This window comes from Pedobacter faecalis, assembly GCF_030182585.1.
In the GTDB taxonomy this organism is placed as follows: Bacteria; Bacteroidota; Bacteroidia; order Sphingobacteriales; family Sphingobacteriaceae; genus Pedobacter; species Pedobacter faecalis.
The window spans coordinates 2821919-2879589 of record NZ_JARXOW010000001.1 but is presented as its reverse complement, the minus strand read 5'-3'; the positions used below and the strand labels follow the sequence as shown (position 1 = coordinate 2879589).

Annotated in this window: 51 protein-coding genes and 3 tRNA genes (2 of these 54 running past the window's edge); 36 read left to right on the top strand and 18 right to left on the bottom strand. The window is 48.3% G+C overall.

The window, feature by feature from the left end; genetic code table 11:
- The 4 genes in view from QEP07_RS13110 to mutL are tightly spaced (at most 4 nt apart) and all read right to left on the bottom strand, a layout consistent with a single transcriptional unit that may run on beyond the window.
- Positions 1-229, bottom strand: the 5' end (the start) of a protein-coding gene (locus tag QEP07_RS13110) for an endonuclease/exonuclease/phosphatase family protein (protein WP_256001915.1). 893 nt of this gene lie to the left of the window's left edge; only the first 229 of its 1122 coding nucleotides appear in the window; its start codon is at positions 227-229; its stop codon lies beyond the left edge, outside the window.
- 2 nt (positions 230-231) lie between these two features.
- A complete protein-coding gene (locus tag QEP07_RS13105) occupies positions 232-1089 on the bottom strand; it encodes a rhomboid family intramembrane serine protease (protein ID WP_285010626.1) in 858 nt (285 codons plus the stop codon).
- Positions 1082-1831 (bottom strand): rhomboid family intramembrane serine protease, encoded by a 750-nt coding sequence (locus QEP07_RS13100; protein WP_285010625.1) that lies wholly within the window; start codon positions 1829-1831, stop codon positions 1082-1084. Before QEP07_RS13100 ends, QEP07_RS13105 begins: the two co-directional genes overlap by 8 nt.
- Positions 1832-1835: 4 nt before the next feature.
- Complete coding sequence (gene mutL, locus QEP07_RS13095) at positions 1836-3704, bottom strand: DNA mismatch repair endonuclease MutL (protein ID WP_285010624.1); 1869 nt, start codon at positions 3702-3704, stop codon at positions 1836-1838.
- Positions 3705-3844: 140 nt separating this feature from the next.
- Between mutL and QEP07_RS13090 the strand changes: the two genes are divergently transcribed.
- Positions 3845-5677, top strand: a complete 1833-nt coding sequence (locus QEP07_RS13090) for a serine hydrolase domain-containing protein (protein WP_285010623.1) — start codon at positions 3845-3847, stop codon at positions 5675-5677.
- Here the strand turns inward: QEP07_RS13090 and QEP07_RS13085 are convergent.
- Positions 5674-6360, bottom strand: coding sequence for an XRE family transcriptional regulator (locus tag QEP07_RS13085; protein ID WP_256001920.1), 687 nt, complete (start codon positions 6358-6360; stop codon positions 5674-5676). The two genes, QEP07_RS13090 and QEP07_RS13085, sit on opposite strands and share 4 nt — an antisense overlap.
- A 126-nt stretch (positions 6361-6486) precedes the next feature.
- On the opposite strand from QEP07_RS13085, the gene QEP07_RS13080 reads away from it, so the two are divergent.
- Together QEP07_RS13080 and QEP07_RS13075 are read left to right on the top strand one after the other, a co-directional pair.
- Entirely contained in the window at positions 6487-7599 is a 1113-nt protein-coding gene (locus QEP07_RS13080) for a hypothetical protein (protein WP_285010622.1), read from the top strand.
- 41 nt (positions 7600-7640) lie between these two features.
- A complete protein-coding gene (locus tag QEP07_RS13075; RefSeq protein ID WP_285010621.1) occupies positions 7641-8543 on the top strand; it encodes a HEPN domain-containing protein in 903 nt (300 codons plus the stop codon).
- 6 nt (positions 8544-8549) lie between these two features.
- Here QEP07_RS13075 and QEP07_RS13070 read toward each other — a convergent pair whose 3' ends face one another.
- Positions 8550-9476, bottom strand: coding sequence for an isopenicillin N synthase family dioxygenase (locus tag QEP07_RS13070; protein ID WP_285010620.1), 927 nt, complete (start codon positions 9474-9476; stop codon positions 8550-8552).
- Positions 9477-9587: 111 nt separating this feature from the next.
- On the opposite strand from QEP07_RS13070, the gene msrA reads away from it, so the two are divergent.
- The gene (msrA, locus tag QEP07_RS13065; protein ID WP_256001924.1) at positions 9588-10196 is read left to right on the top strand and encodes a peptide-methionine (S)-S-oxide reductase MsrA; all 609 of its coding nucleotides are present in this window, start codon (positions 9588-9590) and stop codon (positions 10194-10196) included.
- A gap of 15 nt (positions 10197-10211) precedes the next feature.
- Here the strand turns inward: msrA and QEP07_RS13060 are convergent, their stop codons facing one another.
- Positions 10212-11432 (bottom strand): PQQ-dependent sugar dehydrogenase, encoded by a 1221-nt coding sequence (locus QEP07_RS13060; RefSeq protein ID WP_285010619.1) that lies wholly within the window; start codon positions 11430-11432, stop codon positions 10212-10214.
- Between the two features lie 125 nt (positions 11433-11557).
- Between QEP07_RS13060 and QEP07_RS13055 the strand changes: the two genes are divergently transcribed.
- The 7 genes from QEP07_RS13055 to QEP07_RS13025 all read left to right on the top strand — a co-directional run bounded on the left by QEP07_RS13055 (position 11558) and on the right by QEP07_RS13025 (position 23390).
- Complete coding sequence (locus QEP07_RS13055) at positions 11558-12151, top strand: RNA polymerase sigma factor (protein WP_285010617.1); 594 nt, start codon at positions 11558-11560, stop codon at positions 12149-12151.
- 95 nt (positions 12152-12246) lie between these two features.
- Complete coding sequence (locus QEP07_RS13050; protein WP_285010615.1) at positions 12247-13416, top strand: FecR family protein; 1170 nt, start codon at positions 12247-12249, stop codon at positions 13414-13416.
- A 196-nt stretch (positions 13417-13612) separates the two neighbouring features.
- A complete protein-coding gene (locus QEP07_RS13045; RefSeq protein WP_285010614.1) occupies positions 13613-17227 on the top strand; it encodes a SusC/RagA family TonB-linked outer membrane protein in 3615 nt (1204 codons plus the stop codon).
- A gap of 10 nt (positions 17228-17237) precedes the next feature.
- A complete protein-coding gene (locus tag QEP07_RS13040; RefSeq protein ID WP_285010612.1) occupies positions 17238-18569 on the top strand; it encodes a RagB/SusD family nutrient uptake outer membrane protein in 1332 nt (443 codons plus the stop codon).
- A 26-nt stretch (positions 18570-18595) separates the two neighbouring features.
- Entirely contained in the window at positions 18596-19843 is a 1248-nt protein-coding gene (locus QEP07_RS13035; RefSeq protein WP_285010611.1) for a TlpA family protein disulfide reductase, read from the top strand.
- A 94-nt stretch (positions 19844-19937) separates the two neighbouring features.
- Positions 19938-20570 (top strand): NAD(P)H-dependent oxidoreductase, encoded by a 633-nt coding sequence (locus tag QEP07_RS13030; RefSeq protein WP_285010610.1) that lies wholly within the window; start codon positions 19938-19940, stop codon positions 20568-20570.
- 96 nt (positions 20571-20666) lie between these two features.
- Positions 20667-23390, top strand: coding sequence for a carboxypeptidase regulatory-like domain-containing protein (locus tag QEP07_RS13025; RefSeq protein WP_285010608.1), 2724 nt, complete (start codon positions 20667-20669; stop codon positions 23388-23390).
- On the opposite strand, the gene QEP07_RS13020 is transcribed toward QEP07_RS13025, so the two are convergent.
- Positions 23391-24956 carry a PspC domain-containing protein gene (locus tag QEP07_RS13020; RefSeq protein ID WP_285010606.1) on the bottom strand — a complete coding sequence of 522 codons (1566 nt, stop codon included), beginning with the start codon at positions 24954-24956 and terminating at the stop codon, positions 23391-23393.
- Positions 24957-24963: 7 nt separating this feature from the next.
- Positions 24964-25311: a PadR family transcriptional regulator gene (locus tag QEP07_RS13015; protein ID WP_256001934.1), complete on the bottom strand. Its 348-nt coding sequence runs from the start codon at positions 25309-25311 to the stop codon at positions 24964-24966.
- Between the two features lie 241 nt (positions 25312-25552).
- Here QEP07_RS13015 and QEP07_RS13010 point away from each other — a divergent pair, with 241 nt between their 5' ends.
- A complete protein-coding gene (locus QEP07_RS13010; protein ID WP_285010605.1) occupies positions 25553-25711 on the top strand; it encodes a hypothetical protein in 159 nt (52 codons plus the stop codon).
- Positions 25712-25721: 10 nt separating this feature from the next.
- On the opposite strand, the gene QEP07_RS13005 is transcribed toward QEP07_RS13010, so the two are convergent.
- Together QEP07_RS13005 and QEP07_RS13000 are read right to left on the bottom strand one after the other, a co-directional pair.
- Positions 25722-26864, bottom strand: coding sequence for a putative sensor domain DACNV-containing protein (locus tag QEP07_RS13005; RefSeq protein WP_256001936.1), 1143 nt, complete (start codon positions 26862-26864; stop codon positions 25722-25724).
- Between the two features lie 23 nt (positions 26865-26887).
- A complete protein-coding gene (locus tag QEP07_RS13000) occupies positions 26888-28957 on the bottom strand; it encodes a TonB-dependent receptor plug domain-containing protein (RefSeq protein WP_285010603.1) in 2070 nt (689 codons plus the stop codon).
- 110 nt (positions 28958-29067) lie between these two features.
- On the opposite strand from QEP07_RS13000, the gene QEP07_RS12995 reads away from it, so the two are divergent.
- The 8 genes from QEP07_RS12995 to QEP07_RS12960 all read left to right on the top strand — a co-directional run bounded on the left by QEP07_RS12995 (position 29068) and on the right by QEP07_RS12960 (position 34816).
- Positions 29068-29736, top strand: a complete 669-nt coding sequence (locus QEP07_RS12995) for a metal-dependent transcriptional regulator (protein ID WP_256001938.1) — start codon at positions 29068-29070, stop codon at positions 29734-29736.
- A gap of 12 nt (positions 29737-29748) precedes the next feature.
- Positions 29749-31032, top strand: a complete 1284-nt coding sequence (locus QEP07_RS12990; protein ID WP_256001939.1) for a DUF2130 domain-containing protein — start codon at positions 29749-29751, stop codon at positions 31030-31032.
- A gap of 37 nt (positions 31033-31069) precedes the next feature.
- Entirely contained in the window at positions 31070-31378 is a 309-nt protein-coding gene (locus QEP07_RS12985) for a hypothetical protein (RefSeq protein ID WP_285010601.1), read from the top strand.
- Positions 31368-32093 (top strand): DNA repair protein RecO, encoded by a 726-nt coding sequence (gene recO, locus QEP07_RS12980; RefSeq protein WP_285010600.1) that lies wholly within the window; start codon positions 31368-31370, stop codon positions 32091-32093. Before QEP07_RS12985 ends, recO begins: the two co-directional genes overlap by 11 nt.
- A 95-nt stretch (positions 32094-32188) precedes the next feature.
- Positions 32189-32263: transfer RNA gene (locus tag QEP07_RS12975), tRNA-Val, on the top strand.
- A 41-nt stretch (positions 32264-32304) separates the two neighbouring features.
- Positions 32305-32379, top strand: a tRNA-Val gene (locus QEP07_RS12970).
- A gap of 154 nt (positions 32380-32533) precedes the next feature.
- A complete protein-coding gene (locus QEP07_RS12965; protein ID WP_285010599.1) occupies positions 32534-34012 on the top strand; it encodes a ligand-binding sensor domain-containing protein in 1479 nt (492 codons plus the stop codon).
- Positions 34013-34096: 84 nt separating this feature from the next.
- The gene (locus QEP07_RS12960) at positions 34097-34816 is read left to right on the top strand and encodes a DUF4488 domain-containing protein (protein ID WP_285010598.1); all 720 of its coding nucleotides are present in this window, start codon (positions 34097-34099) and stop codon (positions 34814-34816) included.
- Between the two features lie 15 nt (positions 34817-34831).
- Here the strand turns inward: QEP07_RS12960 and QEP07_RS12955 are convergent, their stop codons facing one another.
- Positions 34832-35017: a hypothetical protein gene (locus QEP07_RS12955; protein WP_256001944.1), complete on the bottom strand. Its 186-nt coding sequence runs from the start codon at positions 35015-35017 to the stop codon at positions 34832-34834.
- A gap of 12 nt (positions 35018-35029) precedes the next feature.
- Positions 35030-35203 carry a hypothetical protein gene (locus QEP07_RS12950; RefSeq protein ID WP_285010596.1) on the bottom strand — a complete coding sequence of 58 codons (174 nt, stop codon included), beginning with the start codon at positions 35201-35203 and terminating at the stop codon, positions 35030-35032.
- 223 nt (positions 35204-35426) lie between these two features.
- On the opposite strand from QEP07_RS12950, the gene QEP07_RS12945 reads away from it, so the two are divergent.
- From QEP07_RS12945 to QEP07_RS12925, 5 genes are all read left to right on the top strand, one after another.
- Positions 35427-35501, top strand: a tRNA-Val gene (locus QEP07_RS12945).
- Between the two features lie 397 nt (positions 35502-35898).
- On the top strand, positions 35899-37098 hold the full coding sequence (gene fabV, locus QEP07_RS12940; protein WP_256001946.1) for an enoyl-ACP reductase FabV: 1200 nt from the start codon (positions 35899-35901) through the stop codon (positions 37096-37098).
- Between the two features lie 60 nt (positions 37099-37158).
- Positions 37159-37881 carry a hypothetical protein gene (locus QEP07_RS12935; protein WP_285010594.1) on the top strand — a complete coding sequence of 241 codons (723 nt, stop codon included), beginning with the start codon at positions 37159-37161 and terminating at the stop codon, positions 37879-37881.
- 58 nt (positions 37882-37939) lie between these two features.
- A complete protein-coding gene (locus QEP07_RS12930) occupies positions 37940-38683 on the top strand; it encodes a nucleotidyltransferase (protein WP_256001948.1) in 744 nt (247 codons plus the stop codon).
- Between the two features lie 2 nt (positions 38684-38685).
- Positions 38686-39429, top strand: coding sequence for a metallophosphoesterase family protein (locus tag QEP07_RS12925; protein ID WP_256001949.1), 744 nt, complete (start codon positions 38686-38688; stop codon positions 39427-39429).
- 40 nt (positions 39430-39469) lie between these two features.
- Here QEP07_RS12925 and QEP07_RS12920 read toward each other — a convergent pair whose 3' ends face one another.
- Positions 39470-40885 (bottom strand): PQQ-dependent sugar dehydrogenase, encoded by a 1416-nt coding sequence (locus QEP07_RS12920; protein ID WP_285010593.1) that lies wholly within the window; start codon positions 40883-40885, stop codon positions 39470-39472.
- A 31-nt stretch (positions 40886-40916) separates the two neighbouring features.
- On the bottom strand, positions 40917-41741 hold the full coding sequence (locus tag QEP07_RS12915; RefSeq protein WP_285010592.1) for an NHL repeat-containing protein: 825 nt from the start codon (positions 41739-41741) through the stop codon (positions 40917-40919).
- A gap of 166 nt (positions 41742-41907) precedes the next feature.
- Between QEP07_RS12915 and QEP07_RS12910 the strand changes: the two genes are divergently transcribed.
- From QEP07_RS12910 to QEP07_RS12880, 7 genes are read left to right on the top strand one after another with little or no spacing between them, the layout of a single operon-like run.
- Positions 41908-42276, top strand: coding sequence for a transmembrane 220 family protein (locus QEP07_RS12910; RefSeq protein WP_285010590.1), 369 nt, complete (start codon positions 41908-41910; stop codon positions 42274-42276).
- Positions 42277-42287: 11 nt separating this feature from the next.
- Positions 42288-42980 carry an EboA domain-containing protein gene (locus tag QEP07_RS12905; protein WP_285010589.1) on the top strand — a complete coding sequence of 231 codons (693 nt, stop codon included), beginning with the start codon at positions 42288-42290 and terminating at the stop codon, positions 42978-42980.
- A gap of 17 nt (positions 42981-42997) precedes the next feature.
- Positions 42998-43984 (top strand): TatD family hydrolase, encoded by a 987-nt coding sequence (locus QEP07_RS12900; protein WP_285010588.1) that lies wholly within the window; start codon positions 42998-43000, stop codon positions 43982-43984.
- Positions 43985-43988: 4 nt separating this feature from the next.
- Entirely contained in the window at positions 43989-44870 is an 882-nt protein-coding gene (gene eboC, locus QEP07_RS12895) for a UbiA-like protein EboC (RefSeq protein WP_285010586.1), read from the top strand.
- Positions 44871-44883: 13 nt separating this feature from the next.
- Positions 44884-46071, top strand: coding sequence for a 3-dehydroquinate synthase (locus QEP07_RS12890; RefSeq protein WP_285010584.1), 1188 nt, complete (start codon positions 44884-44886; stop codon positions 46069-46071).
- A 2-nt stretch (positions 46072-46073) separates the two neighbouring features.
- A complete protein-coding gene (gene eboE, locus QEP07_RS12885; RefSeq protein ID WP_285010583.1) occupies positions 46074-47282 on the top strand; it encodes a metabolite traffic protein EboE in 1209 nt (402 codons plus the stop codon).
- Between the two features lie 10 nt (positions 47283-47292).
- Positions 47293-48645: an alkaline phosphatase family protein gene (locus QEP07_RS12880; protein WP_285010581.1), complete on the top strand. Its 1353-nt coding sequence runs from the start codon at positions 47293-47295 to the stop codon at positions 48643-48645.
- Here the strand turns inward: QEP07_RS12880 and QEP07_RS12875 are convergent.
- The 3 genes from QEP07_RS12875 to QEP07_RS12865 all read right to left on the bottom strand — a co-directional run bounded on the left by QEP07_RS12875 (position 48642) and on the right by QEP07_RS12865 (position 52323).
- Positions 48642-48881 (bottom strand): isoleucyl-tRNA synthetase, encoded by a 240-nt coding sequence (locus QEP07_RS12875; protein ID WP_256001959.1) that lies wholly within the window; start codon positions 48879-48881, stop codon positions 48642-48644. The two genes, QEP07_RS12880 and QEP07_RS12875, sit on opposite strands and share 4 nt — an antisense overlap.
- A gap of 225 nt (positions 48882-49106) precedes the next feature.
- Positions 49107-49838 (bottom strand): DUF481 domain-containing protein, encoded by a 732-nt coding sequence (locus tag QEP07_RS12870; RefSeq protein ID WP_285010580.1) that lies wholly within the window; start codon positions 49836-49838, stop codon positions 49107-49109.
- A gap of 100 nt (positions 49839-49938) precedes the next feature.
- Positions 49939-52323, bottom strand: a complete 2385-nt coding sequence (locus tag QEP07_RS12865) for a glycoside hydrolase family 2 protein (protein ID WP_285010578.1) — start codon at positions 52321-52323, stop codon at positions 49939-49941.
- Between the two features lie 545 nt (positions 52324-52868).
- On the opposite strand from QEP07_RS12865, the gene QEP07_RS12860 reads away from it, so the two are divergent.
- The 4 genes from QEP07_RS12860 to QEP07_RS12845 all read left to right on the top strand — a co-directional run.
- Positions 52869-53345: an Lrp/AsnC family transcriptional regulator gene (locus QEP07_RS12860; protein ID WP_256001962.1), complete on the top strand. Its 477-nt coding sequence runs from the start codon at positions 52869-52871 to the stop codon at positions 53343-53345.
- A 67-nt stretch (positions 53346-53412) separates the two neighbouring features.
- On the top strand, positions 53413-56805 hold the full coding sequence (gene ileS / locus QEP07_RS12855; protein ID WP_285010576.1) for an isoleucine--tRNA ligase: 3393 nt from the start codon (positions 53413-53415) through the stop codon (positions 56803-56805).
- 8 nt (positions 56806-56813) lie between these two features.
- Positions 56814-57194, top strand: coding sequence for a TraR/DksA family transcriptional regulator (locus tag QEP07_RS12850; RefSeq protein ID WP_256001964.1), 381 nt, complete (start codon positions 56814-56816; stop codon positions 57192-57194).
- Positions 57194-57671: the 5' portion of a lipoprotein signal peptidase gene (locus tag QEP07_RS12845; RefSeq protein ID WP_285010575.1), read on the top strand. The gene runs 125 nt beyond the window's last position; the window shows 478 of its 603 coding nt (coding positions 1-478); the start codon lies at positions 57194-57196; the stop codon falls past the right edge of the window. The genes QEP07_RS12850 and QEP07_RS12845 overlap by 1 nt, the downstream gene beginning before the upstream one ends.

The window sequence follows — 57671 nt, the reverse complement described above, 5'->3', positions numbered from 1 at the left end:
TAGAGCCCGCTAAAATTAGCTTACTCCGTATCGTCCACCAAACCAGCATCAATATATTCAGGAGCAGCACAAACGGGTATGCCAGGCCAAAAAAAGCGATATAAGGATATTCACGCGGATCAAATCTGCCTGCTGTGAAGCCAAGTATCAGCGCAATAGCCAGCCCAAGCGCAAGCAGCTGCATCAATCTGTCGAAAAATGTTGTTTTAGACGTTCTTCTTCTCTTCATGCTTAATGCTTACTTGCTTTAAACAGGATCTCCTTTTCTTCTTTGCTCAGTTTGTCGTATCCCGATTGAGAAATTTTATCTAAGATAGCGTCTATTTGTCTTTGGTCCACCTCCTGGGTCTGACTTTTTTGCGATCGTACGTTGGCATCTTTATGTACTACACGAAGTTTGGGTTTGCGCTTGAACATGCTGCTCCAGTCGGTACCCGCCCTAAGCATGCGTATAAAGACAAAGCCGAAAAGGCCGCCGCCGAGGTGGGCAAAGCTGCCGCCAGCATTTGCCGAAGCCAGACTGATCATGTCGAGCACCACATATCCTGCGGCCAGATATTTCAGTTTTACGTCGCCAAAAAGCAGAAGACGCATACTATAATCGGGCAATAGCGTCGCAGTTCCAACGATAATTGCCATCACTGCCGCTGAAGAGCCGATAACGAATCCGTTAGACACGCTACCCATAAACACCGGGAAAATATTAAAAGCAAGCAGGTACACCAACGCGCCTGCGAAACCTCCGCCCAGGTAGACAAAATGAAATTGCCTGGCTTTAAGAAAATCGAGAAAAATGCGTCCCATCCAGAAAAGCCATAGCATGTTGAACAGGATGTGGAGCAGGCCTTCGTGAAAAAACTGGTAGGTAAGCAAAGTATAGAAGCGGAACGGCAGCTTGTTCAGGTCGGCAGGGAAGCCTACATATGTAAACACCTGATCCTGAAAGCCGGCCTGCTGCCCCGACAAGAACAGGATAACGCTGACCAGGCCCATGGCTATGAAAATAAAGGCATTGATGCCGATATATAGGTATACCGGATCTCCTGACTTAAAAACCTTGTAGCTGATATCTCTAAAAAAACTATTCATAGTAGTTATAAAACCTGTCGTTGTTTTTGTCCTTCCAAAGTTTGACCAGGATGAATCCAAGCAAAGCGCCCCCAAGGTGCGCATAGTGCGCAACCGAGTCGCCCGGTATCTTGGCAACACCCAAACTCATTTCCAGGAGGATATAAACGGGTATCAGATATTTCGCTTTGATGGGCACAGGTATAAACAGCACAAACATGCGGGTGTTTGGAAAAAGCATGCCAAAGGCTACCAGTAAACCGAATATAGCGCCTGAAGCACCTACCATAGGCGCGCCATAAATGCCGAGCAATGTGGTACCCTGGTCGCGGGTGATTCCGGGCACATTGATATTGCCCTGAAGATAGCCTCCCTCACGTGTGAGGTCGGTAATAGGAATTCCCATGACGGATCCGGTCAGTTCATAAACTTCTACAGCCTGTACACCCATTTGCAGGGCCACGGCACCCAGACCAGTAATCAGATAAAAGTTCAGGAAACGCTTCTGCCCCCAGCGCTGCTCCAGCACACCGCCAAACATAAACAGCGCAAACATATTGAAAAAGATATGCGACATGTCGCCATGCATGAACATGTAAGTAACCAGCTGCCATACCCTGAAAAACGGAGAATCAAAATAAAAAGCGCCAAGGTGCTCCGAAAGATCTACACCGATATTACTGAATACATACTTAGCCGCAAAGAACAGCACATTGATGATCAGCAGGTTTTTTACTACAGGAGGTATATATAAGTTATTCATTCGTTTATTTCTCAAATCTTTTGTCAAGTTCAGCAAGGCTGATGGTATGTATCACGGGTTTCCCGCTCAAACTAATATTGGGTGCGGAACATCCAAACAACTCCTCTATCAGCGTATTCATTTCAGGCTGACTTAATGCAGTTCCGCTCTTTATGGCGCTGTTCTTTGCCATGCTCCTTGCAAGCGCTCCCCGCCTGTCGAGCTTAAGCTCCTGCTGCGAATTCTTGAATCCTTCTATCAACTGCTCGAAAAGCTGCGTTTCGTTGATATTTACGCTGCCCAGGTCGACCGGTATACCCTCTATGACCAGGGTGTTCTTACCAAACTCGCGCACCTCAAAACCCAGGCTTTTGATGTCATCAAGCAAACTCCTGGCCAACTCATAGTCGCCCGCACTTAAGGTAACCGTTTGCGGAAAGAGACTTTGCTGTGAGGCGCCTTTGCGGTCCTCAAGATGGCGCTGAAAACGTTCATACAAAATCCGTTCATGCGCCGCCTGCTGATCGATAAGCATAACACCCGACTTAATCTGCGAGACGATATACCGGTTGTGCAGCTGCATAAATTGCTTCTGTACGGGGGCTAATTCTTCTTCACCTCCAGAACCCGGCAAGTTTAGTTCCGTTTGGTCATACCGCGACTCCGTGGCAACCTCATATAGAGCGCCCCAGGACGCAACACTGCTGGAACCGCCTCCGCGACCATTGGAGTAGGGCTTGGGCATGCTTGAATAGCTCGAATTCCTCACCTGGCCCGGCTCATTGGCAAAGGGATTGAAATCCGGATTAAAGCTAATGCTGGGCGGCACAATCTCTTCAGGCGGCAGCGGGGTAATCATATTGCTGAAACCGGTTTCCTGATCGAAATCTATAGTCGGACTGATGTTGAACCTTCCCAGTGAGCGTTTTACCGCCGAATGCAGGATAGCATAGATCGATTTTTCGTCGAGATACTTGATCTCGGTTTTTGTAGGATGCACATTGACATCTATATTGGCGGGATCTATATCAATAAAAAGCACATATAAGGGAAAGTTCTCTTCAGGAAGCAAATCTTCATAGGCCTTGTTTACGGCATGGTTCAGATAAGCATCTTTAATAAAACGGTTGTTCACGAAGAAAAACTGTTCGCCCCTGGTTTTTTTGGCAAACTGCGGTTTGCCGATAAAACCCTTCAGGTTGATGATCGTCGTTTCCTCCTCAACCGGAATAAGTCTTTCGTTATAATTATTGCCCAGCAGGTGTACGATGCGCTGTTTCAACGACGATGCCGGCAGCCGGTAAATCTCGGCGCCATCGTGATGCAGGCTGAAAGCTATGCCCGAATTTGACATGGCAATACGCTGAAACTCGTCGACAATATGGCGCATCTCAGCAGCATTGCTTTTCAGGAAGTTTCGGCGCGCAGGGGTATTGAAGAAGAGATTTTTTACACATATGCTTGTGCCTGCAGGGGTGGCTACAGGCTCCTGACGGGTAACCGAAGAGCCTTCGATCTCGACCAGCGTGCCGATCTCATCTTCATGTCTTCGCGTTCTCATTTCTACCTGGGCAATTGCTGCAATAGAGGCCATCGCCTCTCCACGAAAACCCATGGTACGGATTGCAAAAAGATCTTCCGCCTTGCGAACTTTGGAAGTAGCATGACGCTCGAAACACATGCGGGCATCGGTTACACTCATACCGCAGCCGTTATCTATAACCTGGATCAGGGCTTTCCCTGCGTCTTTGATGATCAGCTGTATCTTACTCGCCCCCGCATCTATCGCGTTCTCTAAAAGTTCCTTTACCGCCGATGCCGGTCGCTGAACCACCTCTCCTGCTGCTATCTGATTGGCAATACTATCGGGTAAAAGCTTTATGATATCTGACATGTGTTATCCGGACTGTAAACGTCGCTAATTTAGGTAAAATAAGGCTCAATCACCGTCTCGTTTTCATATCTTTAGCAGTACATAAATCAAAACGCCTAATTTTACGTTGTACTTACAACCAGAGTTTTTTGCCGTTATTTATGAGAAGAAAGAATTTCGTCCGCCTTGTTATCATCTGTTTACACACCCTTATCACCTTCAATGCATGTGCCCAGAACCATCAGCATAACCAACAGATTCTTGCCGTAAGCAACACGGTGATTCGTAATACAGTTTTACTGAATAACGAGCGCGGCATCATTCCACTCAGATCACTAAATGAGAAAAACATTGCGTCGGTAGGCCTGGACTTTTCCGGCCAGCCCCTGTTTGACAGTCTGGCGAACAAGTACGCTCAGGTGACCTCATTTACAACGGGTAATTATAAGAACGCAACCGGCCTCGATGCACTTGAGGAGAACCTTAAGTTTTTTAATACAGTGATCATCAGCCTGCCAGCCCAACGGATCTCCGACAGCAGGAACCGCAACTTTATATTTAACGTAGCAAGAACGAAAGACGTGGTGCTATGTCTTTTTGGGGGACTATCCAGCCTCTCTTTGCTCGACTCGCTTAACGCCCCGCTGATCTGGACAGATCAGAGTACGCCGATTGCTTACACTCTGGTGCCACAAGCGATATTTGGCGGCATTGCGCTTGATAAAAAGCTGAACAGTACTTTGTCGGCCAAATACGTGGCAGGCTCCGGGTTCAGTACAACAGCAACACGTTTAAAGTATACGCTTCCGGAAGACGCCGGTGTCAATACAGAAGACCTGCAGGAAATTGATGATATTGCCATGGAGGCCATCCGGGCGCGTGCGACACCGGGCATGGTAGTTCTTGCGGCAAAAGACGGGAAAGTGATCTTTAATAAAGCTTACGGGAGTCATACTTATGCCGACACGGTCCAGGAAAGGGTCTCCGACATCTTTGACATAGCTTCGGTTACCAAAACTACGGCCACCACACCAGCCGTGATGCGCTTATTTGAAGAGCGCAGGTTAAATCTTGATACCAATGTCGGAGCCTATATTCCGAGGGCCAGAACGCAACCTATGAACCCTGTGCGTTTAAGGGAGGTCATGCTCCATCAGGCAGGCTTTATTCCTTATATCGCTTTTCATGATTATGTGAAGCCTTCCGATCACAGCCGGGATTCAAGTGCAGCCTACCCTACGCAGGTGGCCGACGGTTACTACATCCGGCAAAATTTCTTTGAGGAGATGATGTGGCCCAAAATGCTGGCGACACCGCTGCGCACCCGGGGTAAATATGTATACAGCGACATCAGCATGTACGTTATGAAAGAGATCGTGGAACAGATCAGCGGATCGCGTCTCGATGAATACGTCATGGAGAACTTTTATAAGCCCCTGGGCATGCAGACCGCCGGTTTCTCCCCACGCAAGCGGTTCGACAGGGCCTTGATTGTACCTACTGAGCAGGACACCTATTTCCGGAAAACGCTGTTGCATGGTTTTGTACACGATCAGGGAGCAGCCCTTACCGGAGGGATTTCAGGCCACGCCGGCCTGTTTGCCAGTGCAAATGACCTCGCAATTTTTTACCAGATGCTGCTCAACAAAGGTACCTACGGAGGAGCGCAGATTTTTAAACCCGAGACCGTAGTACTATTCACTGCGCAGCAGGCGAACGTCAGCAGGCGCGGACTGGGCTTCGACCGCTGGGATCCGGACAAGACCAAAAACTATCCGTCTGAACTGGCTTCCCCGCAGACGTTTGGTCATACCGGCTACACGGGTACCTGCGTTTGGGTAGACCCATCGCGGCAACTCGTATACATTTTCCTGTCTAACCGCGTGCACCCTGCAGCAAGCAACAAACTGAGCACCATGAAAATAAGGGGCAGAATACAGGATGTCCTGAACCGGGCGGTCGACAAGTCCAAGCGGACTGCACCATCGCCTTAAAGCTGATTCCTGGTGACCTTGCCCTTGATGATGAACATATTTCTGATGAATCTCTTCTCGATGACCATGTCTCCGCGGTAGTTAGGATTTGATGCCCGGAGCACCAGCCTGTCTTCATCGGGATGTTCGAATACCAACTTCACTGTAGACATGTTGTTTGCCCGTTCATCGGTTACGACTAGGTAGGCCTCACCCCACTGCAGGACATCGTAGTTGGTCACTTCCCGGATGACAATGATTTCCCCGCTGGCATATCTGGGATACATGCTGTCGCCATAAATAGGCAGGTAAGCATCACAATCATTAAAGGGCCGGAAGTTAACGTAGTACTCCGGACTTTCCCTGAGCTGATCAAAGCCGTCGACGGAAATCTCGGAGAGGTCGACGTTTAAATAAGGCACACCGGGATTCTCCTGTGACGCGGTCGTGTCTTCACTCCCGGGTCTTTCTGCAAACATATCACCCAGCCCCGTTTTAAGCCATTCGGGATTGATGTGATGATAATCAATAATATCTTTTGACAAACGCTTCCCTATCTTCCGTTTTCCGTTTTCAATTGCAGAGCAATTGCTGATGTGATCAGTAACCGGGCGGTAAAACTGCTCCAGCGTCATTTGCTTAGCCTGGCGTACGGCACGTAAGCGTGCACCAAAATTATTATCCTCTGAATCAGGTTGTTTCACAATATCAATTCATTTAGTTGTCTTTTGACTTGTCAATAATAGTCAAAAGAATATAACTTGCCAAAAGTTTCCTGATAAGCATTTTAGTTTATCAGGGCGTAAATGTATCTAAATAAATTGGAAATTATGAAGTATAGTAAATTTTGTTGTTACCAGCCGCACATTAGCTTTCTTAAACGTAAGGAGATAAGCGATCCCTACCTCGTATTAGGTGAACTGTACAGAAGACGCAAGCCCACTGACTTTCAGCAGGATCTCTGGAATCTACTGAAAATGCTGTTTAAGGAGAATGAGTGGAAGCTGCATGACCCGGCTGATCTTTACAGTCTGTGTATGGATGCAGCCAGATTGCTCGATGTACTCTGGCTCGTAAACAAGTACTGCCCTGAGCTGAGCAGTCCAATGCCGATCACTACCAACCGGGATGCGGCAAATCATTTAGCCGATGAGGTTAGTACGCTTTTTCGTTTTGGGGAAGCGGAGGCATCGGAAGAACCAACTGAAGGAGGCGGCGGAGTAACTGTGCTGAGCAACCACTACAACAAACATTATGACGGCTTCAGCAAATGTGACCTGTTTACCTACCTGCAGATCGCCCTCGATGCTTCGTATATGACAAACGACAAATACGAATACTTCAGTATCGCTGATTTCAATATAGCTTCCGATTTCTTTCAGCTCTCGGAACTGATTGAAGAAGGGTTTAAGATTTACAGCAAAGGGCAGGCAGCGTTCCCGGTGCTTTTAACTTGTAAGGAAATGAAATATGCCTGCGACCGCAACCATCCCACGCATCTTTCGCGCGAATGCATCAGGCAACCGCTCAGCCTGTTAAGCACTTTCGGCACTTACTACATCAATATAGAAAATCTCCACCCAGCCCTCTCGGCCTGGGAACAAATGCTCAGTGAAACAGATTTATGGAAAGCAGCCGATCACCCGGCCAACCTCATTTATATGCACGAATGCCTCATTAAACTCATAGACGCTGTGTGGATTATGCGGGAGCAGGGCAAAGTGGACAGGCATGTGCGGAACAAGCATCTGGTGACCATCATCGACGACTTTTTCCATTTTAAGAAGATGCACAAATGGAAAAGCACGCTGAACGAATGGCTAACGTACAGCCTGAGCAATACCCTTAAAATAAAAGAGAAGGATGTGGCGCCGACCGGGCGCGCTTTCAGTCACCTGGCCAAATTTATTGAAGCGGCACATCTGCTTTTTGAAAGCAGGTAACATCTTGTAAAAGCTTTCTAACTTCTAAATTATAAAACAACATGAAAAAACAAAAACCGGGAGCCGGGCTCCCATCTCCGGAAAAAGCTTTGTCGGCCGAACTAAAGGCCATGGTAGATCTTGTTATTTCAAGGTATAAAATGGAAAAAATCGTCTGTTTTGGCAGCATTACGAACAACATTGAGCACCACAGCTGTTTCACCGAATACACCGGCAGTGAGGGGAACCCGTGGCCGCAAAACAGCTATTCCCTGTTGCTGATACCTTCCGCACAGGAGATCATGGCAGATATTGTTATACAGATGCAGGCAGAAGAAAGCCTGAAGCACATTGCGCAGGCTACCGTACTGGTGCACCGCATGGAAGAGATCAACAACGCGCTGATGAATGGAAGTTCATTTTTTACAACGATCTATAAAAAAGGGACCCTGCTTTACGATCAGGGCAAGGAACTGTTCGTTGCTCCCGCAGCAGGCGAAGCGGTCAGCAAACGCATTTTAAAAAGGGAACTGTTCTGGCAGCAGTGGTACAAATTATCTGACGGTTTTCTGAAGGGAGCAGTATTTTATAAACGAGGTGAGCTGAAAAATCTTTCCGTTTACATGCTTTACCAGGCCCTGCTGCATTGCTATTCCGGCATGCTCCGGGTGCTTACTGGCTACCGTACCAACACCAACGGGCTACGCCGCTTAATGAGGCTGGTTGACCACATCCTGCCCGAATCCTCTTTTGCAGGCGGTCTCAAAACACCGGAAGACGGGCGCCTGACCGCCTTGCTGCTTAAAGGCATCGGCGAGGCACGTTACGACGAAACCTTCCAGATTTCCGATTATGAACTATCGCTCATTATTCGACGCGTAGAAGAAATACTCTCTAAGGGCAACGTTGCCTGTCTTCAGCATATCGAAGAGATCAAAGGCGGCGTTCGCCCCTACATGTCCTGAAATGCGCTACATCTTCAACCCTATTTCGCGTAACCGCTCGTCCAGGTAGTCGCCGGCTGTCATATCGGAATAGGCTTTGGGCCTGTCCGCGTTAATGCATGAAGGGAGACAGGTAAGGTCCATGCCCGCGCGCGGGTGCAGAAAAAAGGGCACCGAATACCGTGAGGTCTTCATAAGCTCCCTCGGCGGGTTCACTACCCGGTGGGTCGTTGAGCGGAGCTTATTGTTTGTCAGCCGCTGAAGCATATCACCAACGTTTACCACAATATCGGTATGCCCTGCTTGTATGGGCAGCCATTTATTGTCACGTGTAAGCACCTCGAGTCCGTCGGCGCTTGCGCCGATCAGCAGGGTAATTAGATTGATGTCTTCATGCGCACCTGCCCGAACGGCATCGGGAGGCAGGGCATCCGGATCTTCAATCGGAAAATAATGTATGCCGCGAAGGATAGAATTACCCCGATCTACATGCTGATCGAAATAATCCTGCGACAGTCCGAGATAGTCTGCAATCGCCCGGAGCAGATGTTTGCCATTTTCTTCCAGGCGTTTAAACACTTCGCGGGTGACTTCGTTAAAATCAGGGATCTCTTCGAGATAGAGGTTGTCGTCCTGACCGATCTGCCAGAATTCTTTAAGATCAGCAGTCTTCGCCCCTTTGGCAATTTCCTTTCCAGCGCTGGTATAACCGCGTTGCCCGGCCAGTTCGGAGCGCTCATACTTTCGCTTTACCTCTACCGGAAGGGCAAACATCGCCTGGATATTGTTATAGAGCCGGTCGATAAGCTCCTGATCCAGTCCGTGATTGGTGATGGTAACAAAGCCCGAATCGTTGAAAGCCCTTCCAAGCTCCGCAGAAAAAGCAGCGCGCTGTTCTTTGCTTCCGTTAATATATAGTTCGATATTGAGGCTGGGTATATAGGATGCTGACATGATGCTGGATATAATTATAAAACCGAAATTAGTAAACTATTACCAATTAATTACAAAGCATAAAGACTATTAGGGCGGCAACTGCGTAAGTAAATACATAAACGATAACACATGAGAATTGCGATCATACTTCTGGCGGCAACCATGCTGCTACCATTCAGTAAAACAAAGGCGCAGCAGAACAAACTGCAAAAAGCTACATTCGGAAACGGTTGTTTCTGGTGTTCGGAAGCGGTGTTTCAGCGACTGAACGGTGTGGCCTCGGTCCGCTCCGGCTATGAAGGCGGTTATACGGCCAACCCAAGCTACGAGGACGTGTGCACAGGAACGACTGGCCATGCGGAGGTGATTGAACTCACCTATGATCCCTCAAAAATAAGTTATGAGGAATTGCTGGAAGTATTTTGGAAAACGCACGACCCCACCACGCTGAACCGCCAGGGCGCCGACGTGGGCACACAGTACCGCTCCGTAATCTTTTATCATAATGCAGAACAGAAACGTTTGGCTGATCAGTACAAGAAGAAACTGAATGACCAGAAAGTCTTCCCCAACCCGGTGGTCACCACTATAGAAAAGGCGGCGCCTTTTTATGTCGCTGAAAATTACCATCAGAACTATTTCAATAAAAACGGCAACGCCCCTTACTGTAAGGCTGTGGTCCTTCCCAAGGTTCAGAAGTTTGAAAAGGTCTTCAAAGCAAAGCTGAAGCAGAAGTAAGCGCTTCCTGATCCGCTACTCGCCGGGTACAATCTTGTACACCGCACCTTTCTCGGCTTCCAGGATGTTGGCCAAAATATAAAGCTCACCCTCCTGGTCTTCCCCGAAACTATAGATCTGCCAGATACCGGGTTCTTTAGAGATGGATAAGCGCTCTATTTGCCAGAGGGCCTTTTTTACATCGGTAAGCGCCCATACCGGCCCCATCAGGTCGCCAAACACATATTTACCCCTAAGCTCCGGAATGCACTTGCCCCGGTACAGAAAACCGCCGGTAATGCTGATTCCTTCCTGCCGGCCGTAATCAATAATCGGGTTGATCCAGTTCTTCGGATCAGGATCGTTGGGAAACTTCACATGAGTACCCTCCCTTACACGCCAACCGAAATTGCCGCCTTTGGTGATGATGTTTACTTCCTCCCAGTTTTTCTGACCTACATCACCGGCAAACAGCCTTCCGTCCTGCCGGTCAAAACTTATCCGCCAGGGGTTTCTCAGACCATATGCGTAAATCTCAGGCTTCATATTCTCTTTTCCGACAAAGGGATTGTCTTTTGGAATGGCGTAAGGCACAGCATTTACGTCGATCCGCAATATCTTACCCAGCAGCGTATTCATGTTTTGTCCGTTTCCATACGCACCGTGCAAGTCATTATATGCGCCGCCATCGCCCACACCAATATAGAGGTATCCGTCCGGACCGAACTTCAAATCCCCGCCGTTATGATTGGATTCGGGCTCATTGATCGTTAATACATCACGCGCGCTAGCCTTATCGACCAGGTCGGGGTTCTGCTTAGACACCGTATACTCCCTGATCACACTTTTGTGATCTACTCCAGGGGTTTTGGGAATACGCGAACTAAAGTAGACATACAGTTTACCGTTCTTCAGGAAATCGGGATGCAGGGCCAGACCCAGCAAGCCCCGCTCGTCGGCACTGGCTGTCATGAATACTTCAGGCGCGAAATCCAGCAAAGGTTCGGTTTGCAAGTTCCCCTTCTTGATGATTCGGATGCGCCCGGCCTGTTCGCAGACAAACAAGCGGCCCGATTTGTCGTTAGGTGCTGCAAAGGCTGTCGGATAAGACAGCTGGTCGGTGACCAGTTGCAGGCCCACTTTTACCGGCGACATCCTGATCGCGGATGCTGATTGTGCGCAGACAGATCCGTAAAACACGGCAACCTGTGTCATGGCAGCTACCACCGCAACACCAACTTTCAAAAATGATTTCATATGATGAAGTTACATAATCCGTGACAATTTTGTGTCTGCTGATGTCAACCCTTGCCAAAAACAACTTATCGACTACCGACATGATCGACTAAACGTATAAATCTGTAGTTTTATCCGTTGGGAATATGGCTGTAACACCTCTTCAGAACGAAAGCGAATTGCTTGCTCAGATCGCGCAAGGGGACCAGCGTGCGTTCGCGGCACTTTTCAAACATTACCACAGGTTTCTCTACAGTTTCAGCCTGCGCATCACCTCTTCTGAAGAAAGTGCAAATGAAGTGGTGCAGGATGTCTTTTTAAAAATATGGCTTAACCGGGAAAGACTTGCCGAAGTTCAGAGTTTCGGCGCTTACCTGAACCGGATGGTACGCAATCATTCGCTGAACGTTGTGAGAAAGGAACTTCAGGTAGCCCGCACAACCGGCGAGTTCGGCCGGTCTTTCGATGAACGCGACGACTCAACCACCCTGCAGCTTGAGTATAATGAGGTAAGCAACCTGCTGAACGACGCCATTGCCGGACTATCGCCTCAGCAGCGGCAGGTTTATCAGTTATGTCATCAGCAGGGGCTGAAATATGTGGAAGCCGCCGAGAAAATGAATATATCGCCGCAGACGGTGAATGCATACATGAAAGATGCCTTAAAAAAAATCCGGATGCATTTCAAAAAGCATGCAACAGTTTACCCGCTACTGATCCTGGCACTCTTCGATTCCTGACAGGAAGCAAATGATATTTTTTTATTCTGACTACCCTGTAAGCAAATATGAGCGGTGTCATATCAGTAAAGGATCGGCGACGCCGCTTACGGAATATGAAAAACAATCCAAGACTTCATCACTTGATTGACAGCTACCTTCGGGGCGGCCTGTCTCAACTGGACCGCGCCGAGTTACTCAGTTATTTTGAGGACCCGGCATACCGGACGGAAATCGAAGACCGGCTTGGCTTTGAATATGAACGGGAGACTGGCGGTCAGGAAATGAGCGCGGGGATGCAGGAGCAGACCCTGGCGCAGATATTCGGTCGCAAACATACCGCTGTAATGCCCACACGACGGACATGGAAAATATGGAGCAGACCGGCTATCGCCGCTGCCATAGCATTGATCCTTTTCGGGGCCGGACTCTTTTACTACAATGCAGGCTTTCATCAAACAGTATTTAGACAAAGTACTTACAGGAACGATATTGACCCGGGTACCAGCGGTGCTACACTGACCCTTGCCAACGGAAGAAAAATCAGACTCTCTGACGCAGCCAATGGCGAACTCGCCACGGAGGCGGGGGTGGTCATCAGTAAGACGGCTGACAACCAGCTGGTTTATGAAATAAAAGGACAGGCTTCGGACGGGAAAGCAACGAATGTATTGTCGACCGCCAAAGGTGAAACTTACCAGGTGCGCCTACCGGACGGGTCGATGGTTTGGATGAATGCAGCCTCTACGCTGACTTATCCGGCCAACCTGGGCAGGCAGGAAAAACGGATGGTAAAATTTGAAGGCGAGGGCTATTTTGATATTGCCAAAGACAAGGACCACCCCTTCGTAATAGAAAGCCGAAACCAACAGATCGAAGTGCTGGGTACGCAGTTTAACATCAATAGTTATGCGGATGAACCTCTCACCCGCACCACCCTGGTGGAAGGTTCCGTAAGTGTCAACGGCAGCACCAGGCTGAGCCCTAATCAGCAGGCCAGGGTCGGTAAGTCGGACATTACCGTGGTTTATGTAAGGCCAGAAACGTATACCGACTGGAAGAACGGCATCTTCAACTTTGAAAATGAACCCCTGCAATCGGTGATGCGAAAAATTGCCCGCTGGTACGATGTGCAGGTAGACTACGCCTCAGCACCAGCCGCCGGCAAGACCTACAGCGGTACGATTTCTAAATATGCGAAGATTTCGGCCGTACTGACGCTCCTGGAAGAAAGTGAAGGCATCCATTTCAAAGTGGACGGAAGAAAAGTAACTGTAATTAACTAAACAACGAATAAACTAAGCTAAATTATGAAACACTTTTACACTAAAGCAGGACCCTGAAAGGAGATAAACTGTATATGCAGACAAGCCTGAAAAAGAGCCAGGGGCGCTCCAACACCCCTGGCCAAAATGTTCAGATTGTCCTGTGAATTAATCCGTTAAAATTTCATTTCCATTCAAATCCAAACAACTCAAATGTATGAAAATTTGTACTAAGAACTCGTGCGGGCATCCCCTGCACCTGGACAAATTACTGCTGATCATGAAAATCACCACATTTCTATTAATCGTTTGCATAATGCAGGTCAGCGCCCACAGTTTTGCGCAAAAGATCACATACTCCCAAAAGGATGTAAGCATAAAGCAGCTCTTTCGGGAAATTACCAGGCAGACCGGATACAACATCTTTTACGCAGATTCTAAAATAGACCAGAACAGGAAACTGGACGTCAGTTTTTACAATGCCTCTATCGAGGAAGTCCTGAACCGTAGCTTTTACGGTCAGCCTGTGGTATACACGATACGGGACAAGAATATCATCGTAGAGCGTCAGGAAAAATCCTTACTGCAACGGCTTACAGAGGTATTCGACAATATTAATGTGACGGGTACTGTGCGCGACGAACGCGGCATCCCGCTTCCGGGGGCAACCGTCAAAATAAAGAATACGAACCGGATATTCATTACCAACGCCACAGGCGGGTTTGAGTTCAGGGCCGTAGATGAAAATGCCGTCTTGGTTGTCTCTTATACCGGCTATAAAACCAAAGAGGTACCCGTAAAAGCGGAGTTGACTATTTCCATATTCCCGGAAGACGAAGAGCTTAGAGAGGTGACCGTGTCTACCGGCTATCAGCGGATCAGCAAAGATCAGCTCACCGGGGCGGCTTCAACCGTAAGTGAGGCCGAATACCATCAGCGCGAGGCGATTACAGGCAATTTCCTGGAAAGTCTGGAGGGGAAGGTGCCAGGATTGGTGTACAACGGACAAACCGGAGAACTGAGCATTCGTGGCGTTTCTACTTTTGATGCCGTGAAGCAGCCTTTGATCGTATTGGATGGATTTCCTACAGAGATTGATCTCCGCACCATAAACCCGAACGACATTGTGTCCATATCGGTGTTAAGGGATGCCGCAGCGGCCTCTATTTATGGAGTAAGGGCTTCTAACGGTGTGATCATTGTGGAAACAAGGAGGGGAAAAGCCGGAAAACCGGCCATTAATTTCAATAGCTCTTACGCTGTTCAGGCTAAACCCGACTTCGGCTACCTGAATTACATCTCGGCCGCCGAATTCGTACAGCTTCAACGGGAGAACTTTTATATCTCAAAGCCTACCACAACGTTGTACGATCTGGGTTACTACAAAATGAACCCGGCGCAGGAAATCCTATTTAAAGGGCCCCGGACAGGCGTAACCAATCCCCAACTGAGCCAGGAGCAAGTAGATGCACAACTCGCCGCCCTCGGCTCGTACAGTAATCTGCAGGAATATCAGGACCTGTTCTACCAGCAGCGCCAGGCCCGTAACCTTAATCTCGATGTAAGCGGGGGAAACGACCGCAGCACTTATATGATAGGCTTCAATTATATCGGAGAAAGGCCTGTAAACCGCCGGTCGGAGAACAACCAGTTTAACCTTAACCTGGCCAATACCATACAGCTGTCGAGCCGTATCAGTGCCGACCTGAGAGGGACTTATACCAATATAACAAACCGGTCGGGCCTGACGCCCGGCTATGGCGACTTTTTCCCCTATGAAAGGTTGACAGACGAGCAGGGGAAGGCTCTGGCTATGTCGCTCGGACAAGGTCGCGATTACTCCACTAAGGCGTTGACCACGGCAACCAACAATACGCTCCAATCGGCCGGACTTTACGATCTCCTTTATTACCCTTACCAGGAACTGGCCTCGAATACAACCACGGTACGCACGGGTTCCATGCGTTTTCAGGGACGGCTTAACGGGAAGATCACAGACTGGATGAACCTGGACCTGGGTGGCAATTATGAAAATCAAAGCATGCTGACCGACAGGCTCCAGACGGAAAACGCCTATGAGTCGCGCTGGCTGATCAATTCTATGGCGCTTCGCGACCCGGCCAACGGCAGGGCACTGTTTACAAATATGCCTAAAGGAAATATCCTGAGAAAAAACACGCAGAAAGTGGTCAACTACACCCTGCGCGGCCAACTTAATTTCAATAAAAGTTTTGATGGCCACGAGCACAGCATCTCAGGAATCGCGGGTGTAGAGCAGAGAAAAACAAACTCAGACGGATACCTGACCTCTTTCTTTGGGTACGACGGGCAATCGCTCATCGTGAAGCCGATCAATATGGGTGCGTTAAACGCAACAACCACGCCTGCCATCTCTTTCGGGCCATCGGCGTTCGGCTCCCGATTCAGCAGCAACAATTATTTTAATGAAACCTCTACCGACCGCCGTTTCAATTCATACTATGGTCAGGGCACTTATATCTTTAGATCGAAATATGTGGCAACCGGAAGTTTTCGTATCGACCAGTCCAATCTTTTTGGCGTAGATCCAAAATACCGCAACAAGCCACTGTGGTCGGCCGGCATCAACTGGCGCCTTGGGGAGGAAGCCTTTATCAAAAAACACGAATGGATCAGCCAGCTGCAGCTTCGTACGGCAACAGGTTTCAATGGAAACGTGCCGAGCAGCAACAACGGTGCCTTCCTGATCCTGAACACGGCGCTGAACACGGCCTTTACTACGCCGCTGACCTACAACGAGGTGCTCACACCGGAAAACCAGTCGCTAAGATGGGAAACAACCAAAAATTACAATCTGGGGCTCGATTATGGCTTGTTTAATAACCGCATTACGGGCTCGGCAGATTATTACCTTAAAAAAACGATCGATGTTTTCGGCAAGTTTGATGCCGACCCGACAACGGGCTTTAACCAGTACGACGCCAATACGGCTTCTATCGAGAACCGGGGACTGGAACTGCTGATCAACAGCCACAACATTCGCGGCGATCGCTTTTCCTGGAGAACACAGCTAACAGCCTCTTTTAACCGCAACAAAGTACTTGCCGTTAAAGCAACGGAGTTTGCCAACTCACAGCTTATTGCGGCTAACACGAACCCTGTTCAGGGCCAGCCGATCGGAGCGCTGTATAGCTATAACTATGGTGGTTTGAATGATATGGGTCAGCCTTACGTGCTGGATCGCAACGGCAAAGCACACGTGCTTACCCTTTTCAGTTTCGGCGCAGGCACAGACGATGTGACCAGGGAAGACATGATTTACAGCGGGACAACAGTACCGAAACATGTGCTCGGTTTAAACAACCAGTTTAGCATTGGCGACTTCGATCTTTCCTTCCTGTTTATGTATTATGGCGGCCACGTCATGCGCGTAGAACAGCCTAACCCAAACAACATTGGCAGCAGCAGTTTTCCGCTTCAGGGTGCGGTAAATTTCTGGCGCAATAAAGGCGACGAACTGAACACCCGAATACCGGGATATACCGGAGCCACCAGTACGGCGCCCGGCTATTATCAGTCGTCTGCACTATATGGCTACCAGTATGGGCATGAATTTGTACGCAAGGCCGATTACATTCGTTTACGCGACGTGGTCATCACTTACAACGCCAAAGCTAAGTTTCTGCGGGATCTCGGGCTAAGAGACACCCAGCTTCGTTTTCAGGCGCAGAACCCATTCCGCTATACCTTCAGCGGAAATGATATAGATCCGGACGCGATCGACAGGCTTAACGGGGTGCGCCGCCTGGAAACTCAGCCTTTCTACAGCTTTACCTTATCCACCAATTTTTAACTCTGCAACCATGAAAAAGACATATATATTTCTGGTCCTTCTTGCCATTGTGGCCAGTTCCTGTAAAGATTTCCTGGAAATCAAACCCAAAGGAATCATCCTGCCTGAGAAGCTTTCGGACTATGAAGGATTACTTAATGCGCCCTCTATGACGCGGACTTTTCCTATCAACCTGCTGGATTTTACAGACGACAATTTAAATACCTTTGAAGCAACGGTTCAGTCGCCCACCGCCAACGGCTACTATTGGCGCCCCATCCTCACTATGAATGAGAAGGCTAGTCCGGATGTTTGGGGACCAGCCTACCGCAGCATCTACTCGGCCAATGTAATCATCAACGGCGCGGGCAGCGCCACTGACGGTTCGGACCTGCAGAAACAAAGTGTCATTGCCGAAGCCCTGGTAGTTCGGGCCAATTGTTACCTCGAACTGCTTACCGTTTTTGCCAAGGCGTACAATCCGGCGACTGCTGCAAGCGATCCAGGCCTGCCTCTGGTAACCAGCACAGATGTGAACGACAAAGCTCCTCCGCGCGCTACTCTGAAAGCTACGCTCGACGCGATCATAGCCGATCTCAAAACTGCTGCTGAAAGTCTGCCAACCACTAATATCAACCGGTACAGAGCCACCAAGTATGCAGCGTACGGACTGTTGAGCAGGATCTTTCTGTATATGGGCGACTTCGACAACGCTGAAACCTATACGGATATGGCCCTGCAAGGCACGCACAGCATCCTCAACTATAATAATTACGCTACCTACACCTTAATGCCGGTGTATGATCTTAATCCGGAAGTTTTATGGCAGCGTGCCGCGGTGAGCGGAAGCCCTATTTTCATGCTTTACTCAAACGATCTGAAAACTTATTTTGACAGCAACGACATCCGTTATAGTTTTCTTACGGTTACCAACAACAATGGCCTGGGGCGGGCATCACTGCCGGGGGTCTATAACTTTGGCATTACCTATCCGGAAATGCACCTTACCCGTGCTGAGCTCCTGGCACGCGATGGTAAATTTAATGAGGCCATGACAGTGATAAACACTTTACGGAAAAACCGCATACGTACGGCTGCTTATGCCGACCAGATGGCCAGTTCAGCTGAGGAGGCGCTCACCAAGGTACTCGCCGAACGCCGGCGCGAACTCGCATACAGCGGTATGCGCTGGTTTGATATGAAGCGGCTTGATCAGGAGGGTCGCATGCCTGACGTAAAGCGAATAAACCCTAAAACCGGTGTTGTTGAAGCCACCCTGTCGCCCCGCAGTCCGAACTACACCTTCGAGATTCCCATTCGCGTGAGCGCGTTTAACCCTGACATGGAACTTAACCACAAATAACCCATAACATTTATATACTCAAAACAATGAAAGCATTAATCACCAGTGTCATGATGATGACACTTACATTTCAGGGCTTTGCGCAAACAGGCAAAACTGAGCTCACCGATGATCTTGTGGCCAACAAGGACAAAGCCTTAGGGCGTTTCGTGCCCTTACACAACGGCACATACCTGTACAAATTTTACGTGATTCCGGTACCGGAAGTAGAACAAAAGTTACAGGAATACCGGAAAGCGATGGAACCAGAGATCGCCAAACAAAAGACCCCGGCGCTGCAGGCACTCGCGCGCAAGGATGTAGACTTTCATGCCAGGAAGGTCATGAGCTGGCATGGTGGACTGTATGGGATGGATTCTGTAGGTATGGCCAATCTTGAACATGTTATGACCACCAAAAAGGGGGACCCTAATTTTACAACCCTCATCGCGGAAGCCCAAAAGAAGGCTTTCGTTAAAACACTCAGTCCGGATGAGCGAAAAGCAGTTATGGACAAGGTATACGGAGATGCGGAACTCGATAACGAGGCGCTGTTTAAACGGTCTGCCGCCTACCGCACCTGGCTGGGCGACTATATCACCTACCTGAGAAACTTCAAGTACAGACAAGACACGACCATGGGCTGGGCGGGGATGCCCATTGTGAAGCTGAAGGTGGTGAAGGCAGAAATTCCTGCAGGTTTTGTACAGGATCAACTGAACTATCAGTACACCACAGAGATACTGAAAATGGTGAAAGACAGTGCAGCCAAGGAAAGTGCTTACAGAAGTTTCATGAGCAGCTCGAAGAATGCCGCGCATAGGAAGGAGATCGAAACCATCTACGCCAACTACAAAATGATGGCAGGCAATGCCTTGTCGCCCGACTTCGACTATGCCGATGTAGACGGCAAAAGAGTTTCCCTGAAGTCGCTCCGCGGTAAATACGTTTATATCGATGTATGGGCGACCTGGTGTGCACCCTGCAAAGCGGAGATTCCCTTTCTGCAAAAGGTGGAACATGATTACGCAGGAAAAAACATCGAATTCGTGAGTTTGTCGGTTGACCGCCTGGCAGACAAGTCTAAATGGGTAAGTTACGTGAAAGACAATAAACTTGGCGGGATACAGGTGATGGCCGACAAAGATTTCTCCTCAGACTTTATCAAGAAATATAATATCAATTCCATACCACGATTTATTTTGATAGATCCAGCAGGCAAGATCGTTGCAGGGGATGCCTATCGTCCGTCCGACCCTTTGCTACGCACCCAGCTGGATAAACTGCTCAATTAAAATCATTCCTGTGTCATAAGCCGTAGTCCCATATCGCCATTACAAAGTAACGTTACTACATTTGCTAACAGTGTTATAAAAATAAAACATAGTTATGAGTGTAATAGAAGCTTTGCAATGGCGGTATGCCGTTAAAAAAATGAACGGCGCACCTGTTGAGCAGGAAAAAGTCGACCAGATCATAAAGGCAGCCCACCTGGCGCCTACATCCTCAGGCTTGCAACCGTTTGAAATTATCGTTATTACCGATAAGGAACTTAAAGAAAAGATCAGACCGATAGCCTTCGATCAATCGCAAATCACTGACTGTTCGCATTTACTCGTGTTTGCGGCCTGGGATAATTATACGGAGCAACGAATCAGAACGGTATTTGCGCATACCAATGCCGAACGGGGCCTGCCGGAATCGGCTACGGAAGACTACGTTAAACGCCTGCTGTCGTTATATACTATAAGGTCTGCGGAAGAAAACTTCCAGCATGCGGCACGGCAGTCGTACATCGCATTTGGTGCGGCCATCATTGAAGCCGCAACTTTGAAAGTAGATGCCACCCCCATGGAAGGTTTCAATGCAGCTGAGCTCGACGCATTGCTCGGATTGAGGGAAAAGGGACTAAAAAGCACCACCATTCTGCCGCTGGGTTATCGCGATACCGAAAACGACTGGCTCGTGAACCTTAAAAAGGTACGCAAACCGCTCGATAGTTTTGTCACTGTGCTATCATAGCACAACTGTCAAAAAATGTTAAATCTGTCTGGTATTTAATCTGATGCTTTTATTAAATGAATATATTAGCGAGGTTAATACCAGACATTCGTTTTAATGAGGATATTCAGAGTCATCATAGCTGCCATCATTCTGCTGGCCGGCATAAACTATTCCACACAAGCTCAGCAGGACAGCATCGTTCTGAGCAAAATCATCGACAAGTCCAAAGAACTATCGGAGAGCAGGCCGGTTGAGCGGGCATATGTCCATTTCGATAAACCTTACTACAGCGTGGCTGACACAGTATGGCTCAAAGGTTATGTCACCATGGAACAGAACCTGCCTACACAGCTCAGCAAAATCATGTATGTGGAGGTGATCAACAGTCGCGATTCACTGGTTCAAACACTTAAGCTGCCATTGGTTAATGGGGTAGCGGAGGGCAGCATTCCGCTGAATCAGGGCACCTACCGCCAAGGCAATTATCACTTTCGCGCTTACACGCTGTGGATGCTGAACTTTGATCATGCGCATTTGTTTACGCGTACCATCCCGGTTGGAGAAGCGATAGATAAAGAGCTGATCACCCATTTCAGCTACAAGAATACGCAAACCGACAAAAGTCAGCTTATAGATGCTACCCTGCAGTTTAAGAGTGCGGAGAACATGCCTTTGCCGAACAAGCAGGTTACCTGGGAAGTCAATTCCAACTTTGACGTAGTGAGCAAAGGCAAGGGCACAACCGACCAGAACGGCATACTGAAAATCAAGATCGATCCGCGTAAAAACGGCCCGATCACCGACGGCGAACTCGTCACCCGCCTGGAGATTGCCAGCGACGACATCCTGACGAAATCTTTCAAACTGGCCCCGGTGAAAAATGAGTACGACCTTCAGTTTTTCCCCGAAGGAGGTGAACTGATCAGCGGCATCCCGCTTAAAGTTGGTTTTAAAGCGATCAATGCCGCCGGACTGGGTGCCGACATAAAAGGAACAGTAACAGACGGCGGCGGTGCTACCGTGTTGCAGATAGCATCATCCCATCTGGGCATGGGTTCCTTCATGTTTACGCCCGAGGAAGGTAAAAGCTACAAAGCCAGCGTCAACTTCCCGGATGGCTCTACCAAAACCTATGATTTGCCGAAAGTAGTGGCTGCAGGAGCTACGGTACAGGTAGACAATACCGACCCGCTAACGCTTCAGGTTAAGATACTGGCCAACAACACCTATTTTTCCGTCAACAAGAACAAGACACTTTTCCTCGTGGGTACCCACGGAGGGGTGATTTGTTATGCCGCAAAAACCAAACTCAACAGTCAGCTCATCAGTGCAAAAATACCGAAGGAGACCTTTCCATCCGGCATTATGCAGATCACCCTGTTTTCTGAAAGCGGTCAGCCCATCAGCGAACGCCTGGCGTTCAACAACCCCTCCCCACAGGTTAAGGTGGAACTGAAGACTGATCTGGCTGCCTACAGGCCCCGGCAGAAGGTAAAACTCAGCGTGACCGCGAAAAATGGGGCTGACCCGATGGACGGGAACTATTCCGTATCGGTAACCGACGACCAGAAGGTACCTGTAGATGAGGATGCTGAGGTGACCATTTACAGTTCCCTGCTGCTCACCAATGATCTGAAAGGCTATGTGGAAAAGCCGAACTACTATTTCAATAAGCCTGATGAAAAGAAGCTGTCAGATCTTGATGTCCTGCTGCTCACTCAAGGTTACCGCAGGTTCAATTTTAAGGAAGCGCTCACCGCGCAATTCCCGCCAATCGCTGTGTTGCCTGAGCAGGATATGCGTGTTACGGGTACCCTGCGCGACAGGACTGGTATGCCTGTAAGAAAAGGTGCGCTACGTCTTACGGTAACCGACTCGCGTATTTCAGCGGAGACAGTAACCAGTCCTACCGGCACATTTGCTTTCCCGAACCTTGTTATTCCCGACTCTTCCGAGGTGGTGATCAATGCCAAATACAGCGCCGGCGGATCCAGCCTGATGATCTTGCTCGACGGTCAGCCTGCGGCACCTGCCTTCAAGAATCTTCACCCGCAGACTGAGACCATAAATATTGATAGCGCCCTGGCACCGTATCTCGATAACAGTAAGCGAAAATACAGCTATTTGAGAACCCTGAAGGAGGTGAAGATCGAAGGAACGAAAATCAAACGTCCAAGCCACAGTGATCATCCGTCTTTAACCAGTCTGGGCAATATCAATGTCACAGTGGTAGAAGGCGATCGATTTAAAAACTTCGCTTCAATTGCTCAGGCCATGCAAAACTCTTTAAATGGCGTAACTTTCTTTCAGAACAACTTCTATGTAAGCCGCGATTATAATGCAGGCAGCCGCATACCTATGCAGATCTTCCTGAACGGGGCACCGATTGATTTCACGGGACTGATGGCAGTCTTACCTGAGGAGGTTGAAAACGTAGAGATCTTTTTAAAAGACGAACTCGGCACGATCGACCGTTTGTATAACACCCGCGGCGTATTGGTGGTAAACACGAAGAAGCCGGTGAAGGGGCAGAAGATCAGTGTACAAGACCTGAGAAATATGATCCCGGAGGCCAACCTGCTTAAGTTTTCTCCTAAGGGCTTTGCCCGTCAGCGGGAGTTCTACTCACCAAAATATGTAAACCCGGCCAACACCTATAATTTCAATGATTTGCGGACAACCATCTACTGGAACCCGAAGGTGATTACCGGCGCTGGCGGAACGAGCGCCATGGAATACTATAATGCCGATGGCAACGGAACGTACCGCGTGGTGATCGAAGGGATAGACAAGAACGGCCAGGTTAGCCGTTCTGTGCATCGGTACACGGTTAAATAACTAATCTTCCGGCTCCTTAGGTTTAGGGTGCACACATTGCAGGCCATTTGCCGTCATCAGTAGTTCAAAATATTCGAGCTCATGCACATGGTGTTCATCATTCCCCTCGTCGCAGTCCCAGTAAAGATTGCCGCTCAGATAACGGTGGAAATCTTTGTGAAGATTGAGCCGGGTGCCAACAGGGAGCCGGACAATCAGTTCTACTTCCTGACCGCGCCAGTTGCTGCCTTTGCTCAGGTGAATCGAATGCCCTAGGTTCACTACCGAATCTGTCTGACTGAAATCATAATGTATGTTGCGCGCATTGATCAGTGCAGTCTCAAAGTCCAGGCCCCTTGCCTTGAAGTTCCGGGTTACTGAAGCCTTATCATTGTCGCTCTTCTCGATCCAGATACGCACATTGCGGGGCGACTCGAATTCGTGGTCTATATCGTTTAAGATCTTTCTGTCTTTATAGTTTTTACGGTCAATTTTATACCTCAGGCTATCTGCCGCCGTAAAATACCGGGTCCTGTCCATTTTTAGCGTATACACCGGATAAGGTTTTAGCTCACCTACCTCTGCAAACTCGGCACCCTCTTTAAACTCAGACGAGATACGGGTGATATAGTAGGCAAGCGGCGCCACGCCGCACAACCAAATAATCAGCAGCACAAAAGACAGCGTGCGGTTGACTGGCCTCTTGGTAAACGCCACGCGAAGGGAAAACAGCAACAGCGCAAGCAAGGGGATACTGGCTACAATAAAGGCGGAGATCAGCAGGGGACTAAAATAACTGTCGTTGACGATATTGAATGGAAAATAACCCGACGCCTGCGTATCCCAAAAACCCATCAGGGCTACAGTACCCACCATTAAGCCGATCAAAGCCAGTGATGCCCATGCGATGATCAAGACTGCGGCAAGCTTGAAGACAAAGCGGAACAGCTTCGACAACGCACCGGACACAAAGTCCATCATCTCCGATAGCGATCCCTTGCTCTGCTTAAAGAAAGGATCAAAATTGCTGCTCGCAAAACCGCGCAGGTTAGCCTCCATACCTTTCATGCTCATTTTCTCAACCCTTGTTTCTGCCTTTGGCACCATGATCCACAGGATAACATAAGTGAGGATACCCAGCCCCCCTGCGAAAATGCTGAGGAAAGCAGCAACACGTACCCAGCGTACATCCACGTCGAGGTAGTGCCCAAGTCCGGAACATACTCCGGCGATAACCGCCTGGTCTGTATTTCGGAATAACTTCTTCACCGAAAACGCATAAGCGCTTCCTGCCCGGGGGTCTGCAAACTCAGCCTCTGCGGAATGCTCGAAATCACTCACGGAGCCCATACGCTCCATAACCGAGCGTATATCATCGATGCCGATGGCCTGCTTTTGTCCTGAACTAAGATTTTCATGAAGCATTTCGGCTATCCTGTTCTCAATATCGGTCACAATTTCAAAGTCTTCGGCCGTCCGGGCGAAATGCTGTTTTATCTCGTTCATATAGGCGACCAACATTTCGTAGGCGTCCTCTTCAATTTGAATGATGGAGTTGCCGATGTTTATATTAAATGTCTTTTTCATTTTCTGCTCATTTATCGGATTTGTTTGCCTGAGAATTTTTTGACGTGTTTATAGCATGGGAAAGCTCTTGCCAGGTAGCGTCGAGCTGGCTAAGGATTGCTCTGCCCTGCTCGGTAAGCACATAATATTTACGGGGCGGACCGGAAGTGGACTCTACCCAATTATACGCAAGCAGGCCATTGTTCTTGAGCCTCGTTAGTAAAGGATACAACGTACCTTCCACCACAAGAAGCTTGGCCGATTTAAGCTCAGCAATAATATCCGACGCGTAAATCTCGCCTTTGGAGATAATTAAGAGCACACAATATTCAAGTATGCCCTTACGCATTTGCGTCTGTGTGTTTTCTGCTATCATAAAACAAAGATATATGTTTTATACAGTAATATGCAATACAAAGTACTATAAAAGAAACAGTATCAAATATATCCGACTGATTATCAATACAATATTTTCTTAAAGATTGATATTAAAAGATTAATGTGTCCGGTTAGTGTGTGTAATTAACAAAAAAGAGAAAGTTATTAACAATTCCACATATCCATGGACGGATGGCTTGGGGTTTGATATGATTTTAGTGCACCTATACTATCTTCCTATGTTGATCAAAACACATCCCCTTTCATTCACTTTTGTCCGACAAAAGGTTCAGAATCAACCAAAGCCGCTTACAAAAACGCAATGGATCAGTTACGACCGCGTGGTCATGCTGCTGTTAATCGCTATGGTCATCGCCGGAGCGGTAATCTATTCCTGACCGTAAACTATTAGAGTAATAGCGCATCGATTCTATGGGCCTGTACCCTGTCCTGTTGGTCAGACCAGCTATATAGGGTAAAGTGTCCGTCCTGCGAAGCCACCATCGCAGTGGCATCACGCTGGTCATGAACAAACTGCGCCGCAGACAGATGCCTGGTCCCTCCAACCTTCGTGGGGTGTACAACTACCGCTGCGCCACCTTCAACCGGTTCCGAAAAAGCCAGTTCATCCACATTGTCTTTGCCCTTAGCACGACCAATTTTCGCACCAAAGGCAAGAAGCTCGAAGGAACTGCTGATCACTGTAGCACCATCTACTGCAGTTAATCCCGCCAGGTGTTCTACCTCCCGCCTCAATGCTGTTTGCCAGAAGATCTGGCTCGACTCCTTACGTTCGTTCAGCAGCAGCTTAGATAAACCGTTGAATGCAGGCTGAATGAGATATTGTACCGGCTTGATAATAGACTGGAGCCAGTTGTTGTTCTCGCGGTTCACAATAAGCAGCGTGCCACCCCGACCATGTGCACGCATGGACACAGCGAGCTGGATCATCACATTCACAGAGTCGTTCCAGTACGAAGGCGCCGTCAGGTCCAGAAGGGAAAGCAGCATCGGCGGACAGTCCGGCGTACTGGCCATATGTCCGTCTACCATCTTCACCTGATCCCCTTTAAGCACCGCCACATTGGTAAACTTGCCGAAACCATAAATCCGGCGATGCTTAATCACCAGCAGTGCCGGCTCTGACACATCTACCACAAAGCAAAAATTCGGGATGCTCACCGTGGTTCCCCAGATATAAAGCTCCCCTTCTTCGGCCCATACACCCAAATGGATGCCCGAGCGCTCTATTCCTGGCGCAAGCTTGGTGAGGGTGGAGGGTGTAAGCTTAAACCGCTGTTTAAAAAGAAGCGGATTGCCGGCCTGCTGCGGAGGCAGGAAAGCAAGGGATATTTTTGGCGAATGCCCCTCCTCTTTTCTCAGACTCGCCCAGAAGGTCGCATCCAAAACCGCCTCCACAACATCATGCGTAGGAAGCGGCGCAAGGTCGTCCTCCCCATTTTCGCGCGCAGCGGCAAGATGTGCAGCAAAAATAGCCTCTACTTTTGGTGCAATATGCCTTGCGGCCTGGTAGGTGGAAGGGTACTTCATGCCCTAAAGTTAAGCGATTGCTTTTACTTAATTGTATATCTAATGCCAAAAAATCCCCTGATTCCCTGGTTGGGTCCGTACACATAAGTTGGGTCGAAAGTAAGGGCGTAGGGATTGTCCGAAGTCTTTATAACCTGTCCTTGATCATCATAGGTCACGCCCCGGTCAAAGGGATCATTTGCCCGGGCTATAATAAAAGGATTTCCACGGTTTGGCGTCCAGTTAAGCAGGTTCTTAACCCCTCCGTATAATTCGAAGCGCGAAAAACCACTATAGGTAAATTGGATGTTCTGGATGCTCCATGTATCCGAATATGCTTTGCGCGGATCAAATTCTCCCGCCAGCGGTAACCGCATCGGGCTGTAAATGTTACCGGTGTAGTCGGCCGACAAATTCAGTCGCTTGAACTTGTACGACACCGCCCAGGTACCCGAAAATTTCTCCGTCAGAATCTGAGGTTGCTTTACACCGCCTTCGTAGGTCGCTACATCCTGATACGTGGCTCCTAGAATAACCTTCAGCCCGTTCGGAAGTGTCAGGTCTATATTTGTGCTCAAGCCCTTGCTCACTGCGTGTCCGCGCAGATTACTGTAGATAATGGAATCCGGATGCTTGTCAAAATCCCCGATGATCCGGTTATTGAAATACGTATAGAATGCCGAGCTCTCTATGCCGATAAAAGCATTGCCTGCGGTGTAAATTTTCGTAAGGTAATTCAGGTTCACATTGTACGATTTTTCGGGTTTCAGCCTATCCTCAATCTTTACAGCGCGGGCGCCCGTCAGCGCTGCATGATCTTCCGTAAAAATATTAACCACCCGGAAACCCGTACCGGCATTTAAACGCAGCATATTATTGGCATTCAGGTTCCATTTATACGCAAACCGGGGCGTTAAAATATTCCCGTGCACAGAGTTGCGGTCGTAGCGCAGACCAGCCAGAAACTTGTGCTGTTTGCCGGCGCTGATTTCGTCCTGCACAAATATGCCCGGCAGCCAGGTATCTTTCGAAATGGCCTGATTTGCCTGGGTAGTCGCCGATGTATTATCGTCATAGAACGTATACCGCAGCGCAGTACCGAGCAATACATCGTGGATGCCCGCTTTTTTGTCCCACACCAGCTGACCGAAAGCGATCTTCTGATCGGCAATAAAGGAAGTGGTACCATAACGGCTGTCCTGATCATGCGCATTCAATGAGAACGAGAACAACATACGCTCCTGCAAGGGCAGTTGATACGTGCCGATCAGTTCCCAGCGACTGGTAAAAATACTTTCCCCGTAAACCTGGTCGCCCCCACGGTAGGATTTGTTCCATTGCATCTCGCCGCCCCAGCGGTCCTCATACAAATACCGGGCGCCCAGGTTAAAAATACGGTCCCCGGCCCGCTTAAACGCCCACTTCTGGAACACCGAAATACGATCCTGCAAGGTCACATCTGTAAAATTATCGTGGTTATGGTCGACCGCATTGCCGTATTTAAAATAGTTTACTCCTGTAAGCACACTGGCGAGCCTGCCTGCATCAAACTTAAACCCCAGGTCAGCATTATGCTCCTTAAAACTCGTCGCAAACACATCGGCAAAAAGCTTTGCAGCATCTTTAGGCTTCTTGGTAATGATATTGATCAGTCCTCCTACCGCCTCGCTGCCGTATAACGAAGATGCAGGCCCCTTGACGATCTCTATCTGCTCTACCAGGGAATTTGGAATGCCGGACAACCCATAAACAGTCGACAAGCTGCTTACGATAGGCATTCCATCTATCAGGATCATCGTATAAGGACCTTCCAGTCCGTTAATGTGAATATCACCCGTATTGCAGATGTTGCAGTTCAATTGCGGGCGAACTCCATTCACATTCTGCAAAGCCTCAAAAATATTAGGTGTAGGGTTCTTTTTAAAGTAACCATGCGTGTATACTTCTACGGGGACCGGACTTTCCAGCCGGTTTACGGGCTTCAGCGTTCCGCTGATCACCACTTCATTCAGGCTGTCGGCTTGCTTGGTCAGCGTATCGGTCTGACCCAAGCCTCTGTTCGGACTTAAAAACAATATCAAAAATGCGAATAACACAATGGTACAAATCCTCATAATTAAATTATTAAACACCCAAAACTACAAAAGTTAGATAAACCTAACAATAATAATTCCATCAATCTATTAAATTGCTTTAACTAACTATTTCCTCTAAGTTTGTATCTATGCTATCTTATACTGAAGAAAACTACCTTAAAGCTTTGCTGAAGCTCAGCTTCCAGAATGAGGACAAGCCAGAGGCAGGCACGAATGAAATGGCCGCCTACCTGGGTGTGAAGCCAGCTACAGCTACCGACATGCTCAAAAAGCTTAAGGAAAAGGACCTGGTTTCTTATAAGAAATATGGCAAAATACTGCTTACCGACGCAGGTAAAAAGAACGGGATCGCGATACTGCGGAAGCACCGGTTGTGGGAAACCTTCCTCTGCGAGAAGCTTGACTTTAGCTGGGACGAAGTGCATGAAGTAGCCGAGCAACTCGAGCATATCCAGTCGGCCAAGCTGGTAGATAAGCTTGAGGAGTTCCTAGGATTCCCGGAGTATGATCCGCATGGAGACCCTATCCCGAAGGCCAACGGCGAAATGCCTGAAGCGGCCAAAGTACTATTGTCGGAAATCGTGGAAGACGAAACCTGCACCGTGGTGGCCGTAAAAGACACGTCGACCTTGTTCTTGCAATACCTGGAAAAACTGAACATCGCCATTGGCTCAAAAATCACCGTTAGGGAAGTAATTAGTTTTGATGGCTCCATGAACATCGAAGTAGAGGGCGGCGAGCCAAAAAGTGTATCGGCCAAGTTTGCCGAAAGCCTGTTTGTAAGGCGACAAAAATAAAGGAGGAGAGAAATGGCAACCGAAATAAAGTGCCCAGCATGTTCCCATAGCTTCCCTATTGAGGAAGTTATGGCCGAAGAATACAAGAAAGACCTCAGGGACAAAATGGTGTCCTTCACCAAGCAGAAGGAAGAAGAATTTGCCCGAAAACAGCAGGAATTCCTCCAGCAGCAGCAAAAATTGCAGGCCAGCTTTGAACAACAGCAGCGGCAGCAGGCCCTTGCCTATGAGCAAAAACTCGAACAGGAGAAGAAACTTTTACAGGCTACGCTGGAAGAGAACCTGCGCAAGCGCATCAGCAGCGATTTTGAAAATAAACTGCAACTGCTCGACAATGCCAACAAGGAAAACGAAGAAAAGCTTCGTCTAGCCCGGCAAAAGGAACTCGACTTCCTGAAAAAGGAACAATTGATGAAGCAGAAAGAGGAAGAACTTGAGCTTCAACTGCAGCGCAAGCTTCAGGAACAGCGGGCAGAAATGGCCGATCAGATCAGAAAGCAGGAGGCTGAAAAAAACAACATCAAGGAAACCGAACATCAGCTCAGGGTAAAAGAGTTGGAGAAGCAGCTGGAAGATCAGAAGAAACTCGCAGAGGAGATGAAGCGCAAAGCCGAACAGGGCTCTATGCAGTTGCAGGGCGAAGTCCAGGAACTGATCTTAGAGGAACTGCTGCGAAATTCGTTTCCCTTTGACCTCATTACCGAGGTGGGTAAAGGCGTGCGCGGGGCCGACTGCGTACACCTGGTACGCAACCAGTTTGGCCAGGAATGCGGGAAGATCATTTATGAAAGCAAACGCACCAAGGATTTTTCTAACGACTGGATCGAGAAACTCAAGAAAGACATGCGCAGTATGGGCGTAGACGTGGCCGTAATCGTTACCCAATGTTACCCCAAAGGGATGGACTGCTTCGGTGAAAAAGATGGCGTGTGGATCTGTTCATTTGACGAGGTGAAAGCCGTGTCTTATATCCTCCGCGACGGGATCATCAAACTTGCCGGGGCCACAAGATCTCAGGAAAACCGGGGCGATAAAATGCACATGCTGTACGACTACCTCACCAGCAACGAATTTTCGGAACAGTGGAAAGCCATCCGTGAAGGCTTCATGAGCATGAAACTCTCCATACAGAAAGAGCGCGATGCCATGGAACGGCTTTGGAAAGCACGTGAGAAACAGCTGGAAAAAGTATTGCTTAATGCCGCGCACATCAGGGGTTCTATAGAAGGTATCGCAGGGACAGACAGCATACAACTGAGCCTGACCGACGAGGAAGATCCGCTGTTGCTTGAGTAGCCGACAGATTTACCTGACACCAATTATATACTAAAGCATGTACGCCAGGAAAAAAGTACATCAGCAGGCCAGCACGGCAGCGCAGACCGCCAAGATCATTGCCAATGTACATGGTCTTGCAGAAAAATCTTTGCTTCGCTTTGAAGGCAACGATGTTTTCGTGTACCCCCAAATTTGGAAAGACCGAGCTACCGCCGAAAACTGGATCAAATGCCTGCACATCTACTGCACCGTAAAAAGGCAGCTTAAGGCGGGCGAAGAACTAAGATTCCGGCATTACGAAAGCGGTGAGCAGATTGCCGTGTTCAGGAACAAGAAAGTCATACTGCAAAACTATGCTACATAAAACCCGCGGCATCGTGCTCAAAACAACGCAATACAGCGAAAGCAGTGTTGTCGCGCAAATCTTTACAGAAAAATTCGGCATACAATCATACATGATCAACGGCGTTAAAAAGCCCCGGGCCAAAATCAGCATGAATATGCTGCAACCGCTCCACCTCGCCGATATGATCGTGTACCACAAAACCAACACCAGCATTCAGCGCGTCTCAGAACTCCGCCCCTCACCCGTTTTCGCCAACATCCCCTACGATGTGGTTAAACGCACCATGGTGATGTTCCTCAACGAAGTCCTTTACAAAAGCATCAGACAGCAAACTGCCGACGAGCACCTGTTCGATTACCTGTACCACGCCATATGCTGGCTCGACGCCTGCGAAGACCTCAACGTCAACTTTCACCTCTCCTTCCTCATCAAACTCTCCAAATACCTCGGATTTGCGCCCAATACCGAAAAAAGAGCCGGCGACGACTACTTCGACCTGCACGAGGGCGAATTCTGTCAGCGCATACCCGGACACGGCAATTTCCTTGACCTCTCGCAGGCGAACCTTTTCACCGCACTATTTGTGACACCATTTGAGAGACTCGATGATTTTCATATAAATAATGCAAGCAGGCGTATACTGCTTGATAAATTGCTGATTTACTACCGGTTACACACCGCATCCTTCGGAGAAATCCACTCACACCTCGTCCTTGAAGAAGTACTCTCATAAAAAGCACGATCTTTTTTTGCATAAATGATTTAAGGCTGTATATTTGCAATCCCAAATCAGGGGAGCCTGGTCGGGCTAAAAACGACAGAACCTTAGGGAGATTAGCTCAGCTGGTTCAGAGCACCTGCCTTACAAGCAGGGGGTCACTGGTTCGAACCCAGTATCTCCCACAAAAACAGAGCCGACTGTTTTAAAACAAATGGCAGAACTAGGGAGATTAGCTCAGCTGGTTCAGAGCACCTGCCTTACAAGCAGGGGGTCACTGGTTCGAACCCAGTATCTCCCACACAAAAAGCCTTTCAGTTATCTGAAAGGCTTTTGTCATTTAGTGCTAATTGTACTATTGTTATACCCTGTACACAATCACAACTGTAAGATGACGCAATTACATATTTTTTGAAATATCTCTGTATCTTGCTTGCCTAAGTTTTACGTTACTCATGTTTATCAAAACACAGAAATTTTTATTCACACTCCTGCTGCTGAGTATAGTGCATTATGCCAATGCACAAAACATTTTCCCTAAGAAGCTGAACAATTGCCCGACTTCCAAATTCTGTTTGGATTGTGGAGACGTTAAAGTTGGTGCCGATAGCCTTAAGTTTTCGAAAATGATCCAGTATTTGAATTCACACAACAATGTGAACAATCTAAGGGGGTCTATTCTGTTCCAGGTTTTGGTAGATTCGACGGGTAAGGGTTGTGTGCTGAGCCATACCGATGTAAATGGGCGGATGCTATCGGAAAAAGTTGTAATGGCCCTAAATGACTTTACAGGCTGGTCGCCTGCCTCTACAAATGGGAAAATTGAAGGTAGGGTTTCTGTAAATGTAGCAATAGATGTTTTAAACGGGAAGCTCTCTGGCCGAATACAGCGGGTAACAGAAGAGTTCGCAACTGCCTTGTTTGACCGGCCTGTGGATCCGGATATCCAAAATAAGCATTATAAATATGATAATGCGCACCTGGCGTCTTATAAAATGACCGTCTGGAATTCCAAGAATTCCATCATGAAGGGTAACCTTAGCGACCATTTGACGATTGATCACGAGGATATCGTTTTCTATGATACAACCAATGATTTGTATTGCGTACAAAACGGGAAAGTGCAGAAGGTTGACAGAGGCGTTTTACTACCTGCCAAGTATTATTATGTGAAAGGAATGGCAACAGATAATTCAAATGTCAAATGGTTTTATACTGAGTCCGGTTTATATAGTTATAATAATAAGGACTGGGTACTTTACGACTCTCTCAAAACAGGCATTAAAAGGGGCTATAGCATCGTCAATAATGCGGCGTCGGGAGAAGTCTATTTCACTTCAGACCAGGGGTTGGTGATTAATAAAAATGGAGTCTGGTCTGTAATTAACAAGGCCAATATAAAAGCGCTGCCTTCTGACCGGGTAAATTATGCTAAAAAGGATAAGAAGGGTCGTATCTGGATTGGAACTTTTAGCGGTTCTGTGATGATTGATCTGGACGGCACTGCAACAGATTTTAACGCCGGCAGTACTGTGCTGAAGGATAAGTGTATAACAGCCCTGGAAGAAGACAGTCAAGGTAATTTATACTTCGGACTTTACGAATATGCCCCTGCTGACCGCAAAAGATTGATCAGAAATGAAGGTATTGCTGTGTTTAAACCAGACGGCTCCTGGAAACAGCTTACGATCGAGAATTCCGGTATACCTGTAAATGACGTTGGACCAATGTTATATGATGAAAAGGAAAATGTATTGTGGATTGGCACAGCACTAGCTGGACTGGTGAGATTCGACTTAAAGGACGGCTGGGAGCTTTACAATAATAAAAATTCACAAGTCCCTTCTTCCTTTGTGACTGATATTGGCAAAGATACCAAGGGAAATATCTATCTGACTACCAGGTATGGACTTGTTAAAATCGAGAAAAAATAGAGTCTTTCATATAACTGAAAAGCTTTTTTATTTTCATGTATCGCGAGAATTATTACGTATCTTACTTTCCTAACCATTCTCATCATGACCAAATCAATATTAACCCTCACCCTTATAGCGCTAAGCGCTGTAAGCGCCTACAGCCAAAGCTATGCAGAGCTTCTGCTGGGCACCTGGAAGATCAAAAAGTTTCAGTACGGTAACCACCCAAACAATAACGAGAACCACAACAGGTTTATAAAATACAAATCCTACACGCCCACACACTTTATAGTGACGGAGGTAGATTCTGCCAGCAAGGTTACAACGACGAGTATCTTTGGAACCTACGAGATCAAAGACAGTACATACACCGAAACGATCCTGCACGTCAACCAAGAGTCGGCCTTCATGATCGGCAAGACTTTTTCCTTCAAACTCAAATTTGACGGTCTGGATAAAATGACCTCTACGGGTTCGTTTAATGACATGGCTACGTCCGAACTATGGGAACGGGTCGTCTACTCCGAAAAAGACCCCTTTGGGGCAAAGCGCGACCCGCTCGCACATTACCGGAACCAGCCGCTATATATCCTTCAGGTAGGCGAGGTAAAAACCAAAATTGAACCAGTTGGCGATATCAGGCCACTGTCTCGAATCCCGCAAGAGGCTATTTCGGCCATTAACGTGCTTAAGGACGAAGAAGCGATCAAAGCATATGGCGAGTCTGGCAAGTACGGGGTGATTATTATCTCCATTTTGCCAGCCAGGCAGGAAGAGGTGAAAAAGCTTCTGACTGAAGTGCCGCCAATAAGAATACGATGAGCTGTAACTAAAATATCACAGCAGCCCGCGCCTGGGTCGTTGCTGCCGAAGGCTTATGGGCCGTTTGCTTTGCCCGCCATCCTGGTTCAGATTAAACGAACCGGCAGATCTGCCAGTCACGCCATCTTTTGACACTGCTGAAATTTTCTCCTTTGCGCTTTGTGCAGACTTATCCGCTGCGCCCTTCTCATGCTTTTTCATCACCATTAATTTTTAGTCTTCTGATTCTGTTTCTCCAACACCTTCGTTACTTACCTGAGTGCCTCCTCCTTCGGTATCGTCCAGCAAATTGCTTTCCTGCTGACCCATATCAGCATTGTCTTCGCTTTCTGTTACAGACTGCTCCATGCTTTTAGGATTGTCCTGATCTTGTTCATTATTGCTCATCTTGTTCTCATTTAATTGGTTAAACCCTTACGCCCTTTTTGAGCGCACCTAATCATTTAACCATCGAACACAGGATAAGTTTTAGCTGATAAATACGATAATTATCAGACAAATACGCGGTAGCCAGAAGTATAATGAGCAAAGCATACGGGAGCAGCCGCCTAATCACATGAACCGTATTGCGAAACTTCCCGGGATTACGTAAGTTTGCCTACCATCTCACGGGAGTTTAGCTCAGCTGGTTTAGAGCACTACCTCGACAAGGTAGGGGTCACTGGTTCGAACCCAGTAATTCCCACATAAAAACCTTCTGCCAAAAGCGGGAGGTTTTTCCATTTAAAATACGGTTATTTTCCGACCGGACTTGTATAGCGAAAGAGGGCTAAGACATAATACTGCGTAAGTAAATTAGACTGCTTTTAGACTGGTATTACACTGCTATTAGACTGGTATTAGTCTGCTTAAACCAGTGTAAAAGCAGTTTTATAGCTGTATAATATCAATAGGGAATCAATGTTATTTACTGTACCATAGGGGATGCACTTACCGACCTTAAGTGCCGCTTGTGCAGTGCGAGTTTTACATCGGCGCCAAGGTCGGGTCAACAATTGCTGCACTTAAACATTTTTTCATTAGACAAAAGTTTTAGCTTTGTCTGAATTAACATTGGATTTTTAGACTTAAGGATATAAGATATGATTATCGCACCCAGAACACGTGGATTTATTTGCCTCACGGCGCATCCGGAAGGTAGCAAGCAGAATGTACTTGACCAGATCAATTATGTAAAGGCCGCCGGCCCGGTAGAGGGACCAAAGAAGGTGCTGGTTATCGGTGCGTCGACCGGGTTCGGACTGGCATCCAGGATTACCAGTGCTTTTGGCGCGGGGGCTGCCACTATTGGTGTTTATTTCGAAAAGCCTGCAGCACCAGGCAAGCCGGCTTCTGCTGGCTGGTACAATACCGCAGCGTTCGAAACTTTTGCCGAAGAGGCCGGTTTGTATGCCAAAAGCATTAATGGTGATGCATTCTCTAATGAGATCAAGCAGCAAACGATAGCGCTTATTAAGGCCGACCTGGGCCAGGTAGACCTGGTGATATACAGTCTGGCATCGCCCAGGCGTACGCATCCGGTAACGGGCGAGGTGTTTAACTCTGCACTGAAACCGATCGGACAGACTTTCAGAAATAAAACGGTAGACTTCCACACCGGTGTGGTATCGGAAGTTGAGATTACTCCGGCCAATGAGCAGGATATTGAAAATACAGTGGCCGTAATGGGCGGTGAGGACTGGAAAATGTGGATGGATGCCCTGAAAGAAGCTGGCGTGCTGGCAGAGGGTGTTAACACTGTAGCCTATTCTTACATTGGTCCGGAACTTACCGAACCTGTATACCGCAAAGGAACGATTGGTCGCGCTAAAGACCATCTGGAAAAAACAGCTTTCACCATTTCAGATGACCTGAAAGATGTAAACGGAAAAGCTTATGTGTCGGTAAACAAGGCTTTGGTGACCCAGGCAAGTTCGGCAATTCCAGTGATTCCATTGTATATTTCACTGCTGTATAAGGTGATGAAAGAAAAAGGGCTGCACGAGGGCTGTATTGAGCAGATCAACCGTTTGTTCCACGACCACCTGTATTCGGGCAAACCACTCCAAACCGATGAGGCCGGACGTATCCGTATAGACGACTGGGAGATGCGTGAAGATGTGCAACAGGAGGTTGCGGCGCTGTGGGAAAAGGCGACAACCGAGAACCTTCCGGAAATTGGTGACCTGAAAGGCTACAGCAATGACTTCTTTAAGCTGTTTGGCTTTGAGGTACCGGGGGTCGACTATGAGGCCGATGTGAACGAGGTTGTTGAGATCCGCGGTTTGCAATCAGCTGGCTAGTTTTCAGCAAATTGCGTACTTTAGTGTAAGTTTACATATGAACCACTAAAATATAAACCTATGAGAGCACTTGTAAAACGCAGCACCTTTCTTGGATTACTGCTGGTATTAACGGGCATGATAATGAACGCGCAGGCGCAGAACAATGCGATAACGGGCGCATGGCAACTTAAAGACGGCGAAAACCAGCATCATTTGTTTATCCAGGACGGCATGTATTTTCATACAGTACACCGCGGCAACGAGTTTGTGGCGAGTCAGGGCGGATCTTACGAGATCAGCGGAAATGTGATGAAGGCCAAAATGATGTACAACTCTGCCGATAACAGCGGTGTGGGTTCTGTGATGGAGGTACCTTTCAGCATCTCGGGCGACGTGCTTACGGCACAGGTACAGGGCAATGAGGCATCTTTCCGTCGGGTCGATAAAGGCGATGCTCCGCTGGCTGGCGTTTGGCGCATTACCGGTCGCATGGGCGATGACGGTAAAGTTGCCGAAATACATCAGACTGGTACGCGGCAGACTTACAAAATGCTTACGGGAACAAAATTCCAGTGGGTGGCCATGGACCCGGGCAAGAAGGAGTTTTCGGGAACCGGAGGCGGTTCTTATACCTTTAAGGATGGGAAATATACGGAAAATATAGAGTTCTTTTCTCGCGATAACTCGCGCGTTGGCGCCGCTCTGAGCTTCGATGGCAAACTGGAGAACGGCAAATGGCATCACAGCGGCCTGAGCAGCAAAGGCGCAAAGATCTACGAAATCTGGAGCAGGCTTAAATAGGCCTCAAAACAGAACGGTCGAAATTGTGTTATCTACTAGCATCTAAGCTAGAGATAACATGATTTTAACACACGAGCAAAAAACAGCAGCAATTCAATTTTATGTCGACGTGCTGCGTACCCTGCAGGAAAACGACCTGCAGTTTATGCTGGGCGGCGGACTTGCCATGTACCAGTATACGGGTATAGCGCGCGACCTTAAGGATATGGATATTTTCTGCAAACCTTCAGAGTATCCAAAGATACTTAAGCTTCTGGCCGACAAAGGCTATAACACAGAACTTACCGATGTGCGCTGGCTCGCTAAAATCCATAAAGACGGTCATTATATCGACATCATCTTCGATACGGTAAACAATATCTGCACGGTAGACGACGTGTGGTACAAACGCGCTACCACCGGCGATTATGAAGGGTTGACGGTCAAGTATATGTCGGCCGAGGACCTGGTATGGTGCAAAATATACGTGCAGAACCGCGAACGTTATGATGGTGCCGATGTAAACCATATTCTGCTGAAAACCGCAGGTAATTTTGACTGGAAGCGGCTGATGTTTAAGCTGGACCAGCACTGGCACCTGCTTTTGGCCCAAATCCTGATCTTCCAGTTTGTTTACCCGGCCGACTACCATGATGTAATTCCGCGCTGGGTGTTTGACGAACTGATGGAGCGCGCCAAAGAGCAGTACGATATTCCGCGTGCGCTGGAGCGGGTATGCCGCGGACCGGTCATTGACCAGACGCAGTATGAGGTGGACATCAAAAAATGGAATTATAAAGTGAGTACCATAAAAACGACCTAACCATGGAAGAAACAACAGCAACAACCATAAAAATTGCCGCTGTGGCCGACATTCATGTGAGAGAGGGTGATAAAGGCAGGTGGGCCGATTGCTTCAAGGAAATATCTGCGCAGGCGGATGTACTGATCATTGCGGGCGACCTTACAGATACAGGTGATGAGCATGAGGCGCAAGTGCTGGCAGAGGAGCTTAAATCCTGCAGTATACCCGTACTTGGCGTATTGGGCAATCATGATTACGAGAAAGGCAGGCACAAGCTCATCAGGCAGGCACTGCAGAATGCCAGCATGACCATACTGGATGGCGAGGCAATAGTGATCAAGGGTGTCGGCTTTGCCGGCGTAAAGGGCTTTGGCGGGGGCTTCGATAATTATATGCTATCGATGTTTGGTGAGCAGGCCATGAAAGATTTTGTTCAGGAGGCCGTAAATGAAGCCTTGCATCTTGATCGTGCACTGGCTCGACTTGACGGTGAGAACGATAACATCAAAAAAGTAGCCATTATGCATTATGCGCCCATTCAGGAAACCGTGAAGGGTGAACCGGAAGTGATCTTCCCTTTTTTGGGATCATCGCGACTGGCGGAGCCGCTGACACGCAGAAATGTAGTGGCAGCATTTCATGGTCACGCACACGCGGGGCAGATTGAAGGTACCGCCCCGGGTGGTGTAAAGGTGTACAATGTAGCCCTGCCTATTCTGCAGAAGCATGGCTACCCTTGCAATTATTTTATCCTGGAAGTCTAACAAGGCCAGCGGCCGCTTGACAGCCTTTGTTATGGCTATGTTAAGGCTGCGGCACCAGACGGAACACCCTGCCTGGCGACTCGACGGCCATATAAATGAATCCGTCGGGGCCCATTCGCACATCCCGTACACGGCCAATATTCTTGAACAAGATCTCCTGTTTGGTCACTTTGTTTCCGGTGAGGACCAGTCGCTGTAAAAACTCAAACCTTAACGATCCTGCAAGCACGTTGCCGGTCCAGCCCTTATACTTGTTGCCCTGCACGAAGGCGAGCCCGCTCGGACCTATAGAAGGAATCCAGTAATGAACGGGCTGCTCCATACCCGCTTTAGCAGTCAGATTGGTGATCGGCTTACCATTGTAGTTTATCCCGTAGGAAATCACAGGCCAGCCATAGTTTTTACCGGGCGAAACGATGTTAAGTTCATCCCCGCCTCTCGGACCGTGCTCGGTTTCCCATATCTTACCTGTGGTTGGATGTATGGTGAGCCCCTGAGGGTTACGGTGACCATAAGAATAGATAGACGACAAAGCACCAGCAGTTTTCACAAAGGGATTGTCGGCCGGAATTGTTCCATCACTTTTGATCCGGTGAATTTTACCGAGCGCATTGTTTTTGATTTCCTGAGGGTTTGCTTTTTCGTTGCCACGCTCGCCCACGCTGAAATACAGATAGCCGTCGCGACCAAACTGCATACGCGATCCATAGTGAAGCTGGGTGCGCTGATAGGGTTCAGCGACAAAAATATCTTTCTGGTTGCTAAGCGCATTGCCTTTAAGTACGGCACGCATAATGGCTGTGGTACCCATAGATGTGCCGTTCTCATTCTTAGGTTTCGAGTACGACAAATAGATGGTGCTGTTGGAAGCAAAACCCGGATCGGTGATTACGTCCATCAAACCGCCCTGTCCGCGGCTCCAAACCTCTGGCACGCCGCTTATTTCGGTCATAGACTTATCCCTACCTACGCGGAACAGTTTACCGCCGCGGTCGGTGACCAGCAAATCGCCGCCAGGCAGAAACGCGATGCCCCAGGGCACGTCCAGCCCCGGTCCGCTTACCTGCTCCAGCTTGATGGTCATGTTTTCGGTTTTAAACACGTCGCCCACCGGCTTCTCGCGTGAGGTGTACTGACCTACGTTCTTGATTCCCTCAAGAATATAATCGGCCAGTCCGTTTATTTCTGCCTCGCTCAGCGTGCCGCCGAATGCCGGCATGCCCTCGTCGGCGTGACCAAGCGTGATAGACTTGGCAATATCTTCCTTCTTGTTGCCGAACTTCCAGTTGCGGTCGACAAACATATCCATTTTTTCGCCGTGGCAACCGGCGCAGTAAGTGGCGTAATTTTTAGCTGGCGTCTCGTCTGCCACTGTTGATGAACCTTGCCGCTCGAACCCGAGACATACGGCAAGAACTGATCCGGCAAGCACTGCCGCACTGAAATTTTTTAGCATTTGGTGTGTTGTAAATTGGTACCCGAATTTACTATTTTAATTGGTAAGCCATGACCGTCTTCTTAAAAAAAGTAGGAATGTAGACGACGCGCTTTACCGGGTCGTAGCCGATGTCTGCAATATTGATTTTCTCCAGATGGGTGTCCAGCAGCAGGTCCGAGCGGCCATCGGCATACACATAGTAAAGGTATCCGCCCCAGCTCGAAAAGAGGAAATCGCCGTTGCCTATCGGCTCTATCCCATCGCCCCCCTGGGGCAGGCCGGCTACCTTGATCATGCCCTTGTTTACATCCGCTTTCAGCAGACTTTTGCCCCCTCCGGCGATGTAGAGCAGGTCGCCCACCGCCTTGAGGCCGTTGAGGCCGTCGATGTTTTCCATATAGGTTTCGATGGTTCCGCTGATCAGCCGGTGTATCTTTCGGGTCCTGGAATCAGAAACGTATACCACGCCTTTAGCATCGGCCGTAACGTCGTTCAGGAAAGCTGAACCTGGTACAGGTATACGCTGGATTACTTTAGCTTTTGCGATATCGATAACCGCCAGGTCGGTAACGTCTGCAACAAACATTTTACCTGCATGGATGGCCATTCCCTTTGGTGAGTTAAGCCCTTTAACCCAGTTGAGGTCGACCACCTTTCCATTCATGTCGAGTTTACCGATACCGCCTATGCTGTCGATATCCGTGGCGCTGTTGCCCATTATGGACACATACAGCACCCCGGCTTTGGTGTCGGGCAGTACAGATTCGGGCAGATTGATCACCGTATCGGTCTGCCAGAGCTTCTCGACGCTATGCTGTGCCCTGGCACATACCGCTGCAAAAAGGAATAAGGGGATACAGAAATATTGCTTCATGTGGTCAGTGTGTTAGGAGGTAAAACATCTTGTTCAGCTATGAATAACTGAAGATAAGAATAATTGTTTACCCTGTTTCATTTTTTGCAATTGGGCTTCTAAAACGGTTATTTTATCTGTTTATTTGTATAGTAATAACCAACACACAAATCTTAATCTTGTAGCTATGCTGTTTAGCATTCTTAATTCTATATTTTGTATCGCGTTTGTTTTGTTTGCCTACGTTAATCTTAACGACAGCGATTCGTGGTTGTGGGTGCCTATTTACATGATCGCATCGGTTTGCTGCGGTTTGGCGGCCTTCAATTATTTCTTCCCGCTGGTATACCTGATTGCCATTGCCGGTTATCTGATCTATGCGGTTTACCTCTTTTTTGCGAAAGACGGCGTGCTCGACTGGATCACGAAATACCGGACGCCGAGTTTGGTGGAAAGCATGCAGGCGACCAAGCCTTATATTGAAAAAGCCAGGGAGTTTTTTGGCCTGCTTATCATTAGCGGTGCACTGGCGATGAATTACTTCATAGCGGTCTAAATGTTTAATGTATGAGTGATAGGGATAAACTGACCAGCCTGGCAAGTCTGTTTCTGAATATTATTGACCGGCACGCTGCCCCTGAGGCGTCGGACTGGCTTCGTGCTAAAGCAGAACTCGTTTCTAAAGAGGATAAGGCACTGCAACTGAACATGGCCTTTTCTCAGATACCCCGGCTTGTGGGGCGCCAGGCGCTGATCATTCTGGATGCGGAAAGGGAACAGTTGGGGCTACTGCTGCCCGGACTGGACATCGAAGATTGGTCGCTGGACCAGCTTGCGCGGGTCTGGCTGCTGATGCAATTGCGCGATGGGGATAAAGAGGCCTATCTCAGGAAAGTCGACGGCCTGTTTAACGGCGCTGAGATGTATGAACTGGCCGCACTGTATGCCGCACTTCCGGTGCTGAGTTATCCGGAGTGGTGGATACCACGCTGCACGGAAGGCATCAGAAGCAATATTGGCATTGTGCTTGAGGCCATTATGTATGCCAATCCGTATCCGTCAACTTACCTGGATGAGGCGGCCTGGAATCAATTGGTTCTCAAAGCGTTCTTTACCGATAAGGATGTCACGAAGATCACCGGAATCCGCGAGCGTGTGAATGTGGCGCTTTCTGATACGCTGAAGGATTATATGAGGGAACGTGAAGCAGCCCATCGCGATATAAATCCGGAAATACCGAAATTGATAATCAATAATTGATCATAAATACTTGAACTATGTGCTGTAGTGAAAATTTTGAAGAAAGAAATCAAGGCGAAAAGATACAGACTACGCTCGATCTGAGTGAGATCAGCGGCATGCAGTTTTTTGATCCGCATGTACATATGTCGTCGAGGACTACGGACGACTATCAGGCAATGGCTGATGCTGGTGTAGTGGCACTGATTGAGCCGGCTTTCTGGCTGGGCCAGCCACGGACGGGCCTGGCGAGTTTCACTGATTACTACAGCAGCCTGATTGGGTGGGAGCGTTTCCGCTCTTCACAATTCGGCATTAAGCATTATTGTACCATAGGTCTGAATTCGCGCGAGGCAAACAATGAAGCTTTGGCAGAGCAGGTGATGGAGATTCTCCCTAATTTTATTTTTAAGGAAGGCGTTGTCGGCATCGGGGAGATTGGATTTGACGATCAGACTGCGGCTGAGGAAAAGTATTATCGCTTGCAGCTTGATCTTGCGAGGGAAGCATCACTGCCCGTGCAGGTACACACGCCGCACCGCGACAAGAAAAAAGGAACGTCGAGGAGTATGGATATTGCAATCGAACAGGGCCTTGCGCCTTATTCAGTCATTATAGACCATAATAACGAGGAGACCGTGAAGGAGGTTCTGGACCGCGGGTTCTGGGCTGCTTTTACGATATATCCGTTTACCAAGATGGGCAACGAGCGCATGGTGGAGGTGGTTAAGCAGTATGGTTCTGAACGGATCATGATCAATTCGGCGGCCGACTGGGGCATTAGTGACCCGCTGGCTATTCCTAAGACTGCGGCATTGATGAAACGTGCTGGGATTCCTTTGAAAGATATTGAACTGGTTACCTACAGGAATGCCATAACGGCGTTCGGACAAAGCGGGCAGATCAATGAGGCAGACTTTGTTGCCGTTAAGAATGTAGATCAGTCGCAGAAGTTTGGCAGCAACACGGTGCTTCGCGGCGGGCAGCAGCCGCGGGTTGACAAAAACTCGATCATCATATCTTAAGCGGGTGAAAAAACTGATTGGCTATCTGAGGCTGATGCGGCCTGCTAATGTGGTTACTTCTGTAGCCGATGTGCTGGCCGGGATAACGATTGCGGGGTATTTCGCCATGCAACTGACGGGTTGGGCGCCGGTGATATTGCTGTGCATTTCGACCATCGGACTGTATAGCGGCGGTATTATCATGAACGATTATTTCGACGCCGATCTTGACGCCAAAGAGCGGCCGGAGCGGCCCATCCCTAGCGGACTGATCAGCAAGAAGGCCGCTGCCATATTTGGGGGTATCTGTTTTTTTGCGGGTATTTTTGCGGCCGGACTATACAGTAAGGATTCACAGTACCTGGCTTTCGCCATTATGGTGTCTTGCCTTGTGTATGATAAATTCCTCAAACATAATTCCCTGTTTGGGCCGCTCACCATGGGTTTGTGCCGCGGTTTGAACTTATTGCTGGGCATCAGCATTTTTCCAGATGCGGTGCAGCAGTGGTGGTTTCTGGCCCTTGTGCCTATTGTTTATATAGCGGCCATCACGATGATAAGTCGCGATGAAGTACATGGCGGCGCCGCACGTACCTTGTATGCTGCAGCCGCATTGTATCTGCTGGTGATTGCAGCCATTGTTTACTTTGCCTGTCGAAACGATGAGCTGCTGCTGACTGCTCTCCTGCTTGCTGGCTTTGCTTTTATGATCTTTGTGCCTTTGTTCCGTGCAGTGCAAAATCCTGCCGGCCCTAATATAGGAAAGGCCGTAAAGGCTGGCGTTATAGCGCTGATACTGATGAATGCAGCCTGGGCAGGTGCCTTCGGAAGCTGGCAGGCGGCGCTCTGCATTGTTATTTTATTACCATTATCCATCGGGCTAAGCAAGGCTTTCGCGGTGACTTAGTCAAAAAGTTAATATGAGCCATATACAACAATCGTTTACTGTTCAGTTCGAATATAAAGTATATTTCACGGAATCTTTATTCGGCCAGACCAACACCCTGCTGGCTGATTTTTTCAAAGAGCGCCCTTCGGCTGCATTAAGGAAGATTTTCTTTGTGGTAGATCAGGGCGTTGCAGATGCCTGGCCTTCTCTGGCTGAGGATATCCGGGCTTATTTCCGGGTGCACAACCAGGTTAAGCTGGTCGACGAGATCATGATCATTCCGGGCGGTGAGACCTGCAAGAACGATCCCGGGCTTTTTGAACAGCTGGTAGAGGCGGTAAATGTTCATGGTATCGACCGTCACTCCTATATTGCCGCCGTGGGCGGTGGCGCCTTACTTGACCTGGTGGGTTATGCTGCTGCTGTATCGCACCGCGGCATAAAGCACCTGCGGATTCCGACCACGGTATTGTCGCAAAATGACTCGGGCGTTGGCGTCAAAAACGGTATTAATTACCGGGGCAAAAAGAACTTTCTGGGTACGTTTGCACCCCCCGCAGCAGTGTTCAACGATGAGCTGTTCCTTACTACGCTGGGCGACAAGGATTATCGCTCGGGTATTTCAGAAGCCATTAAGGTCGCACTGATCAAAGACGCTGCTTTTTTCGAATGGCTGGAAGAGCAGGCCGGAAGGCTGATGCAACGCGAGGATACGGGGAAAGGCAATAAGAGTATGCATGAACTCATTGTACGGTGCGCACAGCTGCATTTAGACCATATTGCCGGGGGCGACCCTTTTGAAACCGGTTCTGCGAGGCCGCTTGACTTCGGGCACTGGAGTGCGCATAAACTGGAGCAGCTTAGTGGCTTTAGTATTCTCCACGGCGAGGCCGTGGCTATGGGTATTGCGCTCGACAGCACCTATTCTTACCTGAAAGGCATGCTTAGTGAGGAGAAGCTGATCCGAATTCTGGATTTGCTGAACGGCCTGGGCTTTGAAATTGACCATCCGGTGATACGCATCAACGACACGGACTCCCCTATTCTGAAAGGACTCGCGGAATTCCAGGAACACCTGGGCGGCTTGCTGACCATCACCTTGCTTAGTGACATTGGAACGGGTGTTGAGGTGAATGAAATGGATCATCAGTTGCTGATCCGGGCAAGTGAATATGTGCAAAACTATAGCAGAAGGCATTCTGCATCAGATAAGGAGTAACTATGAAGTTAAAAAGTGGTCACCTGACGTATTGCACGAACATCCATCCCGGCAAGAACTGGGCGGAGGATTTTGCGGCGCTGCGTGAAAACTTCCCTGAAATAAAAAAGGCCGTAGCGCCTGGTGAGGCTCTTGGTTTAGGCTTGCGCCTTTCAAACGAGGCCAGCCTGACACTGACGGAGCCCGGGCAGCTTGAGATTTTTAAAGACTGGCTTGCTGAGAATAACGCCTATGTGTATACCATGAACGGCTTCCCTTACGGGGAATTTCACCGCAGGGTGGTGAAAGATGATGTTCATGCCCCCGACTGGACAACGCACGAACGCAGGGAGTATACGTTGCGATTGTTTCGTATTCTCGAATCGCTCTTGCCCGAAGGCATGGATGGCGGGATATCAACCTCTCCGCTGAGCTATCGGCATTGGCACCAGACGACAGAAGCGGCAGCAGAAGCACGTAAACTTTCAACCCAGCATATCATTGAGGTGATTGCAGCCCTGGCTGCTACCTATGAGCGCAGCGGAAAACTGATGCACCTGGATATTGAACCTGAGCCAGATGGTGTCCTGGAGACGGGCCGTGAATTTATTGACTGGTTTGAACATGATCTGCTGCCCGCGGGCGTCCCTTATTTACAGCATGATTTCGACATAACCGCGGAGGAAGCTGAGGCGATCATCAGAAGACATCTATGTTTGTGTTATGACGTTTGTCACTTCGCCATCGGTTACGAGAACCACGAGGCTGTGCTAAGGGAGCTGGCTGCTAAAAAGATAGTCGTGGGCAAAATTCAGATCAGCGCTGCGCTGAAAGCCAGGTTAGACCGTTCGGTTTCAGAAAAGCAATTGTTGAAGACGGCCATTGAAGCTTTTAATGAACCTACTTACCTTCACCAGGTGGTGGCGCGTCTGGAGAACGGGGAGCTGATTCGTTATAAGGATCTTCCCGATGCGCTGGCTGAATTTGATAATACGGAGGCGGTAGAATGGCGGGCACATTTTCACGTGCCTATTTCCACGCTGGAAATTGATCTGATCCATACCACCCAGAACGATATTAAAACGGTGCTGAGCTGGCAAAAAAGTGATCCCTTTACGCAGCATCTGGAGGTGGAAACCTACACCTGGGAGGTATTGCCCGAACAAATAAAAACACCTATTGCCCAGTCGATCAGCAACGAACTGAAATGGGTGATCAACGAATTATCCTAAACACCATAAAATGAAAAAAACTGTAGTCATTGATGTTGTTGGCCTCTCTGCAAACCTTATTGGCGAGCATACGCCTTTTTTAAGGGATTATGTGAAGAATAAAAATGTACAAGCCATAGCTCCTATGCTTCCGGCTGTTACTACAGCGGTGCAGTCGACCTACCTGACCGGTAAGTGGCCTGCCGAACATGGTATCGTGGGCAATGGCTGGTATGATCATACCGATGCGGAGGTCAAATTCTGGAAGCAGTCGAACAAACTTGTGCAGGCAAAAAAGATATGGGACCAGGCAAAGGCGGAAGACCCAAATTTTACCTGCTCAAATATGTTCTGGTGGTATAATATGTACTCCAATGCGGATTATTCCTGCACGCCGCGGCCAAATTACCTGGCGGATGGACGAAAGATGCCTGACTGCTATTCGCAGCCGGCGGAACTGCGGGATATCCTTCAGGAAAAGCTTGGGCAGTTTCCCTTATTCCAGTTTTGGGGTGCCGGGGCAAATATTAAGTCGACCCAATGGATCGCAGACGCTTCTGTGATTACAGACGAATTGTATAACCCGACATTAACACTGATCTACCTGCCGCATCTGGACTACTGCCTGCAGAAGTTCGGTCACGATTACAGCAAGATCAGCAAAGAACTGAGCGAAATAGATCAGGTGCTTAAGGGACTGGTGTCATATTATGAGGACCAATCGGCCGAGATCATTATTCTTTCTGAGTATGGCATAACGCCGGCTGACAAGCCGGTACACCTGAACAGGTTGTTCCGACAAAACGGATTGTTACAGATTCGCACGGAACGCGGACTCGAACTGCTGGACGCTGGTGCTTCTAAGGCTTTTGTGGTGGCCGACCATCAGGTGGCGCATGTTTACATCAATGATCCTGCAGTAAGGGATCAGGTGAAGTCTTTATTGGAGAACGCGCCTGGAATAGCAGAGATACTTGATGATGCGGGTAAGAAGAAATATCATATCGACCATGAGCGGGCGGGCGACTTCGTGCTTATCGCTAAGCCTGACAGCTGGTTTACGTATTATTTCTGGCTTGATGACGCCGTGGCTCCCGACTACGCCCGTTGTGTGGATATCCATAAGAAACCGGGCTACGACCCTGTAGAAATGTTTATGTCGTCTAAGGCCAGAGCAGCATATAAACTGCTCAGGAAAAAAACCGGTTTCCGTTACGTAATGGATGTTGTACCGCTGGACGCGACGCTGATCAAAGGTTCGCACGGCAGTTTAGACAACCCGAAAGAATTTCATCCAGTACTGATCAGCAGCCCTGAAATTAATGCGGCTGACAGACAGGCCGACGAGGTATATGACCTGATCTGGAAGGCACTGCACCGTTAGTCGACAGTTTCGTGTTTTGCCGGATCCAGCTCGACCAGACCCTGACGTGTCTTCTTTGCAAAGAAAATAGGGTATAAAGACATAAGGGCACCAGCGATGAAACAGATTCCTGCGACGGTTAGCAGGAACCGCCCCTGCTCACCATTATCGGTGCGGACAAACAAATAGATTACGGCGGCTATGGTGCCAAGCACATAGGCAATTACTGCTTTTTGAAGTTTTAGTATCCTGATCATAGCAATACGTTTTAAGGTACATAGAGAAATAAACAAAAATCAATCCAACAAAAAAGCCGGCTGCGATTAAGCGCACCGGCCGTATGTTTTGCCTGCCCTCCGCGGATCGCCCGCTCACAGGACTTTTGTCAGTTTGGGGATGGAAAATGCATCCATTTGTAATTCAATAACAATTTACCAAATTTTAGGTTTCACACCCAGAAAAAATTGTCAACAAACTCACATTTAAAAGTAACGTTCGAATGACAGGCCGTAACTGAGCAGAGAGTTCTCCCGGTTGGTTCGCGACGCACGGTTGTACTTATATGATGTGGTAAGCGCCAGCCACTTGTTTAATTTGAAATCCACCGAGGCGTCTGACCTGAGAATATAATCGCTCCCGTTGGTCAGTGAGTGTTGCCAGAAGGACGTATTGCTGAGGACGATGCTGTTGAAAAGTTCGAAGCGGAACAGCAGACGAAAGGAATTTCGGGTGGTTTCATAGGTATCCCTCGTACCGTCTTCAAGAAGGAGGTCGCTGGTGTCAAACAGAAGTCCGTTACTCAAATTGAATAAGGCCTTGGGCTGGTCTATAATGCTGTAGGCAATGCCGGCACCAGCCAGCAATTGATTGTTGATGTTCAGGGATTCACTGGTATTGTAATTAACGAGTCCCCAGTAATTGAATCGTGGGAAGGTTTTGTAGAGGTTGAAATCCAGCGTAGTTGAGTAGTCGTCGTTTGTAAGCTCCCCGTTTTGCTTCCCATAGACCCAGGCGGTATTGAAATTGAGGCTGAGCGACTTTTTTCTAACGCCAAACTGCGCGGAATTATTTAACAGGTAGGCCTGATTGTCCTTGGTTGTATTAACAGAACCGGTGGAAGAGAGATGAGCCCGATAATTTGTGCTGTCGGTAAACTGCGCCCGCCCTGTAAGCACACAGATAAGCAGCAGAAGGACCTGAATTGATTTCAGCATAATGGTGTTTTTCCTGTTCTAACACCAGGACTGCTTTTCCAGTTTTATAAAACGGGTGATCTATCCAGACCACCCGAACTACTAACACATATGAAACCAATTACTCTTTCGTCGCGTGCTGGTCGACAGCAGACTGGAATGCGGACTTCTCCTGCTCCCTGATATTGTCGGCATACTTAGCCAGATAAGCTTTAGCCGCCGGCACATAGTTGGCCCAATCCTGCTGATTATAAGTATGAATGGTCTTTGCCCGGAGAAACATCTCCTCCGCCGGAGCGCCGTATGGCTTTATAGCTGCCTCTATGGCATTCCAGTCCGGCTTTGCATCTGGCGTAGGCACTTTCGCCTGAATCAGATCGGCAAAAACGATATTCATAGCCTTTACGTACGCATTTCGATCGTTTTTGGCTCTGTTGAGCAATACGGCAAAGCCCTTGTCTGTAACACGCTTCGTCATGCCCTCCATGAATGCGATGTCTTCCTCGGAATAAGGCTCCTTTATCGTAGACAGATACTCATTGCCAAACCTGGCCGCTCCTGCCTTGTCGCCCACCTGACCGGCCATCATAACAAGCCTTTTCAAGAACTTTGGTTCGCGGTTGCCCTCCATATATTTTTGAAGTTCTGCGACATAAAGGGCTCCGGGCTCTGTCAGGTCTGCGTCTTCAGCAGAAACATCTCCGGTCTGTTGCAGCCAGGAGGCTGCGTTAAGGTCAGGGTTTAACTTGCTGTGTATCTTTCTCAATTCAGCAAAAGGAATCTTAACCACAGCGCGGTCATACGTCATCAATCCGTTTTGCTCGGATTCCACATCAAAAGGCTGGGTGTAAATGGATCCACTCATACCTTCTTCCTCAAAAAGTTTAAGGTGCTGATTCATGATCGTGTACTTGGCTTTCAATCCCGCAGGCTTTTCGTTGATGTAGCCCCATTGTGATCCTGGGTTCCACTGGTGGTCCGGAATAAAAACGCCTATTCCGCCAAACTCACCCACCACCTGTGCTTTGCCTGGCTGCTTCACAGAATTCATGGGATCGGGATAAGCATGCACGTCGGTCATATCAGCCGCAACATAAGGGTTTTCCCTCGGCGCCCGCAGCTGTTCATTCACATACAGCAGTTCTCCGGAATGTCCGTTTACAATCCGTGAAGGATCTGTTGCCTTCATCCATTTGGTTAGGCGTTCCTGATCGTACTGGCCCCAGGCTTCGTTGAACAAGACCCAGGTAGTGATGCTCGGATAATTGTGCAACTGTGTCATCGTTTCTTTGGCACCGCGCTCGAACGCTTCCTTCGCCCCTTCTGGCAGCCCCTGATTGGGATTTACCATATCCTGCCATACCAGCATACCGATTTTGTCGGCATGATAATACCAGCGTGCGGGCTCTACCTTTATGTGCTTCCTGATGGTATTAAAGCCCATGGCTTTGATGGCCCTGATATCAAAAGCAAGGGCCTCGTCGGTCGGCGCCGTATACAGTCCTTCGGGCCAGAAGCCCTGATCGAGCGTACCCAGGTTGAAGTAGGGTTTATTGTTCAGCATAATACGGTCTACACCTTTAGCGTCTTTGGCTACTGATATTTTTCGCATACCGAAGTAAGAAGAGACCTTGTCGCCCCCCAACTGTACGGTCAGATCGTACAGGTTTGGCGTGAGTGGTGACCATAGCCGGGCATTTTTAATGCTTACAGGTATTACCGTATTGGCTTTTCCTTTAATCGTTTTCCCGTCGACACTCAGCGTGACCGGCGCGTTGCTGGCAGATTTAACAGTGACGTTGACTACACTCTTATCGATGTCGGGTGTGATATACAGGCTTTCGATATGGGTGGCAGGTACAACTTCCATCCACACCGTTTGCCAGATGCCAGACGTAGGGGTATAATAAATGTTCTCCGGCTTCAGCACCTGCTTTCCGTGAGGGCCAACACCCTCCCCGCTCGGATCGAATACTTTTACCACGATCTCATTCTGACCCTCTTTGAGGGCAGCGGTGATATCGAAGCAGAATTCGGTATAACCACCTTCATGGCGGCCTACTTGGGTGCCGTTTATGAATACGGTAGCCTCATAGTCCACTGCGCCGAAGTTCAGCTTTACTTTATCTCCAGCCTTTAAAGTCGGCTTTGCAAAATTCCGCTTGTACCAAAGGTTCTGTGAGGGCAGCAAGGCCTTCTTTACTCCGGACAAAGCTGACTCTATGGGGTAAGGTACTAATATCTGACCCTCCCAGGCAGATGGCTGAGCCGCGCCCTTAGCCATGATGGCGTAATTCCATAAGCCGTTCAGGTTTGTCCAACCTGTGCGCACGAGCTGCGGACGAGGATATTCTTTTAATGCGTTGGCGGGCGATACATCTTTAGCCCAGCGGCTTTGAATGGTTACAGGCTGCATCTTCCAGTCGCCCTGCTGACCAGAGGCCGCCATTGCTAGCAGGCAAGCCGGGATGCATGCGAGCAGTTGTTTTAGGTTCAATTTAATCATGGTATATTTTAGTTGAGGCAAAAATCGGCATATGCAAGCTGGTGAACTATAGGAGAGGTTTTTTGTGTTAAAAAAGGCGGATGTACACCAAAAGGCAAACTAAAATTTCCTTACAGCGGGGCGTGGCAGCCCTGGTCAGAATTTAATTCTGAAAAAGAAAAGGTCTCCCCATCCGGGCAAGACCTTTTCTCTACTTAATCATCCAATGAAAAAGCGGGCTCCTAACCCTTTATATAACCAAATGTGACCGCCGAAGGCGGCCGATGAGTGGTTCCTCCCGGAACCAAGGGATTAAACCATAAACGGCAACGCACCGATACGTCGTTTATGGACTGCAAATATCATGATGAATGATGACCTGGCACATAGCACGCGATTTTTCAGTAATTTTTGTGCGAAACAGCCCAGAAGTCAAAAATTATATTTGGCCATATGCGCCACTTGCAATACTTCCTCAAAATAATGTTTGCATGTGTTTATTTTAATTTCTAAGTTTGCCGGTGACTAACCCTGAAAACGATTGAAATTTTTTCATTGATTTTAGGATGATTTCTGAATTACTGGACCACACGGATCTTCGGATTCTGAATTTGATGCAGGATGATTGCCGGCTTAGCCCTAAACAGTTGGCCAATCATCTCAAGATTTCTTATAATACCGTGCTTGACCGGCTTAAAAAGCTGACCGATCAGGGCTGTATACTCGGGTATACCACGCTTCTTAACAAGGAGATCGTGTCGGAATACCTGCATTTTATGATTCTCGTGAAACTGCGTGAGCATACCGCTCAGGCGCTTCTGGATTTCAAAATGGCTGTGGATGAAATCGAGGACGTTAAGGAGTGTTATCACCTTACGGGCCGCTTTGACTTTCACCTGAAAGTGTCGGTGCGCGACATGGCCGCTTACAACAAACTGCTTAATGATGTACTTCTGGCGCTACCTAATGTTAATTCCTGCGAGACTGCCTGTGTTATTTCGACGAGTAAGTTCGATACCCGGATTAAACTTACGATGAAATAAGCAAGGCTTCAGTTTGTCGTTCGGATTCGTTAGCTTTGCAACCTTAATTTTTGAAGATACTTAATTGATGTATAGGGAATTTAAACAATTAGAACTGGCCAAGATAGCGGATGAGATACTGGAATTCTGGAAGAAGGAAGGCATTTTTGAGAAGAGTATTTCGTCGCGTCCGGCATCCAATCCGTTTACTTTTTACGAAGGACCTCCATCCGCTAACGGGATGCCTGGTATTCACCACGTAATGGCCCGTGCGATTAAAGATATTTTTTGCCGCTACAAAACGCAAAAAGGTTTTCAGGTGAAGCGGAAGGCCGGCTGGGATACGCACGGTCTGCCAGTGGAACTGGGCACCGAAAAGGAACTGGGCATTACCAAAGAAGACATTGGAAAAAGCATCTCTGTTGAAGATTATAATGAAGCCTGTAAAAAGACCGTGATGCGTTATACGGACGTCTGGAACGATCTGACAGAGAAGATGGGATACTGGGTGGATATGGGCGACCCTTACATCACTTATAAATCGAAATATATGGAGTCGGTATGGTGGCTCCTGAAGCAAATTTACGATAAAGGGCTGCTTTATAAGGGCTATACGATACAGCCTTATTCCCCTAAGGCAGGAACGGGGCTCAGCTCTCACGAGGTGAATCAGCCAGGTGCTTATCGCGATGTAACAGATACGACGATCGTAGCGCAGTTTAAGGCCCTGCCTGACACCCTGCCTGATTTTCTTCAGGGTTTTGGTGATATTCATTTTCTGGCATGGACGACGACGCCCTGGACCTTACCATCTAATACGGCGCTGACTGTGGGTCCGGCTATAGAGTATGTATTGGTTAAGTCTTTTAACCAATATACATTCGAACCTGTAAGTGTTATACTTGCAAAAGCCTTGCTCGGCAAACAGTTCAACAAGATCTATTTTGAAAGCAGCGCTGCTGAGGACTTTCAAAACTTTAAAGCGGGTGATAAAAAGATTCCTTTCGAGGTGCTTGCTTCTTTTAAGGGGGACGAGCTGGTGGGCATCCGTTATGAGCAGTTGCTGCAATATGTGCTGCCTTACCAAAATGCTGAAAATGCTTTCCGCGTGATATCGGGTGATTTTGTAACGACAGAGGACGGTACGGGTATTGTACATACGGCGCCGACTTTTGGTGCGGATGATGCCCGCGTAGCGAGGGAAGCGAAACCAGAGGTGCCGCCTATGCTGGTACTCGACAACAATGGCATACCGGTGCCTTTGGTAGATTTGCAGGGCCGGTTTACTTCACACGTGGGCGACCTGGCCGGCAAATATGTTAAGAACGAATACTATGATGCAGGCTCTGCGCCGGAAAAATCGGTTGACGTGGAGATTGCCATTCGTCTGAAGGAAGAGAATAAAGCTTTTAAAGTTGAGAAATATGTTCACAGCTATCCGCATAGCTGGCGTACGGATGAGCCCTTGCTCTACTATCCTCTTGACTCCTGGTTTATACGCGTTACCGATGTAAAAGACCGGATGTTTGAACTGAACGAGACGATCAACTGGAAGCCTAAAGCTACCGGTGAAGGCCGTTTTGGCAACTGGCTTAAAAATGCGAACGACTGGAATTTATCCCGTTCCAGGTATTGGGGCATCCCGCTGCCGGTATGGAGAACAGAGGATAAAAAGGAGGAGGTGGTGATCGGATCTGTGGAGGAACTGTACCATGCCATCGAAGCTTCTATCGCTGCGGGATTCCAGCAGGAGAATCCGTTTAAAGGCTTTGAGATCGGCAATATGTCGGACAAGAACTATGAACTTGTTGATCTGCACAAAAATGTGGTGGACAACGTTGTTCTTGTTTCGCCTTCCGGTAAACCGATGAAACGGGAAACTGACCTGATCGACGTATGGTTTGATTCAGGCGCTATGCCTTATGCGCAATGGCACTATCCGTTTGAAAACAAGGATAAAGTGGACGGACAGACGGATTTTCCGGCCGACTTTATCGCTGAGGGCGTGGATCAGACACGCGGCTGGTTCTATACCCTGCATGCCATTGGTACGCTGGTGTTCGACAAGATCGCTTACAAGAACGTGGTATCTAACGGTTTGGTTCTTGATAAGAATGGACAGAAAATGTCTAAACGACTGGGTAACGCGGTGGATCCGTTTAAAACACTCGCGGAGTTTGGTCCGGATGCTACGCGCTGGTATATGATCTCTAATGCAAACCCCTGGGATAACCTCAAGTTTGACATTGAAGGTATTGCCGAGATAAGGCGCAAGTTCTTCGGCACTTTGTACAACACGTATGCATTTTTTGCCCTTTACGCAAACATTGATAAGTTTGAGATAGACCTTGATAAGCAAACACCTGTCGCGGAGCGCAGTGAACTTGACCGGTGGATACTGTCTCTACTTCAGCATCTGATTGCCGAGGTGGATGAAAGCTATAATAATTATGAACCTACCAAAGCGGCGCGTGCTGTTCAGAACTTCGTGGATGAGCATTTAAGCAACTGGTATATCCGTTTGTCGCGCCGCCGTTTCTGGAAGGGAGAAATGACCGCTGACAAGAAGGCTGCTTACGAAACGCTGTACACCTGTCTGAACAGCGTAGCCCAATTGATGGCTCCAATCGCACCATTCTTTGCGGACTGGCTGTTCCTGAACCTGAACGCCGGCAACGCAAAAAACACCTGCGAGTCGGTACACCTCACTTTGCTGCCTGACGCTGACAGCAAGCTGGTAGACGAGGAACTGAATGAGCGTATGCGTTTGGCTCAGGATATTTCTTCTATGGTCTTATCTCTTCGTAAAAAAACAGGCATCAATGTAAGGCAGCCTCTTGCCAGGATACTTATTCCGGTGCTCGATAATAAATTTGCTGAGCGGGTTGATCTGGTAAAGGAGCTGATTCTTTCCGAAACCAATATTAAGGATATTGAATATATCACGGATACGGCGGGACTGATTACCAAGAAGATAAAGCCGAACTTTAAGGCATTAGGCCAGAAAGCCGGTAAAGACATGAAGGCGGTTGCTCAGGTAATCTCGGATTTCAATCAGGATGACATCGCCGCACTGGAAAAAGATGGTCACATTGCTATATTGGAGGGCAGGTACGATATTCAGCTTACAGATGTGGAGATCATGGCTGAGGATATTCCGGGATGGCAGGTGACCAGTATGGGCAGCCTGACTGTGGCACTGGACGTGACCATTACAGATTCACTGAAGCGTGAAGGCTTATCAAGAGAACTGATCAACAGGATACAGAATCTGCGTAAGGAGATGGGCTTTGAGGTGACCGACCGTATTAAAGTAACATTACAGTATGAGAAACAGCTTGCCGACGCGGTAGATCAAAATAAAACTTACATTTGTTCGGAGATCTTGGCCGACGAGATTGCGATAGCGGAAAGCATTGACAAGGGAAACAAAATAGTAATCGATGATGTTGAACTACAAATTTTGATTACACAACAATAGATTATATTATGGAAAAAGAAAAAACCAGGTATTCCGACAGCGAATTGCAGGAATTTAAAGAACTGATCCAGGAAAAACTGCGCATGGCGAGAGAAGAGTTTCTTGACCTAAGCAGTTCATTGAGCAACCCTAATTCTAATGGTACCGAGGATACTTCAGGAACATATAAAACGCTTGAAGACGGATCCGCTACCTTGGAGAAGGAACAACTTAACCAATTGGCTGCGCGGCAAAAGAAGTTCATCGAGAACCTTGAAGCTGCTCTTGTCCGTATTGAAAATAAGACTTATGGTATTTGCAGGGAAACTGGTAAACTGATTCAGAAGGAGCGTTTACGCGCCGTGCCTCATGCTACATTAAGTATAGAAGCCAAACTGAAGCAGTCATAATGAAAGGCTATACCAAACCCTTACTGCTTATTTTATTTGTGTTGGTGGCCGACCAGGCCTTAAAAACCTGGATTAAAACCAATATGTATCTGGGCCAGGAGTTCAAGATCATTGGCGACTGGTTCATTATACACTTCACTGAAAACAATGGAATGGCTTTCGGGCTCGAATTTGGCGGTGAATTCGGCAAGCTTGCGTTATCCCTTTTCCGCATCGCAGCCGTGGCTGGAATTGGTTACGGATTGCATTATTTGATACAGAAGAAATATCATAGGGGACTTATTCTGAATGTCGCCCTCATCTTTGCAGGGGCCCTTGGAAACATTATTGACTCTGTTTTCTACGGCGTGATCTATGAGTATGCCAGCCTTTTTCACGGGCGGGTGGTAGATATGTTCTACTTCCCCATCTTAAAAGGGGTTTTCCCACAGTGGGTCCCGATATGGGGCGGAGAAGATTATATCTTTTTCAGACCGG

Coding starts and splice junctions, on each gene's coding strand:
- QEP07_RS13105 (WP_285010626.1), bottom strand. CDS start 1,089: ATGAATAGTTTTTTTAGAGATATCAGCTACAAGGTTTTTAAGTCAGGA.
- QEP07_RS13100 (WP_285010625.1), bottom strand. CDS start 1,831: ATGAATAACTTATATATACCTCCTGTAGTAAAAAACCTGCTGATCATC.
- mutL (WP_285010624.1), bottom strand. CDS start 3,704: ATGTCAGATATCATAAAGCTTTTACCCGATAGTATTGCCAATCAGATA.
- QEP07_RS13090 (WP_285010623.1), top strand. CDS start 3,845: ATGAGAAGAAAGAATTTCGTCCGCCTTGTTATCATCTGTTTACACACC.
- QEP07_RS13080 (WP_285010622.1), top strand. CDS start 6,487: ATGAAGTATAGTAAATTTTGTTGTTACCAGCCGCACATTAGCTTTCTT.
- QEP07_RS13075 (WP_285010621.1), top strand. CDS start 7,641: ATGAAAAAACAAAAACCGGGAGCCGGGCTCCCATCTCCGGAAAAAGCT.
- QEP07_RS13070 (WP_285010620.1), bottom strand. CDS start 9,476: ATGTCAGCATCCTATATACCCAGCCTCAATATCGAACTATATATTAAC.
- msrA (WP_256001924.1), top strand. CDS start 9,588: ATGAGAATTGCGATCATACTTCTGGCGGCAACCATGCTGCTACCATTC.
- QEP07_RS13060 (WP_285010619.1), bottom strand. CDS start 11,432: ATGAAATCATTTTTGAAAGTTGGTGTTGCGGTGGTAGCTGCCATGACA.
- QEP07_RS13055 (WP_285010617.1), top strand. CDS start 11,558: ATGGCTGTAACACCTCTTCAGAACGAAAGCGAATTGCTTGCTCAGATC.
- QEP07_RS13050 (WP_285010615.1), top strand. CDS start 12,247: ATGAAAAACAATCCAAGACTTCATCACTTGATTGACAGCTACCTTCGG.
- QEP07_RS13045 (WP_285010614.1), top strand. CDS start 13,613: ATGAAAATTTGTACTAAGAACTCGTGCGGGCATCCCCTGCACCTGGAC.
- QEP07_RS13040 (WP_285010612.1), top strand. CDS start 17,238: ATGAAAAAGACATATATATTTCTGGTCCTTCTTGCCATTGTGGCCAGT.
- QEP07_RS13035 (WP_285010611.1), top strand. CDS start 18,596: ATGAAAGCATTAATCACCAGTGTCATGATGATGACACTTACATTTCAG.
- QEP07_RS13030 (WP_285010610.1), top strand. CDS start 19,938: ATGAGTGTAATAGAAGCTTTGCAATGGCGGTATGCCGTTAAAAAAATG.
- QEP07_RS13025 (WP_285010608.1), top strand. CDS start 20,667: ATGAGGATATTCAGAGTCATCATAGCTGCCATCATTCTGCTGGCCGGC.
- QEP07_RS13020 (WP_285010606.1), bottom strand. CDS start 24,956: ATGAAAAAGACATTTAATATAAACATCGGCAACTCCATCATTCAAATT.
- QEP07_RS13015 (WP_256001934.1), bottom strand. CDS start 25,311: ATGATAGCAGAAAACACACAGACGCAAATGCGTAAGGGCATACTTGAA.
- QEP07_RS13010 (WP_285010605.1), top strand. CDS start 25,553: ATGTTGATCAAAACACATCCCCTTTCATTCACTTTTGTCCGACAAAAG.
- QEP07_RS13005 (WP_256001936.1), bottom strand. CDS start 26,864: ATGAAGTACCCTTCCACCTACCAGGCCGCAAGGCATATTGCACCAAAA.
- QEP07_RS13000 (WP_285010603.1), bottom strand. CDS start 28,957: ATGAGGATTTGTACCATTGTGTTATTCGCATTTTTGATATTGTTTTTA.
- QEP07_RS12995 (WP_256001938.1), top strand. CDS start 29,068: ATGCTATCTTATACTGAAGAAAACTACCTTAAAGCTTTGCTGAAGCTC.
- QEP07_RS12990 (WP_256001939.1), top strand. CDS start 29,749: ATGGCAACCGAAATAAAGTGCCCAGCATGTTCCCATAGCTTCCCTATT.
- QEP07_RS12985 (WP_285010601.1), top strand. CDS start 31,070: ATGTACGCCAGGAAAAAAGTACATCAGCAGGCCAGCACGGCAGCGCAG.
- recO (WP_285010600.1), top strand. CDS start 31,368: ATGCTACATAAAACCCGCGGCATCGTGCTCAAAACAACGCAATACAGC.
- QEP07_RS12965 (WP_285010599.1), top strand. CDS start 32,534: ATGTTTATCAAAACACAGAAATTTTTATTCACACTCCTGCTGCTGAGT.
- QEP07_RS12960 (WP_285010598.1), top strand. CDS start 34,097: ATGACCAAATCAATATTAACCCTCACCCTTATAGCGCTAAGCGCTGTA.
- QEP07_RS12955 (WP_256001944.1), bottom strand. CDS start 35,017: ATGAAAAAGCATGAGAAGGGCGCAGCGGATAAGTCTGCACAAAGCGCA.
- QEP07_RS12950 (WP_285010596.1), bottom strand. CDS start 35,203: ATGAGCAATAATGAACAAGATCAGGACAATCCTAAAAGCATGGAGCAG.
- fabV (WP_256001946.1), top strand. CDS start 35,899: ATGATTATCGCACCCAGAACACGTGGATTTATTTGCCTCACGGCGCAT.
- QEP07_RS12935 (WP_285010594.1), top strand. CDS start 37,159: ATGAGAGCACTTGTAAAACGCAGCACCTTTCTTGGATTACTGCTGGTA.
- QEP07_RS12930 (WP_256001948.1), top strand. CDS start 37,940: ATGATTTTAACACACGAGCAAAAAACAGCAGCAATTCAATTTTATGTC.
- QEP07_RS12925 (WP_256001949.1), top strand. CDS start 38,686: ATGGAAGAAACAACAGCAACAACCATAAAAATTGCCGCTGTGGCCGAC.
- QEP07_RS12920 (WP_285010593.1), bottom strand. CDS start 40,885: ATGCTAAAAAATTTCAGTGCGGCAGTGCTTGCCGGATCAGTTCTTGCC.
- QEP07_RS12915 (WP_285010592.1), bottom strand. CDS start 41,741: ATGAAGCAATATTTCTGTATCCCCTTATTCCTTTTTGCAGCGGTATGT.
- QEP07_RS12910 (WP_285010590.1), top strand. CDS start 41,908: ATGCTGTTTAGCATTCTTAATTCTATATTTTGTATCGCGTTTGTTTTG.
- QEP07_RS12905 (WP_285010589.1), top strand. CDS start 42,288: ATGAGTGATAGGGATAAACTGACCAGCCTGGCAAGTCTGTTTCTGAAT.
- QEP07_RS12900 (WP_285010588.1), top strand. CDS start 42,998: ATGTGCTGTAGTGAAAATTTTGAAGAAAGAAATCAAGGCGAAAAGATA.
- QEP07_RS12890 (WP_285010584.1), top strand. CDS start 44,884: ATGAGCCATATACAACAATCGTTTACTGTTCAGTTCGAATATAAAGTA.
- eboE (WP_285010583.1), top strand. CDS start 46,074: ATGAAGTTAAAAAGTGGTCACCTGACGTATTGCACGAACATCCATCCC.
- QEP07_RS12880 (WP_285010581.1), top strand. CDS start 47,293: ATGAAAAAAACTGTAGTCATTGATGTTGTTGGCCTCTCTGCAAACCTT.
- QEP07_RS12875 (WP_256001959.1), bottom strand. CDS start 48,881: ATGATCAGGATACTAAAACTTCAAAAAGCAGTAATTGCCTATGTGCTT.
- QEP07_RS12870 (WP_285010580.1), bottom strand. CDS start 49,838: ATGCTGAAATCAATTCAGGTCCTTCTGCTGCTTATCTGTGTGCTTACA.
- QEP07_RS12865 (WP_285010578.1), bottom strand. CDS start 52,323: ATGATTAAATTGAACCTAAAACAACTGCTCGCATGCATCCCGGCTTGC.
- QEP07_RS12860 (WP_256001962.1), top strand. CDS start 52,869: ATGATTTCTGAATTACTGGACCACACGGATCTTCGGATTCTGAATTTG.
- ileS (WP_285010576.1), top strand. CDS start 53,413: ATGTATAGGGAATTTAAACAATTAGAACTGGCCAAGATAGCGGATGAG.
- QEP07_RS12850 (WP_256001964.1), top strand. CDS start 56,814: ATGGAAAAAGAAAAAACCAGGTATTCCGACAGCGAATTGCAGGAATTT.